The sequence below is a fragment of the Enterobacter sp. KB-221C9 genome (assembly GCF_041320715.1).
GTDB lineage: Bacteria > Pseudomonadota > Gammaproteobacteria > Enterobacterales > Enterobacteriaceae > Enterobacter > Enterobacter asburiae_D.
This window is the reverse complement of sequence record NZ_JBGIWG010000007.1, coordinates 170741-226914: the sequence shown is the minus strand read 5'-3', so window position 1 is coordinate 226914 and position 56174 is coordinate 170741. Positions and strand designations below refer to the sequence as shown.

56 protein-coding genes (1 of these 56 cut by a window edge) are annotated in these 56174 nt (G+C 55.6%); 39 read left to right on the top strand and 17 right to left on the bottom strand.

Annotated elements, in window-relative coordinates:
• The first annotated feature begins 84 nt into the window (after window positions 1–84).
• The 9 genes from AB8846_RS12990 to trmL all read left to right on the top strand — a co-directional run bounded on the left by AB8846_RS12990 (window position 85) and on the right by trmL (window position 10167).
• The gene (locus AB8846_RS12990; RefSeq protein ID WP_063145477.1) at window positions 85–1992 is read left to right on the top strand and encodes a PTS mannitol transporter subunit IICBA; all 1908 of its coding nucleotides are present in this window, start codon (window positions 85–87) and stop codon (window positions 1990–1992) included.
• A gap of 100 nt (window positions 1993–2092) precedes the next feature.
• Window positions 2093–3241 (top strand): mannitol-1-phosphate 5-dehydrogenase, encoded by a 1149-nt coding sequence (gene mtlD / locus AB8846_RS12985; RefSeq protein ID WP_063145476.1) that lies wholly within the window; start codon window positions 2093–2095, stop codon window positions 3239–3241.
• Entirely contained in the window at window positions 3238–3828 is a 591-nt protein-coding gene (mtlR, locus tag AB8846_RS12980) for a mannitol operon repressor MtlR (protein WP_038417732.1), read from the top strand. Before mtlD ends, mtlR begins: the two co-directional genes overlap by 4 nt.
• Window positions 3829–3886: 58 nt before the next feature.
• Entirely contained in the window at window positions 3887–4249 is a 363-nt protein-coding gene (locus AB8846_RS12975) for a YibL family ribosome-associated protein (RefSeq protein WP_063145475.1), read from the top strand.
• A 271-nt stretch (window positions 4250–4520) separates the two neighbouring features.
• Entirely contained in the window at window positions 4521–6176 is a 1656-nt protein-coding gene (gene lldP, locus AB8846_RS12970) for an L-lactate permease (RefSeq protein ID WP_032650757.1), read from the top strand.
• On the top strand, window positions 6173–6946 hold the full coding sequence (gene lldR / locus AB8846_RS12965) for a transcriptional regulator LldR (RefSeq protein WP_121426006.1): 774 nt from the start codon (window positions 6173–6175) through the stop codon (window positions 6944–6946). Before lldP ends, lldR begins: the two co-directional genes overlap by 4 nt.
• Window positions 6943–8130, top strand: a complete 1188-nt coding sequence (gene lldD, locus AB8846_RS12960) for an FMN-dependent L-lactate dehydrogenase LldD (protein WP_063145473.1) — start codon at window positions 6943–6945, stop codon at window positions 8128–8130. Before lldR ends, lldD begins: the two co-directional genes overlap by 4 nt.
• 180 nt (window positions 8131–8310) lie before the next feature.
• Window positions 8311–9651 carry an MFS transporter gene (locus tag AB8846_RS12955; RefSeq protein ID WP_370732866.1) on the top strand — a complete coding sequence of 447 codons (1341 nt, stop codon included), beginning with the start codon at window positions 8311–8313 and terminating at the stop codon, window positions 9649–9651.
• A gap of 45 nt (window positions 9652–9696) precedes the next feature.
• Complete coding sequence (trmL, locus tag AB8846_RS12950; protein WP_023334040.1) at window positions 9697–10167, top strand: tRNA (uridine(34)/cytosine(34)/5-carboxymethylaminomethyluridine(34)-2'-O)-methyltransferase TrmL; 471 nt, start codon at window positions 9697–9699, stop codon at window positions 10165–10167.
• A gap of 32 nt (window positions 10168–10199) precedes the next feature.
• On the opposite strand, the gene cysE is transcribed toward trmL, so the two are convergent.
• The 5 genes from cysE to AB8846_RS12925 form a co-directional block, all read right to left on the bottom strand.
• Window positions 10200–11021, bottom strand: a complete 822-nt coding sequence (gene cysE / locus AB8846_RS12945) for a serine O-acetyltransferase (RefSeq protein WP_008502718.1) — start codon at window positions 11019–11021, stop codon at window positions 10200–10202.
• A 74-nt stretch (window positions 11022–11095) separates the two neighbouring features.
• Entirely contained in the window at window positions 11096–12115 is a 1020-nt protein-coding gene (gene gpsA, locus AB8846_RS12940; RefSeq protein ID WP_023334039.1) for an NAD(P)H-dependent glycerol-3-phosphate dehydrogenase, read from the bottom strand.
• Window positions 12115–12582, bottom strand: coding sequence for a protein-export chaperone SecB (gene secB, locus AB8846_RS12935; RefSeq protein ID WP_003860835.1), 468 nt, complete (start codon window positions 12580–12582; stop codon window positions 12115–12117). Before secB ends, gpsA begins: the two co-directional genes overlap by 1 nt.
• A gap of 32 nt (window positions 12583–12614) precedes the next feature.
• Entirely contained in the window at window positions 12615–12866 is a 252-nt protein-coding gene (grxC, locus tag AB8846_RS12930) for a glutaredoxin 3 (protein ID WP_023309914.1), read from the bottom strand.
• 11 nt (window positions 12867–12877) lie between these two features.
• Window positions 12878–13309 (bottom strand): rhodanese-like domain-containing protein, encoded by a 432-nt coding sequence (locus AB8846_RS12925; protein WP_023309913.1) that lies wholly within the window; start codon window positions 13307–13309, stop codon window positions 12878–12880.
• Between the two features lie 247 nt (window positions 13310–13556).
• Here AB8846_RS12925 and gpmM point away from each other — a divergent pair, with 247 nt between their 5' ends.
• Genes gpmM through AB8846_RS12910 form a run of 3 tightly spaced genes read left to right on the top strand, consistent with a single transcriptional unit; the run spans window position 13557 to window position 17330 of the window.
• Window positions 13557–15101 carry a 2,3-bisphosphoglycerate-independent phosphoglycerate mutase gene (gpmM, locus tag AB8846_RS12920; protein ID WP_331413859.1) on the top strand — a complete coding sequence of 515 codons (1545 nt, stop codon included), beginning with the start codon at window positions 13557–13559 and terminating at the stop codon, window positions 15099–15101.
• 33 nt (window positions 15102–15134) lie between these two features.
• A complete protein-coding gene (envC, locus tag AB8846_RS12915; RefSeq protein WP_235836568.1) occupies window positions 15135–16394 on the top strand; it encodes a murein hydrolase activator EnvC in 1260 nt (419 codons plus the stop codon).
• Window positions 16395–16397: 3 nt separating this feature from the next.
• On the top strand, window positions 16398–17330 hold the full coding sequence (locus tag AB8846_RS12910; protein ID WP_370732865.1) for a divergent polysaccharide deacetylase family protein: 933 nt from the start codon (window positions 16398–16400) through the stop codon (window positions 17328–17330).
• Between the two features lie 3 nt (window positions 17331–17333).
• Here AB8846_RS12910 and AB8846_RS12905 read toward each other — a convergent pair whose 3' ends face one another.
• Window positions 17334–18134, bottom strand: coding sequence for a glycosyltransferase family 2 protein (locus tag AB8846_RS12905; RefSeq protein WP_370732864.1), 801 nt, complete (start codon window positions 18132–18134; stop codon window positions 17334–17336).
• A gap of 205 nt (window positions 18135–18339) precedes the next feature.
• On the opposite strand from AB8846_RS12905, the gene AB8846_RS12900 reads away from it, so the two are divergent.
• Window positions 18340–19545 carry a glycosyltransferase gene (locus tag AB8846_RS12900; RefSeq protein ID WP_370732863.1) on the top strand — a complete coding sequence of 402 codons (1206 nt, stop codon included), beginning with the start codon at window positions 18340–18342 and terminating at the stop codon, window positions 19543–19545.
• A gap of 15 nt (window positions 19546–19560) precedes the next feature.
• Window positions 19561–20475: a hypothetical protein gene (locus AB8846_RS12895; RefSeq protein ID WP_370732862.1), complete on the top strand. Its 915-nt coding sequence runs from the start codon at window positions 19561–19563 to the stop codon at window positions 20473–20475.
• 27 nt (window positions 20476–20502) lie between these two features.
• Here AB8846_RS12895 and tdh read toward each other — a convergent pair whose 3' ends face one another.
• Together tdh and kbl are read right to left on the bottom strand one after the other, a co-directional pair.
• Window positions 20503–21531 carry an L-threonine 3-dehydrogenase gene (gene tdh / locus AB8846_RS12890; RefSeq protein ID WP_032650737.1) on the bottom strand — a complete coding sequence of 343 codons (1029 nt, stop codon included), beginning with the start codon at window positions 21529–21531 and terminating at the stop codon, window positions 20503–20505.
• Between the two features lie 9 nt (window positions 21532–21540).
• Window positions 21541–22737 (bottom strand): glycine C-acetyltransferase, encoded by a 1197-nt coding sequence (gene kbl, locus AB8846_RS12885; protein ID WP_032661893.1) that lies wholly within the window; start codon window positions 22735–22737, stop codon window positions 21541–21543.
• A gap of 215 nt (window positions 22738–22952) precedes the next feature.
• Here kbl and rfaD point away from each other — a divergent pair, with 215 nt between their 5' ends.
• From rfaD to AB8846_RS12855, 6 genes are read left to right on the top strand one after another with little or no spacing between them, the layout of a single operon-like run.
• Complete coding sequence (gene rfaD, locus AB8846_RS12880) at window positions 22953–23885, top strand: ADP-glyceromanno-heptose 6-epimerase (protein WP_370732861.1); 933 nt, start codon at window positions 22953–22955, stop codon at window positions 23883–23885.
• Between the two features lie 2 nt (window positions 23886–23887).
• The gene (rfaF, locus tag AB8846_RS12875; RefSeq protein WP_063145462.1) at window positions 23888–24934 is read left to right on the top strand and encodes an ADP-heptose--LPS heptosyltransferase RfaF; all 1047 of its coding nucleotides are present in this window, start codon (window positions 23888–23890) and stop codon (window positions 24932–24934) included.
• Window positions 24935–24937: 3 nt separating this feature from the next.
• Window positions 24938–25921 (top strand): lipopolysaccharide heptosyltransferase RfaC, encoded by a 984-nt coding sequence (gene rfaC / locus AB8846_RS12870; protein ID WP_370732860.1) that lies wholly within the window; start codon window positions 24938–24940, stop codon window positions 25919–25921.
• A 3-nt stretch (window positions 25922–25924) separates the two neighbouring features.
• Entirely contained in the window at window positions 25925–27034 is a 1110-nt protein-coding gene (locus AB8846_RS12865; RefSeq protein WP_370732859.1) for a glycosyltransferase family 9 protein, read from the top strand.
• 5 nt (window positions 27035–27039) lie between these two features.
• Window positions 27040–27948, top strand: coding sequence for a glycosyltransferase family 2 protein (locus AB8846_RS12860; protein WP_370732858.1), 909 nt, complete (start codon window positions 27040–27042; stop codon window positions 27946–27948).
• Entirely contained in the window at window positions 27936–29147 is a 1212-nt protein-coding gene (locus tag AB8846_RS12855; RefSeq protein WP_370732857.1) for an O-antigen ligase family protein, read from the top strand. Before AB8846_RS12860 ends, AB8846_RS12855 begins: the two co-directional genes overlap by 13 nt.
• 24 nt (window positions 29148–29171) lie before the next feature.
• Here AB8846_RS12855 and AB8846_RS12850 read toward each other — a convergent pair whose 3' ends face one another.
• Window positions 29172–30128 (bottom strand): polysaccharide deacetylase family protein, encoded by a 957-nt coding sequence (locus AB8846_RS12850; protein ID WP_370732856.1) that lies wholly within the window; start codon window positions 30126–30128, stop codon window positions 29172–29174.
• A gap of 150 nt (window positions 30129–30278) precedes the next feature.
• Between AB8846_RS12850 and rfaQ the strand changes: the two genes are divergently transcribed.
• The 7 genes from rfaQ to coaD all read left to right on the top strand — a co-directional run bounded on the left by rfaQ (window position 30279) and on the right by coaD (window position 37171).
• The gene (gene rfaQ / locus AB8846_RS12845) at window positions 30279–31349 is read left to right on the top strand and encodes a putative lipopolysaccharide heptosyltransferase III (RefSeq protein WP_370732855.1); all 1071 of its coding nucleotides are present in this window, start codon (window positions 30279–30281) and stop codon (window positions 31347–31349) included.
• Complete coding sequence (locus AB8846_RS12840) at window positions 31346–32473, top strand: glycosyltransferase family 4 protein (RefSeq protein ID WP_063145456.1); 1128 nt, start codon at window positions 31346–31348, stop codon at window positions 32471–32473. Before rfaQ ends, AB8846_RS12840 begins: the two co-directional genes overlap by 4 nt.
• A 2-nt stretch (window positions 32474–32475) precedes the next feature.
• Window positions 32476–33576 carry a glycosyltransferase gene (locus tag AB8846_RS12835; RefSeq protein ID WP_370732854.1) on the top strand — a complete coding sequence of 367 codons (1101 nt, stop codon included), beginning with the start codon at window positions 32476–32478 and terminating at the stop codon, window positions 33574–33576.
• 11 nt (window positions 33577–33587) lie between these two features.
• Window positions 33588–34577, top strand: a complete 990-nt coding sequence (locus AB8846_RS12830) for a glycosyltransferase (protein WP_252033384.1) — start codon at window positions 33588–33590, stop codon at window positions 34575–34577.
• A gap of 66 nt (window positions 34578–34643) precedes the next feature.
• Window positions 34644–35918: a lipid IV(A) 3-deoxy-D-manno-octulosonic acid transferase gene (gene waaA / locus AB8846_RS12825; RefSeq protein ID WP_370732853.1), complete on the top strand. Its 1275-nt coding sequence runs from the start codon at window positions 34644–34646 to the stop codon at window positions 35916–35918.
• Window positions 35918–36688: a glycosyltransferase family 2 protein gene (locus AB8846_RS12820; protein ID WP_370732852.1), complete on the top strand. Its 771-nt coding sequence runs from the start codon at window positions 35918–35920 to the stop codon at window positions 36686–36688. Before waaA ends, AB8846_RS12820 begins: the two co-directional genes overlap by 1 nt.
• Window positions 36689–36691: 3 nt before the next feature.
• Window positions 36692–37171: a pantetheine-phosphate adenylyltransferase gene (gene coaD, locus AB8846_RS12815; RefSeq protein WP_023334018.1), complete on the top strand. Its 480-nt coding sequence runs from the start codon at window positions 36692–36694 to the stop codon at window positions 37169–37171.
• 2 nt (window positions 37172–37173) lie between these two features.
• Here coaD and mutM read toward each other — a convergent pair whose 3' ends face one another.
• The 4 genes from mutM to radC form a co-directional block, all read right to left on the bottom strand.
• Window positions 37174–37983 (bottom strand): bifunctional DNA-formamidopyrimidine glycosylase/DNA-(apurinic or apyrimidinic site) lyase, encoded by an 810-nt coding sequence (gene mutM, locus AB8846_RS12810; protein ID WP_023309890.1) that lies wholly within the window; start codon window positions 37981–37983, stop codon window positions 37174–37176.
• Window positions 37984–38055: 72 nt separating this feature from the next.
• Window positions 38056–38223 (bottom strand): 50S ribosomal protein L33, encoded by a 168-nt coding sequence (rpmG, locus tag AB8846_RS12805; RefSeq protein ID WP_003024094.1) that lies wholly within the window; start codon window positions 38221–38223, stop codon window positions 38056–38058.
• A 22-nt stretch (window positions 38224–38245) separates the two neighbouring features.
• Window positions 38246–38482 (bottom strand): 50S ribosomal protein L28, encoded by a 237-nt coding sequence (gene rpmB, locus AB8846_RS12800; protein WP_002436699.1) that lies wholly within the window; start codon window positions 38480–38482, stop codon window positions 38246–38248.
• Window positions 38483–38700: 218 nt separating this feature from the next.
• Window positions 38701–39369, bottom strand: a complete 669-nt coding sequence (gene radC, locus AB8846_RS12795; RefSeq protein WP_370732851.1) for a DNA repair protein RadC — start codon at window positions 39367–39369, stop codon at window positions 38701–38703.
• Window positions 39370–39542: 173 nt separating this feature from the next.
• On the opposite strand from radC, the gene coaBC reads away from it, so the two are divergent.
• The 3 genes from coaBC (at window position 39543) to slmA (ending at window position 41907) form a co-directional block, all read left to right on the top strand.
• Window positions 39543–40754, top strand: a complete 1212-nt coding sequence (gene coaBC / locus AB8846_RS12790) for a bifunctional phosphopantothenoylcysteine decarboxylase/phosphopantothenate--cysteine ligase CoaBC (protein ID WP_370732896.1) — start codon at window positions 39543–39545, stop codon at window positions 40752–40754.
• Entirely contained in the window at window positions 40732–41190 is a 459-nt protein-coding gene (gene dut, locus AB8846_RS12785; RefSeq protein WP_008502691.1) for a dUTP diphosphatase, read from the top strand. Before coaBC ends, dut begins: the two co-directional genes overlap by 23 nt.
• 120 nt (window positions 41191–41310) lie before the next feature.
• Complete coding sequence (gene slmA / locus AB8846_RS12780; protein ID WP_024906630.1) at window positions 41311–41907, top strand: nucleoid occlusion factor SlmA; 597 nt, start codon at window positions 41311–41313, stop codon at window positions 41905–41907.
• A gap of 83 nt (window positions 41908–41990) precedes the next feature.
• Here slmA and pyrE read toward each other — a convergent pair whose 3' ends face one another.
• Together pyrE and rph are read right to left on the bottom strand one after the other, a co-directional pair.
• Complete coding sequence (gene pyrE / locus AB8846_RS12775) at window positions 41991–42632, bottom strand: orotate phosphoribosyltransferase (RefSeq protein WP_010426430.1); 642 nt, start codon at window positions 42630–42632, stop codon at window positions 41991–41993.
• A 67-nt stretch (window positions 42633–42699) separates the two neighbouring features.
• Window positions 42700–43416 (bottom strand): ribonuclease PH, encoded by a 717-nt coding sequence (gene rph / locus AB8846_RS12770; RefSeq protein ID WP_010426431.1) that lies wholly within the window; start codon window positions 43414–43416, stop codon window positions 42700–42702.
• Between the two features lie 125 nt (window positions 43417–43541).
• Between rph and AB8846_RS12765 the strand changes: the two genes are divergently transcribed.
• Together AB8846_RS12765 and AB8846_RS12760 are read left to right on the top strand one after the other, a co-directional pair.
• The gene (locus AB8846_RS12765) at window positions 43542–44405 is read left to right on the top strand and encodes a YicC/YloC family endoribonuclease (protein ID WP_063145645.1); all 864 of its coding nucleotides are present in this window, start codon (window positions 43542–43544) and stop codon (window positions 44403–44405) included.
• Window positions 44406–44610: 205 nt separating this feature from the next.
• Window positions 44611–45228, top strand: a complete 618-nt coding sequence (locus AB8846_RS12760) for a trimeric intracellular cation channel family protein (RefSeq protein WP_023334014.1) — start codon at window positions 44611–44613, stop codon at window positions 45226–45228.
• 2 nt (window positions 45229–45230) lie between these two features.
• Here AB8846_RS12760 and ligB read toward each other — a convergent pair whose 3' ends face one another.
• Window positions 45231–46901: an NAD-dependent DNA ligase LigB gene (ligB, locus tag AB8846_RS12755; RefSeq protein WP_370732850.1), complete on the bottom strand. Its 1671-nt coding sequence runs from the start codon at window positions 46899–46901 to the stop codon at window positions 45231–45233.
• Between the two features lie 251 nt (window positions 46902–47152).
• Between ligB and gmk the strand changes: the two genes are divergently transcribed.
• From gmk to recG, 5 genes are read left to right on the top strand one after another with little or no spacing between them, the layout of a single operon-like run.
• The gene (gene gmk, locus AB8846_RS12750; protein WP_010426438.1) at window positions 47153–47776 is read left to right on the top strand and encodes a guanylate kinase; all 624 of its coding nucleotides are present in this window, start codon (window positions 47153–47155) and stop codon (window positions 47774–47776) included.
• A 54-nt stretch (window positions 47777–47830) separates the two neighbouring features.
• Window positions 47831–48106, top strand: a complete 276-nt coding sequence (gene rpoZ, locus AB8846_RS12745; protein ID WP_000135058.1) for a DNA-directed RNA polymerase subunit omega — start codon at window positions 47831–47833, stop codon at window positions 48104–48106.
• A gap of 19 nt (window positions 48107–48125) precedes the next feature.
• The gene (gene spoT / locus AB8846_RS12740; protein WP_023309883.1) at window positions 48126–50240 is read left to right on the top strand and encodes a bifunctional GTP diphosphokinase/guanosine-3',5'-bis pyrophosphate 3'-pyrophosphohydrolase; all 2115 of its coding nucleotides are present in this window, start codon (window positions 48126–48128) and stop codon (window positions 50238–50240) included.
• A gap of 4 nt (window positions 50241–50244) precedes the next feature.
• Window positions 50245–50934, top strand: coding sequence for a tRNA (guanosine(18)-2'-O)-methyltransferase TrmH (trmH, locus tag AB8846_RS12735; RefSeq protein WP_370732849.1), 690 nt, complete (start codon window positions 50245–50247; stop codon window positions 50932–50934).
• Between the two features lie 3 nt (window positions 50935–50937).
• On the top strand, window positions 50938–53019 hold the full coding sequence (gene recG / locus AB8846_RS12730; RefSeq protein WP_370732848.1) for an ATP-dependent DNA helicase RecG: 2082 nt from the start codon (window positions 50938–50940) through the stop codon (window positions 53017–53019).
• A 1-nt stretch (window position 53020) separates the two neighbouring features.
• On the opposite strand, the gene gltS is transcribed toward recG, so the two are convergent.
• Window positions 53021–54223, bottom strand: coding sequence for a sodium/glutamate symporter (gene gltS, locus AB8846_RS12725; protein WP_370732847.1), 1203 nt, complete (start codon window positions 54221–54223; stop codon window positions 53021–53023).
• A 226-nt stretch (window positions 54224–54449) separates the two neighbouring features.
• Here gltS and AB8846_RS12720 point away from each other — a divergent pair, with 226 nt between their 5' ends.
• A complete protein-coding gene (locus tag AB8846_RS12720; RefSeq protein WP_042714436.1) occupies window positions 54450–55841 on the top strand; it encodes an NCS2 family protein in 1392 nt (463 codons plus the stop codon).
• Between the two features lie 119 nt (window positions 55842–55960).
• On the top strand, window positions 55961–56174 hold the 5' end (the start) of the coding sequence (locus tag AB8846_RS12715) for an AsmA family protein (RefSeq protein WP_370732846.1). Its footprint extends 1481 nt past the window's final position; 214 of the gene's 1695 nt are visible here — the first part of the coding sequence; it begins with the start codon at window positions 55961–55963; its stop codon lies off the right edge, out of view.

Below are 56174 nucleotides of genomic sequence, written 5' to 3'. Positions count from 1 at the left end.
AACAGGGTCCGGCTACCTCTGCCGCCTCATTAACAATAAACCTCGGGCCGCAAGCCTAAGCGCAAACAGAAGAAGGGGTGTTTTATGTCATCCGATTTCAAGATCAAAGTTCAAAGCTTTGGTCGTTTCCTCAGCAACATGGTGATGCCAAATATCGGCGCGTTTATCGCGTGGGGTATCATCACTGCATTGTTCATTCCGACAGGGTGGTTGCCTAACGAAACGCTGGCGAAACTTGTTGGCCCAATGATTACCTATCTGCTGCCGCTGCTCATCGGTTTCACCGGTGGTCGTCTGGTGGGCGGTGACCGTGGTGGCGTAGTGGGTGCCATCACGACCATGGGTGTTATCGTCGGTGCGGATATGCCGATGTTCCTCGGTGCAATGATTGCCGGTCCTCTGGGCGGCTGGGCGATTAAGAAATTCGACGTCTGGGTTGATGGTAAGATCAAATCCGGCTTCGAAATGCTGGTGAACAACTTCTCTGCGGGCATCATCGGGATGATCCTCGCGATTCTGGCGTTCATGGGCATTGGCCCTGCGGTTGAAGTGCTGTCCAAAATTCTGGCGGCAGGCGTTAACTTCATGGTTGCGCACGACATGCTGCCGCTGGCGTCTATCTTCGTAGAACCGGCGAAAATCCTGTTCCTCAACAACGCCATCAACCACGGTATCTTCTCGCCGCTGGGTATTCAGCAGTCTCACGATCTCGGCAAGTCCATCTTCTTCCTGATTGAAGCGAACCCGGGTCCGGGTATGGGCGTTCTGCTGGCGTACATGTTCTTTGGTCGCGGCAGCGCGAAGCAGTCTGCTGGCGGTGCGGCAATCATTCACTTCCTGGGCGGTATTCACGAAATTTACTTCCCGTACGTGCTGATGAACCCACGTCTGATCCTGGCCGTTATCCTTGGCGGTATGACCGGCGTGTTCACCCTGAGCGTGCTGGGCGGCGGTCTGGTGTCTCCGGCCTCTCCAGGTTCTATCCTGGCGGTACTGGCGATGACGCCAAAAGGGGCGTACTTCGCGAACATCGCGGCGATCTGTGCGGCGATGGCGGTCTCCTTCGTGGTCTCTTCTATCCTGCTGAAAACCAGCAAAGTGAAAGAAGACGATGATATTGAAGCGGCGACCCGTCGTATGCACGACATGAAAGCCGAATCCAAAGGCGCAACCCCACTGACCGCGGGCGATGTCTCTAACGACCTGAGCCACGTGCGTAAAATCATCGTTGCCTGTGATGCCGGTATGGGTTCCAGCGCAATGGGTGCAGGCGTGCTGCGTAAGAAAGTGCAGGATGCGGGCCTGACCAACATCTCCGTGACCAACAGCGCCATTAACAGCCTGCCGCCGGACGTTGACCTGGTCATCACGCACCGCGACCTGACCGAACGCGCCATGCGCCAGGTACCGCAGGCACAGCACATCTCGCTGACCAACTTCCTCGACAGCGGCCTTTACACCAGCCTGACCGAACGTCTGGTTGCGGCGCAGCGTCACGAAGACAACGAAGTGAAAGTGCGCTCCAGCCTGCAGGACAGCTTTGACGAGAGCAACGCCCACCTGTTCAAACTGGGTGCGGAAAACATCTTCCTCGGTCGTACAGCGGCAACCAAAGAAGAAGCGATTCGCTTTGCCGGTGAGCAGCTGGTGAAAGGCGGCTACGTTCAGCCTGAATACGTTGACGCGATGCTGGAACGCGAAAAGCTGACGCCAACCTACCTGGGCGAATCCATCGCGGTGCCGCACGGTACGGTTGAAGCGAAAGATCGCGTCCTGAAAACCGGCGTCGTATTCTGTCAGTATCCGCAGGGCGTGCGCTTCGGCGAAGAAGAAGACGACATCGCCCGACTGGTGATTGGTATCGCCGCTCGCAACAACGAGCACATTCAGGTGATTACCAGCCTGACCAACGCGCTGGACGATGAGTCTGTTATCGAGCGTCTGGCACAGACTGAAAGCGTTGAAGAAGTTCTGGCACTGCTCAACAAATAACGGTACTCCTCCCTCTCCCCCATGGGGAGAGGGCTAGGGTGAGGGGATACGTTCCTCACCCCAGCCCTCTCGGGTAAAAACATTGATGAAGGTTAACACTATGAAAGCATTACATTTTGGCGCAGGTAATATCGGTCGTGGTTTTATCGGTAAACTGCTGGCAGACGCGGGCATTACGCTGACATTCGCCGATGTGAATCAGGTTGTCCTGGATGCCCTGAATGCGCGTCATAGCTATCAGGTACACGTAGTCGGTGAAAACGAGCAGGTTGAGACGGTATCCGGCGTCAACGCGGTCAGCAGCATCGGTGAAGACGTTATCGACCTTATCGCCAGCGTCGATCTGATCACGACTGCCGTGGGTCCGGTCGTCCTTGAGCGCATCGCTCCTGCGGTCGCGAAAGGCCTGGCAAAACGCAAAGCGCAGGGCATCGACACCCCGCTGAACATTATCGCCTGTGAAAACATGGTGCGCGGCACCACGCAACTGAAAGGCCACGTTCTTAACGCTGTTGCGGATGAAGACAAAGCCTGGGTTGAAGCGCACGTCGGGTTTGTGGATTCCGCCGTGGATCGCATCGTTCCGCCGTCTGAATCCGCCACCAACGACCCGCTGGAAGTGACCGTGGAAACCTTCAGCGAGTGGATCGTTGATAAAACCCAGTTTAAAGGCGCCCTGCCGACCATTCCGGGAATGGAATTAACCGATAACCTGATGGCATTTGTCGAACGCAAACTCTTCACGCTGAACACCGGGCATGCTATAACCGCGTACCTCGGAAAATTGGCCGGTCATCAGACCATTCGTGACGCTATCCTCGATGAGAAGATCCGCGCGGTGGTAAAAGGGGCAATGGAAGAGAGCGGCGCGGTGCTGATCAAACGCTACGGTTTTGATGCTGATAAACACGCAGCATACATCCAGAAAATCCTCGGTCGCTTTGAAAACCCGTATCTGAAAGATGACGTTGAGCGCGTGGGCCGTCAGCCTCTGCGCAAACTGAGCGCGGGCGATCGCCTGATTAAGCCGCTGCTGGGCACGCTGGAATACGGCCTGCCGCACGCCAACCTGGTGAAAGGGATTGCCGCTGCGATGCACTACCGCAGCGAGCAGGACCCACAGGCGCAGGAACTGGCTCAGCTGATTGATAACAAAGGCGCACAGGCTGCGCTGGCGCAGATTTCCGGTCTGGACGCCAACAGCGACGTGGTTGTGGAGGCGGTTAACGCATACAACGCAACCAAATGATGCACAGTGAGGCGCAGGTTAACCTGCGCCCAGATAATAGATTGTCAGATATGCAGGCAATAATGGAACAAACCCAGGCCTTTGAAAATCGTGTGCTTGAGCGTCTGAATGCTGGCAAAACCGTACGAAGTTTCCTGATTGCCGCCGTCGAGCTGTTAACCGAGGCGGTAAATATCCTGGTGCTTCAGGTGTTTCGCAAAGACGACTACGCGGTAAAATATGCTGTAGAACCGTTACTGGACGGAGACGGACCGCTGGGCGATTTATCCGTGCGTCTGAAGCTGATTTATGGTCTTGGCGTGCTGAATCGGCAAGAGTATGAAGATGCGGAGCTGTTAATGGCGCTGCGCGAAGAACTCAATCATGACGGTAATGAGTACACCTTTACCGATGATGAGATCCTGGGGCCCTTCGGCGAGCTGCACTGCGTCACCGCGCTGCCCCCTGCTCCCCATTTTGATAACAGCGACCCTGAGCTCTACGCGATGCAAAAGCTGCGTTATCAACAGGTTGTCCGTTCCACCATGGTTCTCTCCCTGACTGAGCTGATTTCCCGAATCAGCTTAAAAAAAGCGTTTCAGAAGTAAGCCTGCTCACATTGGTGTATCCTTCCCTGTAAATTCCCCGTATTCAGAGTTATTTGTCATGAAAGAAGTCGAAAAGAACGAAATTAAACGCCTGAGCGACCGCCTGGATCTGATCCGCCACCAGATGGCTGGCCTGTCCCTGGTCGATTCCGCCGAGAAGTACGCCGAGCTGGAAAAAGAAGCCGCCACGCTGGAAACAGAAATCGAGCGCCTGCGCGAAGTGAAAGGTCAGAAGCTGAGCAAAGAAGCGCAGAAGCTGATGGACATGCCGCACCGCCGTGCGATCACCAAAAAAGAGCAGGCCGACATGGGCAAGCTGAAGAAAAGCGTCCGTGGTCTGGTGGTGGTACACCCGATGACCGAGCTTGGCCGCGAAATGGGCCTGAAAGAGATGACGGGCTTTTGTAAGACGGCGTTCTGATTTCATGCCGGGTGGCGCTGCGCTTACCCGGCCTACTCTTTTCCCCTTCGCGTGAATTGGTCCAACCAATAGCGCAATCAATCCTCCCCCGGTTCACAATTCCATTATTTCCGCTCACAAAACCATTGCTAGCTCATAACATCTGGTTAACCATTCATTGTCATTAACCCTACAACACAACATTGGCAGGACCACTTTTACACAGCCTGTGACGCAGAGTTGAGCGGAGACTCACCCGCAGCGCAGGCTGTCTGGTCCCCAGGAGACCTGCATGAGCCTCTGGCAACAAAACTACGACCCGGCCGGAAATATCTGGCTGTCGAGCCTGATCGCATCGCTTCCGATCCTGTTCTTCTTCTTTGCGCTGATTAAGCTCAAGCTGAAGGGCTACCTCGCCGCGACGTATACCGTTGCTATCGCCCTGATGGTGGCGCTGTTCTTCTATAAAATGCCGGTCGATCGCGCGCTGGCCTCCGTCGTCTACGGTTTCTTCTACGGCCTGTGGCCGATTGCGTGGATCATCATCGCGGCGGTCTTTGTCTATAAAATCTCGGTGAAAACCGGGCAGTTCGACATTATCCGCTCGTCAATTCTTTCCATCACGCCGGACCAGCGCCTGCAGATGCTGATTGTCGGCTTCTCCTTCGGGGCGTTTCTGGAAGGTGCGGCAGGCTTTGGCGCACCGGTGGCGATCACCGCCGCGCTGCTGGTGGGTCTGGGCTTTAACCCGCTCTATGCCGCAGGCCTGTGCCTGATTGTGAACACCGCACCGGTGGCGTTTGGCGCGATGGGCATTCCGATTCTGGTGGCCGGACAGGTCACCGGGCTGGACAGCTTTGAGATCGGCCAGATGGTTGGCCGCCAGCTGCCCTTCCTGACCATTATCGTCCTGTTCTGGATCATGGCGATTATGGACGGCTGGCGCGGCGTGAAGGAGACTTGGCCTGCGGTGATGGTGGCGGGCGGTTCGTTCGCCATTGCCCAGTACCTCAGCTCCAACTTCCTCGGCCCGGAGCTGCCGGACATCATCTCTTCGCTGGTGTCGCTGGTCTGTCTGACGCTGTTCCTGAAGCGCTGGCAGCCGGTACGTATTTTCCGCTTCGCCGATATGGGCGCCTCGCAGGTTGATCAAACCCTGGCCCGTACAGGCTATACGGCAGGACAGGTGATCCGCGCCTGGTCGCCGTTCCTGTTCCTGACCGCAACGGTCACCCTGTGGAGCATCCCGCCGTTTAAAGCCCTGTTCGCGCCGGGCGGGGCGCTGTACGACATGGTGATTAATATTTCCGTGCCGTTCCTCGACAAGATGGTCGCCCGTATGCCGCCGGTGGTGCACGCCGCCACGCCGTATGCCGCGGTCTATAAATTCGACTGGTTCTCCGCTACCGGTACCGCCATCCTGTTTGCCGCTATCCTTTCCGTGGTGTGGCTGCGCATGAAGCCTGCGGCCGCGGTGCAGACCTTTGCGGCGACCATTAAAGAGCTGATGCTGCCGATTTACTCCATCGGCATGGTGCTGGCGTTCGCGTTTATCTCGAACTACTCCGGCCTGTCATCGACGCTGGCACTGGCGCTGGCCCATACCAGCCACGCCTTCACCTTCTTCTCGCCGTTCCTCGGCTGGCTGGGGGTGTTCCTGACCGGTTCCGATACCTCGTCTAACGCCCTGTTTGCCGCGCTGCAGGCAACGGCAGCCCAGCAGATTGGCGTATCGGACGTCCTGCTGGTGGCCGCGAATACCACCGGCGGCGTGACCGGGAAAATGATCTCTCCACAATCCATCGCCATTGCCTGTGCGGCGGTGGGACTGGTCGGTAAAGAGTCGGATCTGTTCCGCTTTACCGTGAAACACAGCCTGATATTCACCTGCATGGTGGGGGTGATCACTACCCTGCAGGCCTATGTCTTAACCTGGATGATCCCATGATAGTGATGCCCAGACGCCTGTCCGACGAGATTGCCTCTCGCGTGCGGGCGCTGATTGAAGAACAACAGCTGGAAGCGGGCATGAAGCTGCCCGCCGAACGCCAGCTCGCCGCCCAGCTTGGCGTGTCGCGCAATTCACTGCGCGAGGCGCTGGCGACGCTGGTCAGCGAAGGGGTGCTGCTGAGCCGTCGCGGCGGCGGCACCTTTGTGCGCTGGCAGCATGACGACTGGTCCGAGCAAAACATCGTTCAGCCGCTGAAGACGCTGATGGAGAACGACCCGGACTACAGCTTCGACATCCTTGAAGCGCGTCACGCCATCGAAACCAGTACCGCCTGGCACGCGGCCATGCGGGCAACCGACGCCGACAAAGAGAAACTCATCGCCTGCTTTGAGGCCACGCAGAGCAGCGACCCGGATATTGCCTCTCAGGCGGACGTGCGTTTTCACCTGGCGATTGCCGAGGCGTCGCACAATGTGGTGCTGCTCCAGACCATGCGCGGGTTCTTCGACCTGCTGCAATCCTCCGTTAAACAGAGCCGCCAGCGCATGTATCTGGTTCCGCCGGTGTTTGCCCAACTGACCGAACAGCACGAGGCGGTGCTCAAGGCCATTCTGGCCGGTGATGCCGAGGCCGCACGCAAAGCGATGATGGCGCATCTCGGCTTCGTGCACACCACCATTAAACGATTCGATGAAGACCAGGCCCGACAGGCGCGTATTACCCGTCTGCCTGGCGACAGTGATATTTCCAGGGAGAACAAAGCATGATTATTTCAGCAGCCAGTGACTATCGCGCCGCGGCGCAGCGCATTTTGCCCCCGTTCCTGTTCCACTATATCGACGGCGGGGCGTATGCCGAATACACCCTGCGCCGCAACGTGGAAGATCTGTCGGAGGTGGCTCTGCGCCAGCGCGTGCTGAAGAATATGTCTGACCTGAGCCTTGAGACAAAGCTGTTCAACGAAACGCTCTCCATGCCCGTGGCGCTCGCGCCTGTAGGCTTATGCGGGATGTATGCCCGCCGTGGCGAAGTGCAGGCCGCCGCTGCGGCGGATGCCAAAGGCATTCCGTTTACTCTGTCCACCGTGTCCGTCTGCCCGATTGAAGAGGTCGCCCCGACCATCAAGCGCCCAATGTGGTTCCAGCTGTACGTCCTGCGGGATCGCGGCTTTATGCGTAACGCGCTCGAGCGCGCGAAAGCGGCGGGCTGCTCCACGCTGGTCTTTACCGTCGATATGCCGACCCCCGGCGCGCGCTATCGTGATGCCCACTCCGGCATGAGCGGCCCGAACGCTGCGCTCCGTCGTTACTGGCAGGCCGTGACCCACCCGCAGTGGGCGTGGGATGTCGGACTGAACGGTCGTCCGCACGATCTCGGGAATATCTCGGCCTACCTCGGTAAACCGACCGGGCTGGAGGATTATATCGGCTGGCTGGCGAACAACTTCGATCCGTCGATCTCGTGGAAAGACCTGGAGTGGATCCGCGAGTTCTGGGACGGCCCAATGGTGATCAAAGGGATCCTCGATCCGGAAGATGCCCGCGACGCGGTACGCTTTGGCGCAGACGGGATTGTGGTTTCTAACCACGGCGGACGCCAGCTTGACGGGGTGCTCTCCTCCGCACGCGCCCTGCCGGCCATCGCCGATGCGGTGAAAGGTGATATTGCCATCCTGGCCGACAGCGGCATCCGCAACGGGCTGGACGTAGTGCGTATGATTGCGCTGGGCGCCGACAGCGTACTGCTGGGGCGTGCGTATCTGTATGCGCTGGCGACGGCGGGCCAGGCAGGCGTGGCGAATCTGCTCGACCTGATCGAAAAAGAGATGAAGGTGGCGATGACGCTGACCGGTGCGAAAACGATCGGTGAAATCAGCAAAGACTCCCTGGTGCAGGAGTTAAGCAAATTACCGGCGGCACTGGCTCCCCTTGCTCAGGGAAACGCGGCCTGACCTTCTCCGGTTAACCCCCCTTCTCATGCGCCCGATTTCCCCCTCGGGCGCTTTTTTATGTCAAAAATAACATCCAGATAACATATTGGATAAGAAAATTTGACATCCACCCGCCGTCCGCAATTGTATAGACAAGCAAATACAAGAACACAAAAACAACATCAGATCGGAGTGGAGCGTATGGCGTATTCAGGTAAAGTGGATATTCAGCAGGTGATCGATGAGAGCCCCTTTTCAGGGTTTCACTGGCTGCTCATCGTGCTGGGCTTTCTGGTTCTGGCAATCGATGGTTTTGATACGGCAGCGATGGGCTACATCGCGCCTACGCTGTCGGCAGAATGGGGGATACATAAACAGGATCTGGGGCCGGTGCTGAGCGCGGCGCTGCTGGGGCTGTCGCTGGGCGCGCTGATCGCCGGTCCGGTATCGGATCGGGTGGGGCGCAAGCGCGTACTGGTCTTCTCCTGTCTGTTCTTCGGCCTTGCGAGCCTGGGGACGGCCTGGGCGCAAAGTCTGAATACGCTCACGCTGTGGCGCTTTCTGACGGGCCTGGGGCTCGGTGCCGCAATGCCTAACGCCATTACGCTGATCTCCGAGTTTGCCCCCCAGCGCTGTCGCGCCATGGCGATTAATACCATGTACTGCGGCTTCCCTCTGGGTGCGGCGGGCGGCGGCGCGATCTCATCCTGGCTTATCCCCCACCACGGCTGGCGAAGCGTGCTGCTGACCGGGGCGATTGCTCCGCTGATTTTAACGCTGCTGCTGGCGCTGTTTTTACCGGAGTCAGTGAAGTTTCTGGTGCAGCGCGGTAAAGACGTCATGCAGGTCCGCCGCATCGCCAGCCGGTTCGCCCGCAGCACGCTGGAGAGCGTCTCGGGCTTTTTCCTCGCGGAGGAGAAAGTCGCGTCTAAAAAAGGGAGCGTGTCGCAGCTGTTTTCCATGCCCTGGCTGCCCGGCACCCTGATGCTGTGGGTGACCTATTTCATGGGCCTGGTCATTTACTACGTCCTGCTGAGCTGGATGCCAACGCTGATGCAGGGGATGGGCTATGCTCTGGCGGAATCCGCCTGGCTCACCTCGCTGTTCACCTTCGGCGGCACCGCAGGCATTCTGCTCGCGGGCTGGATGATGGACCGCTGGGAGGCGCACAGGGTGGTTGCGTGCGGTTTTGTGCTGACAATGGGCCTCATTCTTTTGCTTGGCATAGAGCATAACCATATCGCCCTGTTTGGCGGGTTGATTTTCCTGATGGGGATCGCGATGAACGGCGCGCAATCGGGCATGCAAACCCTGGCCGCCACCTTTTACCCTACCGAGTGCCGCGCGACGGGCATCGCCTGGATGCAGGGGATCGGCCGCTTTGGCGGCGTGGCGGGAACCATGACCAGCGCCCAGCTTCTTTCCATGCAGTGGCAGGCAGACAGTATTTTAATGATCCTCAGCGTGCCCGCTCTGGTGGCCGCTGCGGCAACCGTCTACAAAATGCTGTACAGCCGCTCGCAGGAACCCGGCGTCGCGTAGTTCCTCTCTTTTCTGCTATTCTGCCCCCGCAATTAAGGGGGCAGCATGCTTAACATCGTTTTATTCGAACCAGAAATTCCGCCGAATACCGGCAATATCATCCGCCTGTGTGCAAACACCGGTTTTCGTCTGCATATCATTGAGCCGATGGGCTTTACGTGGGACGACAAACGTCTGCGTCGCGCAGGGCTGGATTATCATGAATTTACCGCCGTCGTTCGCCATCACGATTACGCCGCGTTTCTGGAAGCAGAGAAGCCGCAGCGCATGTTCGCCCTGACCACCAAAGGCACGCCAGCGCATAGCGCCGTAAGCTATCAGGCAGGTGACTATCTGATGTTTGGCCCGGAGACGCGCGGCCTGCCGGCCACGATTCTGGATGCCCTGCCCGCCGAGCAGAAAATCCGTATTCCGATGATGCCGGACAGCCGCAGCATGAACCTGTCGAACGCGGTGTCGGTGGTGGTGTATGAAGCCTGGCGCCAGCTGGGTTACCAGGGCGCCATATTAAGGTAGGCCCGGTAAGCGCAGCGCCACCGGGCAAAATCTCAGATGCCGTCACCATACTCGAAGGTATGGTGAATGCCGTTGAAGTGCTGATCCATGTCCATGGACGGCTTATCGCTGTCTGGTTTACCGACGATGCGTGCCGGTACGCCAGCGGCAGTAGTATGCGGTGGCACAGGCTGGAGCACCACGGAGCCTGCGCCGATCTTCGCACCGCGCCCGACTTCGATGTTGCCGAGGATTTTGGCACCCGCGCCAATCATCACCCCTTCACGAATTTTCGGATGGCGATCGCCGCTGGTTTTACCGGTACCGCCCAGGGTGACCGACTGCAGGATCGAGACGTCATCTTCAATGACCGCCGTTTCCCCGACGACAATCCCGGTGGCGTGGTCGAGCATGATCCCGCGGCCAATTTTCGCTGCCGGGTGAATATCGACCTGGAACGTCACGGAAACCTGGTTTTGCAGGAAGATCGCCAGCGCGCGGCGGCCTTCATTCCACAGCCAGTGGCCGATGCGGTAAGCCTGCAGGGCGTGGAAGCCTTTCAGGTACAGCAGCGGCGTAGAATATTTATCGACCGCCGGGTCACGCGTGCGTACGGCCTGAATATCGCAGGCGGCAGAGGCGATCATTTCCGGGTCTGCGGCATAAGCTTCTTCCACCACTTCACGGATGGCGATAGCAGGCATGATCGAGGAAGCCAGCTTGTTGGCGAGCATATAGCTCAGCGCGCTGCCAAGATTTTCGTGCTTGAGTAGCGTCGCGTGGTAGAAACTGGCCAGCATAGGCTCGCAGTCGGCCAGCGCCCGGGCTTCGGCTTTAATATTGTTCCAGACGATATCCAGTTCTTCACACGGCATTGCTTACTCCAGACGATAGTTAATGACCAGCCAGTTCTGCGCTGGCTGGGTCATTCAGGTGACAACGGTTCCGACTAGTTACTGCTGCGCTCGTCCTTGCGCGCACGACCTAATAAGGTCAATGCTGCCTCGCGCGCATTTTTTCCGCAATACAATACCTGATAAATTTCCTCGGTTATTGGCATTTCGACACCGAAACGGTGCGCCAACTCGCGGACTTCTTTGGTATTGCGGTAGCCTTCAACCACCTGACCAATCTTCTCCTGCGCGCCTTTTACATCGCTGCCCTGTCCGAGCATCATGCCAAAACGGCGGTTACGAGACTGGTTGTCGGTACAGGTCAGCACCAGGTCGCCCAGGCCAGCCATCCCCATAAAGGTGGCCGGATCGGCACCCAGCGCTTCGCCCAGGCGGGACATTTCGGTCAGCCCTCGGGTGATCAGCGCCGTACGCGCATTGGCACCAAAACCAATGCCGTCTGACATCCCGGCACCAATCGCAATCACGTTCTTCACCGCACCGCCCAGCTGCACGCCGATAAAATCGGGGTTGCTGTAGACGCGGAAGCTCTTGCCGCAGTGCAGCAGCTGTTGAAGATCGTCGGAGAAGGCCTGATCGGTGGAGGCCAGCGAAATCGCCGTCGGCAGGCCAGCGGCCAGCTCTTTGGCAAAGGTCGGGCCGGAGATGACCGCCAGCGGGATCGCATCACCCAGCGCTTCGCGGGCAACGTCCTGCAGCAGGCGTCCGGTTTCGGCTTCCAGTCCTTTTGTCGCCCAGACAATGCGCGCATCCGGGCGCATCAGCGGCTTAATCTGACGGAGCACGTCGCCAAATACATGGCTCGGGACCACAATCAGAATGTTGCGGCTGGCCGCCAGCGCGGTGGCAAGGTCGCTTTCAAGGTGCAGGGAGTCAGGGAACGGAACGTCCGGGAGAAACGCGACGTTACAACGATCGCGTTGCAGCGTTGCGATATGTTTTGGGTCGTGGCCCCAGAGAACCACTTCGTGACCATTTCTTGCCAGCGTGATGGCAAGAGCGGTGCCGTATGAGCCGGCACCGATCACAGTCATTGACGCATTAACAGTGCTCATCAGGCATCCTGATGTTGTTCAGCACCTTCGCCAGCTTGCTGCTGCAGATAGTTCATGAACAGCGCATCAAAGTTAACTGGCGCAAGGTTCAGTTGCGGGAATGTACCGCGGGAAACCAGGCTGGTGATGCATTCACGCGCATACGGGAACAGAATGTTCGGGCAGTACGCACCCAGGCAATGCGCCATCTGGTTGCCTTCGATACCGCCGATAGAGAAGATGCCGCCCTGCTGTACTTCACACAGGAATGCGGTTTCTTCGCCCAGAGACGCGGTAACGGTCACACGCAGCACGACTTCATACACGTCATCTGCCAGTTGGGTAGATGCGGTATCCAGATCAAGTTTAACCTCTGGCTGCCAATCTTTCTGGAAAACATGTGGCGCATTTGGCGCTTCGAAAGAGACGTCCTTGGTGTAGATACGCTGGATCTGGAAAGTCATTTCGGTGTTGTTTTGTTCTGACATGGAAATACCCTTTTTAATTGTCCTAAAGTCTCTTAGCTCAGCAGCGGATCGAGTCCACCACGGGCGTCGAGCGCATACAAGTCATCACAGCCGCCAATGTGCTGCGCATCAATAAAAATCTGCGGAACCGTCGTACGACCACTACGTTTGATCATCTCTTCGCGTTTAATCGCGTCACCGTCAATCGGCAGTTCCTGGAACGTGACGCCTTTGCTGTTCAGCAGCGCTTTCGCACGATGACAGAACGGGCACGTCGCTTTGGTATAGATCTCAATATTGGCCATGACTGAACTCCTTATTTACCGCGAACTAAAGGAAGATTTTCCCCGCTCCAGCCGGAAATACCTTCTTTCAGCACCGTTACGTTTTCGAAGCCTGCTTTATGAAGCGCGCTGGCAGATTCCTGTGCCTGCATGCCGGTCGCATCGACAACGATAATCGGCTGGGCTTTGTGTTTCTCAAGCTCACCGACGTTGTTCGCTTTGATTTCAGCTGGCAACAGGTTGATTGCGCCTGCAATGTGACCTTTACGGAAATCGTCACGCTGACGCAGATCGACCACGACGGCATCTTCTTTGTTAATCAGACGCGTCGCTTCACCACGGGTGATAACCTTAATTTTAGACGTCAGGCTCTTAAATGTGGTGAACAGCACAGCAGCCAGCAGGCCAATCCACGCGATGCTCAGAACCGGATGGCGGCTAACGAATTGCATAATTTCTTGCATGGAGGGTAACTACTCCCGACTAAGTGATAAAAAAAACCAGGACAGGAGTATACCTGTGCGTTCTGGCAAATACAGCCAGCGACCATAACCTAATCCATTTTCTGCGGCATGCCACCTAAAAAAATGCCTCAAAATGGTCTGGTCAGCACCTTGCCCCTGCGCTTTCTTTGATCTTCTGCGGCTATTTGATCGATTCAGCTGTAGTAAAATTACGCAAATTTTGACTCTTGAGCATGAGGTTGTCGCAATGTCGGTTTCTAAAAAACCTATGGTACTGGTGATTCTGGATGGCTATGGCTACCGTGAAGACAGCCAGGATAACGCTATTTTCAACGCCAAAACCCCGGTCATGGATGCGCTGTGGGCAAAACGTCCGCATACGCTGATTGACGCGTCTGGCCTGGAAGTGGGCCTGCCGGACCGCCAGATGGGCAACTCCGAAGTCGGTCACGTAAACCTGGGCGCGGGACGTATCGTGTATCAGGACCTGACGCGTCTGGACGTTGAAATCAAAGAACGCACCTTCTTCTCCAACCCAACGCTGTCTGGCGCGGTCGATAAAGCCGTTGCCGCGGGCAAGGCCGTACACATCATGGGCCTGCTCTCTGCGGGCGGCGTTCACAGCCACGAAGATCACATCATGGCGATGGTTGAACTGGCCGCTGAGCGCGGTGCGGAAAAAATCTATCTGCACGCCTTCCTGGACGGTCGCGATACGCCACCACGCAGCGCAAAAGGCTCTCTGCAAGCCTTCGAAGAGAAATTCGCCGCGCTGGGTAAAGGCCGCGTAGCGTCCATCATTGGCCGTTACTACGCCATGGACCGCGACAACCGTTGGGATCGCGTTGAACAGGCCTATGACCTGATGACCCTGGCAAAAGGTGAGTTCCAGTTCGCGACCGCTGTTGAAGCGCTGGAAGCGGCATACGCACGTGATGAAAACGACGAATTCGTGAAAGCGTCCGTGATCCGTGCTGAAGGCCAGGCTGATGCCGCCATGGAAGATGGCGACGCGCTGATCTTCATGAACTTCCGCGCCGACCGTGCGCGTGAAATCACCCGTGCGTTCGTCAACAGCGACTTCGACGGTTTTGCCCGCAAGAAAGTGGTAAACCTCGATTTCATCCAGCTGACTGAATACGCCGCAGACATCAAAGCGCCTTGCGCGTATCCACCAGCATCGCTGGCAAACACCTTCGGCGAGTGGATGGCGAAGAACGATAAAACGCAGCTGCGTATCTCTGAAACCGAGAAGTACGCGCACGTCACCTTCTTCTTTAACGGCGGCGTTGAAGAGCCGTTCAAAGGCGAAGACCGCATTCTGATCAACTCCCCGAAAGTGGCCACCTACGATCTGCAGCCAGAAATGAGCTCTGCCGAACTGACGGAAAAACTGGTTGCGGCCATCGAGAGCGGTAAGTACGACACCATCATCTGTAACTACCCGAACGGCGACATGGTGGGGCATACCGGGGTGATGGAAGCGGCAGTGAAAGCGGTTGAAGCGCTGGACAACTGCGTTGAGCAGGTAGCAAAAGCGGTTGAATCCGTTGGCGGCCAGCTGCTGATCACCGCTGACCACGGTAACGCTGAACAGATGCGCGACCCGGCGACCGGCCAGGCGCACACGGCCCATACCAACCTGCCTGTTCCGCTGATTTATGTGGGTGATAAATCACTGAAAGCAGTAGAAGGCGGCAAGCTTTCTGACATCGCGCCAACCATGTTGACGCTGATGGGTATGCCGATCCCTGAAGAGATGACTGGTAAGCCGCTGTTCATCGTGGAATAATCGCTCCCCATGAGGGGAAAGGCGATTTTTTCAATCACATGGGTCGTGAAGCCGCTTAGGTTATCAGTCAGACCTCTGTTTTACGCCAGCGCGCTCAGCGCTGGCGTATTGCTGTGCGCCGCATCCGCCCACGCGGATGACCGCGACCAGCTGAAATCCATTCAGGCCGATATCGCCGCCAAAGAGCGTGCGGTACGCCAGCAGCAGCAGCAGCGCTCCGCCCTCCTCGCCCAGCTTAAGCTGCAGGAAGAAGCGATCTCCGCCGCCACGCGTAAACTCCGTGAAACGCAAAACACCCTCGCCCAGCTGAATAAACAGATCGACGAGATGAACGCGTCGATTGCCAAACTCGAGCGCCAGCGTGATGCGCAGGAGCGCAATCTTGCCGCACAGCTTGATGCCGCATTCCGCCAGGGTGAACATACCGGACTCCAGCTGATCCTCAGCGGCGAAGAGAGCCAGCGCGGCCAGCGCCTGCAGGCCTACTTTGGCTATCTCAACCAGGCGCGTCAGGAGACGATCGCGCAGCTGAAGCAGACGCGCGAAGAGGTCTCCACGCAAAAAGCCGAGCTGGAAGAGAAGCAGAGCCAGCAGCAGACGCTGCTCTACGAGCAGCAGGCCCAGCAGGCGAAGCTTGAGCAGGCTCGCAACGAGCGTAAGAAAACCCTTTCCGGGCTTGAATCCTCCATTCAGGAAGGTCAGAGCCAGCTGAGCGAAATGCGCGCCAACGAATCAAAACTGCGTAACAGCATCGCCCGTGCGGAAGCGGCGGCGAAAGCGCGCGCCGAAAAAGAGGCTCGCGAGGCGCAGGCCGTTCGCGACAAGCAGCAGGAAGCGTCCCGCAAAGGGACTACCTACAAGCCAAGCGAGAGCGAACGTTCTCTGATGTCGCGTACCGGCGGTTTGGGCTCTCCTCGCGGTCAGGCTTTCTGGCCCGTTCGCGGTTCAATTCTGCATCGCTATGGCGAACAGCTGCAGGGTGAGCTACGTTGGAAAGGGATCGTTATCGGTGCGTCTGAAGGTAGCGAAGTGAAAGCCATTGCCGATGGCCGCGTGATTCTGGCCGACTGGCTGCAGGGTTACGGACTGGTGGTGGTGGTCGAACACGGTAAAGGTGATATGAGCCTTTACGGCTACAACCAGAGCGCGCTGGTCAGCGTGGGCACGCAGGTGCGCGCAGGCCAACCCATCGCCCTTGTGGGCAGCAGTGGCGGTCAGGGCCGCCCGTCACTCTATTTCGAAATTCGTCGCCAGGGTCAGGCGGTCAATCCACAGCCGTGGTTGGGAAGATAAGTTTTGCTTCAATTTCGTCGATTGGTTTTCTCCGTCGTCAGCGCGCTGGCGCTGGCTGCACCGGTATATGCAGGTAAACTCGCTATCGTGATTGATGACTTCGGTTATCGTCCACACTATGAAAATCAGGTGCTGGCGATGCCGTCGGCCATCTCTGTCGCCGTCCTTCCGAATGCCCCCCACGCGCGCGAGATGGCGACCAAAGCCCACAGCAGCGGTCATCAGGTGCTGATCCACCTGCCAATGGCCCCACTCAGCAAGCAGCCGCTGGAAAAAGATACCCTGCGCCCGGATATGAGCAGCGAGGAGATCGAGCGCATCATCCGCGACGCCTACAACAAAGTGCCGTATGCCGTAGGACTGAACAACCATATGGGCAGCGCGATGACGTCAAGCCTGTACGGGATGCTCAAAGTGATGCAGGCGCTGGAGCGTTACAACCTCTACTTCCTCGACAGCATGACCATCGGCAACAGCCAGGCGATGCGTGCCGCTCAGGGAACGGGCGTAAAGGTGATTAAGCGTAAGGTGTTCCTGGATGATACCCAGAACGAAGCCGATATACGCATGCAGTTTAATCGCGCGGTACAGCTGGCCCGCCGCAATGGCTCAGCCATTGCCATCGGTCACCCGCACCCTTCTACCGTTCGCGTCCTGCAGCAAATGCTGCCGACCTTGCCTTCCGATATCACGCTGGTACGCCCGAGCGATTTGCTGAACGAGCCGCAGGTGGATACCTCCACACCGAATTCTGCGCAGCCCGTCCCGACGGCGCCGCGTAATCCGTTCCGCGGCGTGAAGCGCTGTGCACCGAAGCAACCGCTTGAACCGGTCTATGCGACCCGCTTCTTCTCCGTCATCGGAGACAGCATCAGCAACAGTACGCTGGTGAAATACGTCCAGCAGCAGTGGCAGGGATGGGGTAAGAAAGCCTGACGCTTATTTCGCAATCTGAGAGTCCGTCTGCTCGTTGGCAACGGACTCTTTTTTCTCCTGATGCTGATACCAGGATTTGAAATACTTCAAAAAGCTATAGGCTGTGGCATACAGTCCTGTCGCCACCCCCACTTTGCCCTGACGCCAGGCGCCGCTAAACAGATACCATTTGAAAAAAGCGCCGATGGCGCTGATTACGCCGCGCCCGATAGAGGGCCGTATTTTTTGATGCTGAACCAGGCGGGTTGAATAACAGTTTAATTTGTTAAAAAGCTCATGCAGCGTGGGAAACGTATCATGTTTTACATAGCCCGGAATACGCTCACAACGGAGAAAACCTTCGACCTGATCGTCTACCGGTCGGTTATTAAACCGGGACTGTTTACGGTTAAAAAGACGCACAGGGTAATCAGGGGATGAAACAGGATAGATCGTGCGGACTTCTTCCCCCAGAACAAACCAGTGCCGGCATATTCGCCATGCCATTCCGGGGTCTGGCTCATCGCCTGCTTTTAACGTTAAAATGGCCTTAACCGTTTCCTGGTCAAGAATTTCGTCGCTGTCGATGCACAGGACCCAGTCATTGCTGGCTAACGATACGGCATGGTTCATCTGCTCGCCATGCCAGCCAAATTTTTTATATACGGGTAGCAGCCCAAAGCTTTCACAAATATATCGTGTTTTGTCCGTACTGCCTGAATCGACCACGACAACTTCATCCGCTATTTTTAAAAGAGGCGGGATAACATCGTGCAATAATCTTTCAGAATTAAATGTTAATAAGCAGACCGTTATTTTAAACATTTTTCCACTCTCAATAGCAGCCTAAATTAATATTATTAATACTATATAAATGAGTAGAGATGATTAAAGTCCTGAATCACACTTTTCAAATAAGCGCGTTTGAAATTTTGTCTAATCCTGAAGCGCAATAAAATAGAAAAATCTATTTTATTTCAACAGATTCTTTATAATGCAGTCAGATGAAGGGTAGCACACGGATTCAGACATGCCGCACAAAAGTAAAATTCTCCTCCTGGACACGGGTAAAGAATGGGGGGGAGGCACCAACAGTATGCTTGAGCTCCTGAAGCGAATCAATCGCGATAAATTCGATATTACCTGTTGTTTTTACAGTGATTATAGTCGTGCTGGAGGTGAGACAATTGGCCAGGTGCTCAACGGCATCGGCATCCCGCTCATCGTGATCCCTCAACGTCAGCAGCCGCTCTGGGCCAAATTGCTGAAGGAAGCGGGACGTAGCCTGCTGTTTTTCTCACGCAGCGCCCGCAAGGCATTAACACGTCATGTGGATACTATGTGGCGCATCAGGCCTAACGTCAGCAAGATCGAAACCCTTTTCACCCAGGGCGGTTTCGATACGCTCTATATGAATAATCAACCGGGCTCAAATGAGGAAGGCTATCTCGCGGCGGCAAAACTGCAGGCGCGGTTGATTCAGCACTGCCGTATTGAACCTGTTTTGACCCCACCGCTGGTGAAGCTGGTTAATGCCCATGCCACAAAAATCATCGCCGTCTCGCACGGCGTTGAACGCGTGTTGCTTCAGCATGGCGTCCGGCCCGAACTGTGTACGACGGTCAATAATGCCATCGACATCCACCAGCCTTTACCTGACCGACGCGCGATGCGCCAGCGCCTGAACATCGATGACGACACGTTTGTGTTCGGCAGTATCGGGTCTTTAATCCCTCGCAAAGCCAACCACCACACGCTGGAGGCGCTGGCGCAGTTCAGCCAGAAGCATCCCCAGGCGAAATGGAAAATGGTGCTGGTCGGCGAAGGTGCCGAACGCCGCGCTTTAGCGGAACAGGCCCGAGCGCTGGGAATTGAATCCCGCGTCATTTTCACCGGCTTTCAGAATACCCCGTTTGATTACCTCGCTACGTTTGACACCTTTATTCTCGCCTCAAAAAGCGAAGGGCTGCCGCGCGTGGTGCTGGAAGCGATGCTTCTCAATATCCCCGTGATTGGCTCTCAGGTGACCGGCACGGCGGAATTAATTGACCATGATTCGACAGGGCTGCTCTTCCCCTGGAGCGATGTTTCACAGCTTGCACAGCATCTGGACAATATCTGGGCAGACGCGGATCTGCGGGCTCGACTGGCTGCGGCCGCATACCAGAACGTTTGTCATACCTATGCCATCGAAAACTATGTCAGCGGTGTCGAAGCCGTGCTTGGCGCGCGCTAACCAAACGAGATAACTATGTTTAAATTTCTTAATGCTCGCTATCGTCATATCACCGGGCGACACAACATTCCTTACAGCTCTCTGCCCGCGACGGGCGCACTTGCTGCGGTGGATTCTATTGTGATTCCGTGTACCGGCGCAGATTTCGTTGAAGAAGCATTACTCTCTGCCACCTTCGCGGAACGTTATGCCACCGGGGTGAGCGAAATCGTCATCGTCAGCGATCAGCCTGAATCCGCTTTTGGGGTGCTGCCGCCGAAAACACGCGTAGTGACGCTTAACCTTCCGGTTCGTGAGGAAGGTTACCGCTATAAGCAAATCTACCTCAGCCGTCTGGTGAAGCTTAACGCCCCGCTGCAGGCGCGTGGTGAAGGCATATTGATGATCGATTCCGATCTCAACTTGCTGAAAATGCCAGAGATCAACATGGCCGACATGCACATCTACTCCAGCTTCCGTCAGGGCAAAATGATTGCCAAACTTGACGGTGCGCCAGCGGAGAAAGTGCCGGCGTATTACAAAGAGACGGTGCGTCCGTATCTGGTCGATCACGTTAACGGCGCGTTTCTTGCGGCAACCAAAAAAACCTGGCGCCGCATCTGCCCGCTGTGGCTGACGCTGTTCCAGGATACCTGGGAGCTGATGGACGACACGCAGCCGCCGACCGATCAGCTGCCGCTCGCCGCGCTGCTGGACATGCTGGATCTAAAAACGGTTAACCTGGGCGACTGGATGAACTGGCCGGTCTCCAAGAAGATCGGTGGTCAGGAAGCCGTTGTACCGAAAGAGGTGATTGGCGCACACGGCGGTTTCCCTCTCTCCGAATGGCAGAAGTATCTTGAATCGCCGGATAACAAACTGTTGTTCAAAGGTCAGGACTACACCCGCAAGGTGCGTTACCTGACGGACGAAGAGAAAAAGAATCAATGAAAAAAGGGGCCTCAGGCCCCTTTTTGATTACTTATCCCAGCTCAGGATCACTTTCCCTGACTGGCCGGAACGCATCGCGTCGAAGCCCTGCTGGAACTCATCAATGGAGAAACGGTGAGTAATAATCGGGGACAGATCCAGACCGGACTGGATCAGCGCCGCCATCTTATACCAGGTCTCGAACATCTCGCGGCCATAAATGCCCTTGATGAACAGCCCCTTGAAGATGACCTTGTTCCAGTCGATAGACATATCTGACGGCGGGATACCCAGCATCGCGATACGGCCGCCGTGGTTCATGGTGTCGAGCATGGTGCGGAACGCCGGTGGCGCGCCGGACATCTCCAGACCCACGTCAAAGCCTTCGGTCATGCCCAGCTCTTCCATCACGTCGGTCAGGCTCTCTTTCGAGACGTCAACCGCGCGGGTGACGCCCATTTTGCGCGCCAGCGACAGACGGTATTCGTTCACGTCGGTGATCACAACGTTGCGCGCGCCCACGTGCTTCGCCACGGCAGCGGCCATAATGCCGATTGGGCCCGCGCCGGAGACCAGCACGTCTTCACCCACCAGGTCGAAGGAGAGCGCCGTGTGCACCGCGTTGCCGAACGGGTCAAAGATGGAGGCCAGATCGTCAGAGATATTGTCCGGAATTTTGAACGCGTTAAACGCCGGGATCACCAGGTATTCCGCGAAGCAGCCCGGACGGTTTACGCCCACGCCAATGGTATTACGGCACAGGTGCGTACGTCCGCCGCGGCAGTTACGGCAGTGACCGCAGGTAATATGGCCTTCTCCAGAGACGCGGTCGCCAATTTTGAAGCCTTTTACTTCCTGGCCGATACCCACCACTTCGCCGACATATTCGTGACCGACAACCATCGGAACCGGAATGGTTTTCTGCGACCACTGGTCCCAGTTGTAGATGTGAACGTCAGTACCGCAGATAGCCGTTTTACGAATTTTGATCAGCAGATCGTTATGACCGACTTCCGGTTCCGGCACGTCGGTCATCCAAATTCCTTCTTCCGCTTTCAGTTTGGATAACGCTTTCATCACACGTCCTCAGGCAATGACGCCCAGCTGTTTACCGATGCGGGTAAAGGCTTCCACCGCACGTTCAATTTGTTCAGGCGTATGCGCCGCAGACATCTGGGTGCGGATACGCGCCTGACCTTTTGGCACCACCGGGAAGAAGAACCCGGTGACGTAAATCCCTTCTTTCTGCAGCTCGCGGGCAAATTGCTGCGCGACGACCGCATCGCCCAGCATCACCGGAATGATCGCGTGGTCAGCACCGGCCAGGGTGAAGCCTGCGGCGCTCATTTTTTCACGGAACAGGCGGGCGTTGGACCACAGGCGGTCGCGCAGCTCAGCGCCGGACTCCACCATCTCCAGCACCTTGATAGACGCAGAGACAATGGCGGGCGCCAGGGAGTTGGAGAACAGGTACGGACGGGAGCGCTGGCGCAGCCACTCAACCACCTCTTTACGCGCGGCGGTATAGCCGCCGGACGCGCCGCCGAGCGCTTTGCCCAGCGTACCGGTGATAATGTCCACGCGACCCATCACGTCACAGTATTCGTGGGAACCACGGCCGTTTTCGCCGACAAAACCGACCGCGTGAGAGTCATCGACCATCACCAGCGCGTCGTATTTATCCGCCAGGTCGCACACGCCCTTCAGGTTGGCAATCACGCCGTCCATGGAGAATACGCCGTCGGTGGCGATCAGCACGTGGCGAGCACCTGCTTCACGAGCCTCTTTCAGGCGCGCTTCCAGCTCAACCATGTCGTTGTTGGCGTAGCGGAAACGCTTCGCTTTGCACAGGCGTACACCGTCGATGATAGAGGCGTGGTTCAGGGCGTCGGAGATAATCGCATCTTCTGCGCCGAGCAGGGTCTCAAACAGACCGCCGTTGGCGTCGAAGCAGGAGGAGTACAGAATCGCATCTTCCATTCCGAGGAAGCTCGCCAGCTTTTGCTCAAGCTGCTTGTGGCTGTCCTGCGTACCGCAGATAAAGCGTACGGAGGCCATGCCGAAACCGTGGGTATCCATGCCGTTTTTTGCAGCGGCAATCAGCTCAGGGTGATTCGCAAGACCTAAGTAGTTGTTCGCACAAAAGTTGATCACATGGCTGCCGTCGGCAACGGTGATGTCCGCCTGCTGGGCAGACGTGATAATACGCTCTTCCTTGAACAACCCTTCCGCACGTGCGGTGTCGAGGTCGCTGTTTAACTGTTTGTAAAAATCACCACGCATTGCAATTCTCCAGACTCGGCAAATTTCGGGACATATTACCCAAACCTATAGTTCATGACGAGATGACACGTCATCTCTTGTCGTTTTTGCAGCATAAATCACGCGTACCCCTGCGCTGTGAAGGTGAATGGCTGAAGGGCAGCCATACTAATGATATGATAGAGACATTAGCGTCCGGGATTGTCCCCGGGCTTCACACTTCAAAGGTTACAGTTATGATCATCGTTACCGGCGGCGCGGGCTTTATCGGCAGCAATATTGTTAAGGCTCTCAATGACAAAGGCATCACCGACATCCTGGTGGTTGACAACCTGAAAGACGGCACCAAGTTCGTCAACCTGGTGGATCTGAACATCGCTGACTACATGGATAAAGAAGACTTCCTTATCCAGATTATGGCAGGCGAAGAGTTCGGCGAGATCGAAGCCATCTTCCACGAGGGTGCGTGTTCTTCCACCACCGAGTGGGACGGCAAGTACATGATGGACAACAACTATCAGTACTCTAAAGAGATCCTGCACTACTGCCTGGAGCGTGAAATTCCGTTCCTGTACGCCTCCTCCGCGGCAACCTACGGCGGCCGCACCTCGGACTTCATCGAGTCCCGCGAATATGAGCAGCCGCTGAACGTCTACGGTTATTCTAAATTCCTGTTCGACGAGTACGTGCGTCAGGTTCTGCCAGAAGCGAACTCGCAGATCGTCGGCTTCCGTTACTTCAACGTCTACGGACCGCGCGAAGGCCACAAAGGCAGCATGGCAAGCGTAGCGTTCCACCTGAACACCCAGCTGAATAACGGCGAAAGTCCAAAACTGTTCGAAGGCAGCGACGGCTTTAAGCGCGACTTCGTTTACGTGGGCGACGTTGCCGCAGTGAACCTGTGGTTCTGGGAAAACGGCGTATCCGGCATCTTCAACCTCGGTACCGGCCGCGCGGAATCCTTCCAGGCGGTGGCTGACGCAGCGCTGGCGTACCACAAGAAAGGCAGCCTTGAGTACATTCCGTTCCCGGAAAAACTGAAAGGCCGTTATCAGGCATTCACGCAGGCCGATCTGACCAACCTGCGCGCCGCAGGCTACGACAAGCCGTTTAAGACCGTTGCCGAAGGCGTAACGGAATATATGGTCTGGCTGAACCGCGACGCATAAGTATGAAGATTCTGGTGATCGGCCCGTCATGGGTGGGCGACATGATGATGTCGCAAAGTCTCTACCGCACGCTCAAGGCGCGTTATCCCCAGGCGATAATCGACGTGATGGCACCCGCATGGTGCCGTCCGCTGTTGTCGCGTATGCCGGAAGTGAATGAAGCCATCCCGATGCCGCTTGGCCACGGGGCGCTGGAAATCGGCGAACGCCGCAAGCTCGGCCATAGCCTGCGCGAGAAGCGCTACGATCGGGCGTATGTCCTGCCAAACTCCTTTAAATCCGCCCTGGTGCCCTTTTTTGCGGGCATCCCACATCGCACCGGCTGGCGCGGCGAAATGCGCTACGGCCTGCTGAACGATGCGCGGGTGCTGGATAAAGAGGCCTGGCCGCTGATGGTGGAGCGCTATGTGGCGCTGGCCTATGACAAAGGCGTGATGCGCAGTGCGCAAGACCTGCCGCAGCCGCTGCTCTGGCCACAGCTTCAGGTTAACGACGGTGAAAAATCCCAGACCTGTAACGCGTTTGGTCTTTCGTCTGAACGCCCGATGATTGGCTTCTGCCCTGGCGCCGAGTTCGGCCCGGCAAAACGCTGGCCGCACTATCACTACGCGGAGCTGGCGAAACAGCTGATTGACGAAGGCTACCAGATTGTCCTGTTCGGTTCGGCAAAAGACCACGAGGCTGGCAACGAAATTCTCGCGACGCTCAGTAATGAACAGCAGGCCTGGTGCCGTAACCTGGCAGGCGAAACGCAGCTTGAGCAGGCGGTTATTCTGATTTCCGCCTGTAAGGCCGTGGTCAGCAACGACTCTGGCCTGATGCACGTCGCTGCCGCGCTCAACCGCCCGCTGGTGGCGCTGTATGGCCCAAGTAGCCCGGACTTCACGCCCCCGCTTTCTCATAAAGCGCGCGTCATCCGCCTGATCACCGGCTACCACAAAGTGCGCAAAGGCGATGCCGCAGAAGGCTACCATCAGAGCCTGATCGACATTACGCCAGAGCGCGTTCTCGAGGAGCTTAACGAACTGCTGTTGAGCGAAGAAGGATAACGAATGCGGGTACTGATCGTTAAAACCTCTTCTATGGGCGATGTTCTGCATACGCTGCCGTCACTGACGGACGCCATGCGGGCCGTTCCCGGCATTCGTTTTGACTGGGTGGTGGAAGAAGGCTTCGCGCAGATCCCCACCTGGCATGAAGCGGTTGACCGCGCGATCCCGGTGGCGATACGCCGCTGGCGCAAAGCGTGGTTCTCCGCGCCGATTAAAGCCGAACGCAAAGCCTTTCGCGAAGCGGTGCAGGCACAGCACTACGACGCTATCATCGACGCCCAGGGGCTGGTGAAAAGCGCCGCGCTGGTGACGCGTCTGGCGCACGGCGTAAAGCACGGCATGGACTGGCACACCGCCCGCGAACCGCTGGCGAGCCTGTTCTATAACCGCCACCACCACATCGCAAAGCAGCAGCACGCCGTCGAACGTACCCGCGAGCTGTTTGCAAAAAGCCTGGGCTATGCGAAACCGGAAACCCAGGGTGACTACGCCATTGCGCAGCACTTTTTGCGCAATACAGATCCCTCTGCCCAGCCTTATCTTGTCTTCCTGCATGCCACAACGCGCGACGATAAACACTGGCCGGAAACGCACTGGCGAAGCCTGATAGAATTAATGCAACCCACCGGCATCCATATTAAACTCCCGTGGGGCGCCGAACATGAGCGGCAGCGCGCAGAGCGTCTGGCAGCAGGTTTTGCGCACGTCGAGGTATTGCCGAAACTCACCCTGGCGCAGGTTGCAGCGCAGCTGGCGGGGGCGAATGCTGTTGTTTCCGTTGATACAGGCTTAAGCCATTTAACCGCGGCGCTGGATCGCCCGAATATTACGATTTTTGGTCCGACCGATCCTGGACTGATCGGGGGTTACGGTAAAAACCAGCATCAGATGGTCAGCCCGACCCAGCAAACGAAGGATATCAGCGCAGATGCTATTTTTTCATTTTTACAGGGCAGCCGTTGGCTTTCCAACAGGGATATCTAACGCATGAGTTACGTATTTCTGCTGATTTTACTCTTTCCGGTGAAGCTTATCCGGAAGATGTTCCGCAAAGAGACAGGTAAAAACCTGGTCATTCAGACGGCAAAAATCGGCGATTTTGTTAATGCAACGCCCCTTCTGGCATACCTGCAAAAAAGCGACGTGCTCGTCAGTCGTAGCGTCGGTGCATTGGCGAAGCATGATGAGACGATCGATGAGATTTTTTTTATCGAGCAGCATAAGCGTAACCTGTGGCGAAAGCTGGTCTTTGCCTGCCGGATCATGAACCGCTATGACAATGTCTATCTTCTGCAGCCTAACAGCGTGAACCTCTTTTTTGCCTCCGTGTGTAATGCTAAAAACAAACAGTTTTTAAGCATTTACACGCGCAGATGGTATCACGGGATTTTCTATGCAACGGCAGACGGTACTGTTGAACACGGTAGAAAGACGCTGACGGTCACGAACTATCTGAAACTGGCCGATCGCGCTCTGAGCTGGCAAGACTCTCCCAAGCACGCCACAAAGCCACTGTTTAAACCCGCGACCTATCCGGCAATCCTCGATAAACCGGGCGTGATCCGCATTGGCATCAGTATCGCCGCAGGGAATAAAGCGAAAACCGTTCCGCCAGTCATCTGGAAGCAAATTGCCGATCGTCTCGCGGATCTGCCCTGCGAATTTTATGTGTTTGGCGCCCCGAATGAACAATCGTGGATGGATGATATCACCCGCGATTATGGTGAACTGCCCAACTTTATTAATATGATTGGCAAAATCTCCCTTGAAGAGCTGCCGTGGGCCATTTCTAAAATGGATTGCTATATCGCGTCTGATTCGGGGAATGTCTACATTGCCGATGCTGTCGGGGTGCCGGTAATCTTATTGTTCGGGCCTTGCTGCCACTATGAACAGCGTCCGCTCGGCAACGTGTTGCTGATTGGTAATGATGACAACATTTGCTCATATGTTTTTGAAACACGATATTACTTCTCACAGAGCCGGGAAGAACTCTTCGCTGTAACAGACGAATCGCTACGTGACCTCAAACATTTTATTTGCGGGTTATCAACAATTAACGCAACCGCAAACACCTTTGATGCTCTGGGAAACTAATTATTATGGCTTTTCTAAGCATCATTATTGCCGCGCATAACGCCAAAGATACGCTTAACGCCACCCTGGAAAGCCTGCAAAACGCGATTAATGGTGCGGGCGATGATGTAGAGATCATTATCTTTAATGACAGTTCCGATGACTCAACACAGGATATTATTGAGGCATGGCTGCCAACGTTTCCGAATGCGCAAGCCCGATACGTTGAGTACCGTAACGTTGGTCATGTTCGAAACAGTGCCGTCTCGCTGGCCTCAGGTGAATACATCACCATGCTGGATAGCGATGACCGATTGAAACCGGGCAGCATCCGGGACGCCGTGGCATACCTCAAAACAGAGCGCCCTGATATGCTACTGACGCGCCTGCTGGAAGTTCGTGACACCAAAAAAATCACCGCCGACTGGCAGGGGTTCTCTCCTGTTGCTTTGTCACAACATGAGGCAATAAAGCGGTTCCTGCAGCACAAAGATTTTCAGGCACACCTCATCGGGCAGTTCATTCATCGGAAATTGTACGCAAGCAACCCGATTCCTTCGATGGTCTGCTATGAAGATTTCGCCGTATTTCCCGGCATGTTGATGCAATCGAGTAAAATAGTCTATCAGCGTCAGGGACACTATTATTACATCAAACGTGGCGACAGTTTGTCGAGCCGACTCGATGCCAGTAAAATCGCGACGTTGATTGATTGCACATTGCAAATGGAAAAAACATTCCCGCATTCTTTTAAGCAACTTGTTAATTGTCACTGGTTTGATATCTACAGTAATCACCGTCAGCATCTGACCGACCTGCAACTAAAACTGGTGAAACAGCGGGTAAACGCACTTTATTCTTTCTCTTTCTTCTTCTCCAGAGATGTACGTTTCAGCTACAAAAAAAGGGTCATTGAAGCATTATGGAAAAAGTAAAACTGCGGCTTTATCAGCTTACGCTGATTCTGAGCCTTATTTCGCTTGCGCTGGCGCTGCTGAGTTCAGGTAAGCAACGAGAGTTTTTCTATATTGCAATTTATGCCAGTATTATCGGTTTAGCTTGCGAATATAAAAAAATCACACTGCGTCCCTTTTCTATCGCACTTCCCATTTTGTTAGTAGGGTTGCTCAACCTTATCTGGTATATGGTGTATGAATATCATAGCGAAGGTTTAAACGCTTATAGCGATTATCTTGGTGCCAGTAAGAAACTGATTTTAGCGAGCATTCTCGTTTTCTACCTTGACCGGTTTAAAAGCTACATCGATAAAACCTCTTTCCAGAAATATTTCCTGTTTGCGGTAAGTGCGGGATTTGTCCTCGCCACAGGTTATGGCTTGTGGCAGGCGACGCAGGGTGTGGATCGTGTCGAGATGGCCATAAATCGCCCTACCGTATCGGCCTATGTTTACTCTGTCCTGTCACTGGCGTTGGTATACAGTCTTTATCTTCAAAAAAACAGAAAACTGTATGTTGTTGCGGGTCTCACCATCTTAATTTCCTGGTTTGTTATCCTTTTTACAGGAACACGCGCCGCAATGGGGCTATATTTGCTTCTGGCGATTGTGCTCACACTTTACCACTTCAGAAGAATTCATCTTAAAACGATGCTAATTTTCTTATGTATAGTGGCAGGTATTGTTATTGTTAGTTACAAACCCTTGATCTCGCCAAAGATAGATCAAACGCAGATGGAACTGGAAAGATACCAAAAAGGCAACGACGCCACGTCACTCGGAGCGCGTTTTTCCATGTGGATAGTCGGTATTCAGAACGGACTTTCTCACCCACTAGGACAGTCAATTGAAGATCGCGAGGTTTGGTCACAGCATTACGTTAAAGAGGGCCATCCCCACCTGGTTTCCGCACTCGGATTTCTTAGGATACATCTGCACAATGAGCTTATCGAAAAATACTCTCTGCAGGGGATCCCAGGGCTAGCGATATTATTATTCTTCTATATATCGATGATCGCTTACGCGCTTAAAAACAGAAATGGCCTGCTGCTGACGGCCATGCTTCTTTTATTACTCTATGGCCTGACGGACGTCATACTATTGAGCTCAGAAGCCTTAATCTTCTTTGTCACCGTGTTTGCACTGAGTACACCTTTTTCGCAAACCAGACAACGTTAATGATTATGCCCGCTGATGCGGGCATTATTTTTTCTTGTTTTGATAAAACTCCGCCAGCGTCATCCCCACCGTCTTATCGGATAACCAGCTAAAGAGCGTTTCTAAATCCTGATACAGCCCTTCGATCGCCGCCTCATCTTTAAACGTAGGGCTTCCGCCAGGCATAAATTCCGACGAATGAAGCATAAACTCCACGTACTCACTTCCCTGAGACAGGCATTGCTGTGCGACCTGAATCATCTGCGCCGCATTCCCACCGGACGGTCTTAGCCAGTTGACCGAGGGTGAACGGTATTTACCGCGAAGTCTGTCGTAACCTTGTTTAATCGTGTTCAACCAGGCCGGGTGTTTATACTGAATGCTCATCGGCACTTCGAGTAATGGGCTATTGCCCGCCCGGGAAATATTATCTAAATCCATAAAATAGGCGTGGTCGGGAAAATGCTGATAATTCGTTCCGCCATTACCCTGCGGTGCACCCTTCGCATTGCGCCAGTTCACCCGCGGCGTCACGGAACAATCCACCTGATAACCCAGTTCAACGAGCAATTTTGCATAGCGGCTATCAAATGCCCAACGCCCGGCACGGTGGCTTAACATTTTGGTCTGGAAGGTCTCTTCCAGCAGGCGGGTCATGAACAGCACTTTCTCGCGCATCACCTCATCCGAAAACTCAATCAAATAAGGCTGCCAGCGCCAGTCATCTCCTGTGAGATCGTGCTCCGGTGGGCTATTCCATGCGTGAAGGTGCATCCCCACTTCCCCCTGACCGCGGGCGATCGCATCCCTGGCGAATTCAATGAAAACGGGTTCGATCGCCATCTCGTAATTGGTCAGCCACACGGGCTTAAAGCCGAAACGCTCACAAAGCGTCTGGAACCGCGCCAGATAGCGCGCGTTTTCGGTTTTAATGACGCGGTGATTTTGCCAGAGATTATCGCCCTCAGTATCAATTGTGATGATAAACGCTGGTTTGTTCATAATGAGTCCGCAAGACAGGAAAGTTAGCGCTATGTTACGCACTCTCCAAAGCATGAGTAAACCCTTCCAGGGAAATTCCTGAGATTATGGAGAAAGAGTGCAAGTCGCTATCAGGTCTATTAGAATTGCCATCAGTACAACGCCGATAAGATGATGATGAATAACTTACCTGACACGCCTGATTTGCGCATTTTACTTATCAAACTCCGCCATCATGGCGACATGTTGCTGACCACTCCCGTCATTGATTCGTTACGTCAAAAATGGCCGCAGGCGCAGATTGATGTCCTGCTGTATGAAGAAACGCGCGATATGCTCGCCGCGCATCCGGCGATCGGTACAATTTATGGAATCGATCGTAAATGGAAGCAGCTGGGCACGCTGAAGCATCTTCAAAAAGAGTGGCAGTTGCTGTGCGCGTTAAGAAATCAGCATTATCATCTGGTCATAAACCTTGCCGATCAGTGGCGTAGCGCTATCGTCACCCGTTTTACCGGCGCACCCGTTCGCCTCGGATTCGCGTTTAACAAACGCAACAGTGCATTCTGGCGTTTTTGTCATACCGATCTGGTCTCTGTCGACGGCCACAAATCCCTGCATACGGTCGAACAGAATCTCTCCATTTTGACGCCATTATCGGTCGCGCCGCAGCCTGCCGTCACCATGGCCTACGCCGCAGAGGACTGGGATCATGCCCGTCAAAGACTGACGCAGTCGGGTGTGGGCGAGCGCTATGTTGTGATCCAGCCGACGTCCCGCTGGTTCTTTAAATGCTGGAGCGAAGACAAAATGGCGCAAACCATTACTGCACTGCAGCAGGATGGCCATACGGTTGTGCTCACCGCGGGGCCGGATAAAAAAGAGCTGGCGATGATCGATCGCATACTCGCTGCCGCACCGAAAACCGGTGTCGTTTCGCTGGCGGGCCAGTTGACGCTGCGTCAACTGGCGTCGCTTATCGATCACGCCTCTCTGTTTATTGGTGTCGACTCCGTGCCGATGCATATGGCCGCCGCGCTGCAAACGCCCTGCGTGGCGCTGTTTGGCCCTTCTAAACTGACGTTTTGGTCTCCATGGCAGGTTAAAGGGGAAGTGATCTGGGCCGGCGATTACGGCCCGCTCCCCGATCCGGATGCCATTGATACCAAAACGAAAGAACGCTATCTCGACGCCATTCCCGTTGATGCTGTCGTCTCCGCCGCAAGGAGATATCTGCCATGAAAGACCATCGTCTGGCCATTGTTCGCCAAAAGTATCGCCCTGATGGCGGAGCGGAACGCTTCGTTTCGCGCGCCCTTACCGCGCTGAGCAATCAGAACCTTGAACTCAACGTCATCACGCGTGAGTGGCAGGGAGAGAAGCAAGACGACTGGCATATTCACATTTGCAACCCTCAAAAGTGGGGTCGCATCAGTCGTGAGCGCGGATTTGCACAGGCCGCGCGCGCGCTGTGGCAGCAGCAGCAGTTTGATATTGTTCAAAGCCATGAGCGCATCCCGGGTTGTGATATCTATCGCGCGGGTGATGGGGTCCATCGCCGCTGGCTGCTGCAGCGCGCGCGCATTTTACCGGCCTGGCGCGCGCAAATGCTGATGTATGACCGCTATCACCGCTACGTGATGCGTGCGGAACGGGAAATGTATCAGGCACCTGAGTTAAAAGCCGTAATCTGTAATGCGGAGATGATCAAACGCGAAATCGTTGAAGACTTTGATATTGACGCAAATAAAATCCATGTGATTTATAATTCTATTGATTCCAGCCGCTTCATTCCGGCCCAGGAGTCACAGCGTGCGATTTTGCGCCAACAGTTTGGTTTGCCAGCCGATGCGGTTGTGTTCTGTTTTGTAGGCTCAGGGTTTGAACGAAAAGGATTGGCCAGCGCCATACGCGCTATCGCGGGAACATCAGCCTGGCTGATTGTGGTTGGACAAGATAAGGCAGAAAGTCGTTATCGCGACCTCGCCCGTTCGTTAGGCTGCGAGGGGCAAATCCGTTTCCTGGGGGTGCAAAAAGAAACTCTGCCTTTTTATCAGCTATCCGATGGTTTACTGTTGCCAACGCTGTATGATCCCTTTCCTAACGTCATTCTTGAAGCGATGGCCTGCGGCTTGCCCGTCATTACTTCAGAGAGTTGCGGTGGTGCAGAATTTATTCAACAAGGCCAGAACGGGTTTTATTGTGACGCACTTGATATCAGTACATTGAAGGAAGCGGTAACAGCCGTCCCTTCTCTGGAAAAAAATAACAATATGGGACGAGCGGCACGTGAACGTGTAAAAGACGCCACTCCCGAAAAACTATCAAGTCAGCTTATTACGCTTTATCAAAAATTACTGGATTAAAAATGCGCATCCTAATGATTATTGATGGTTTACCCGGTGGAGGAGCTGAAAAAACGGTTCTTACACTCTCCCGTGGGTTAATAGAAATGGGGCATCAGGTCTCTCTATTCTCTCTGCGGAAAGTGTGCGACTACGCCATCCCGGAAGGCATCGATTATCAGGTTGTTCAGGACATATGTAAAAAACCGTGGCGAAAGCTGACGGAGATCCCACGCCGCGCTCACCTGTTAGATCAGGCGATTGAACGGGCTGAGCACAGCGGCAAATTTGATGTGGTTTTCTCTCATTTGCACAAAACTGACCGCATTGTGGCGCACTGCCGCGCGCTGGAACGTGACAAAGTCTGGTTCTGCGTGCACGGCATGTTCTCGTTCTCCTATCTTCGCCATCGCAGCGGACTTTCACGCTGGTTTAAACACCTTAAAATTCGTCATACCTACGAAAACCGTAACGTTGTCGCCGTCTCAGACGCCGTGTTGAAAGATCTTTCCGAGACGCTGGCGCTCAATCTTCGACGCAAAGCGGTTATCCATAATCCTTTCGATATTCCTGAAATTCAGCGTCTGGCGGATGCTCCCTTCGAGATGCAGGGAAAGGATTACATCATTCATGTTGGCCGCTTCCATGAGCACAAACGCCACGACCGCCTTTTACGTGCGTTTGCCCTGAGTAAAATTGACACAACGCTGGTCATGATGGGCAATGGATCCGAAGCGCAAATTCAAAAACTCAAGCAGCTTGCTGCCGAGCTGGGTATTGAAAACAAAGCGGTTTTCCGCCCGTTCGATTCTAATCCCTATCCCTGGATTAAAGGGGCGCGCCTTTTAGTGTTAAGTTCTGACTGCGAAGGTTTTGGTAATGTGCTGGTCGAAGCCATTATCTGCCAGACGCCACCGGTCAGTACAAATTGCCCCGGCGGCCCCGCCGAAATCCTCACCGGACCCTTAGCGCGCGGGCTGGCAGAGTTAAATGACGCGTCACTGGCAAAAACGCTGGCGGAGATTTATACCGCCCCGCCGGTCGTTGGCGATGCAACCATCGCGTCGTTCGGTATTAGTGCCATTTGCCAGCAATATATTGCTCTGGTCGACAATCAAAAATAATCAGGTTTCTTATGCAAAATTCAGCCCCATTGTTGAGCGTGGTGGTTGCCGTTTATAACGGTGAAGCTTTCCTGGATCAGTTCTTTACCTGCCTTGTGAATCAACGCATCGACAGCATGGAAGTCATTATTGTCAATGATGGCTCTACTGACCGCTCAATGGAGATCGTCGAAAACTGGCGAGAAAAACTGCCGCAGCTGCAGGTCATAGAACAGCAAAACCAGGGCGTATCCATCGCGCGTAACACCGGTCTGGCCGTTGCGACGGGACAATATCTCTCTTTCCCGGATATTGATGATGTCTTTAAACCCGGCATGTACCAGCGACTGCTGGAGATGGCTGTTACGCAGGATCTGGATGTCGCCACCTGTAACGGGAACTACGTCTGGGAGAACAACAAGAAACCCTCACGCCCGATCTTCCCTGAAGACAAACTGGCTTCGACAGGGGTCATGGCTGGCCCGGCGTGGTTAAAAATGGCGCTGGATTCGCGTAAGTTCCTTCACGTCACGTGGTTGAACATCTATCGCCACGACTTTATCCGTAAACACAGTTTCCATTTCGAACCCGGCCTGCGCCATCAGGATATCCCGTGGACCACCGAAGTGCTGCTCGCGGCAGAGCGGGTTCAGTACACCAGTGAGCGTTATTACGACTACTACATTCACTCTGCATCGGTATCCCATATGCCGGACAATGACGACACGCTGATTCGCTCCGCGCGTCACTACATGAAAATCCTGCAGCTGCTCGATGCCATCAATCAGCGTTACCCGGATAAAGTGAAAGGGATCCCTGCCTGCCACTGGCAAATTGCCAAAGAGGGGCTGGGAATTATTCACACCTTCGACAACATGAAGGATGAGAAGAAGAAATCGATGATTATCAAAGAGTTCTTCGAAACAGGCATCTGGAAACTCATCTGGAAAAGTGCAAAAAGTCCGCGTCTGCGCTGGCGGCTGGGTCGACGTTATTTCCGTTTGAAACGGTATCTGGCATAAGAGATAGCTTTACCTGGCCTAAATGCTTAGAATTTGCCCGCCGAAACTAAAAAAACGGATAATCGCTTGGAATTGTTGTATACCGCTCTGCTCTACATCATTCAGCCACTGGTGTGGCTGAGACTGTTGCTTCGTAGCCGGAAAGCGCCTGCGTATCGTAAACGCTGGGCTGAACGCTATGGCTTCTGCCGCAATAAAGTCACACCGGACGGTATTTTGCTGCATTCCGTTTCTGTCGGTGAAACGCTGGCGGCGATCCCGCTGGTTCGCGCCCTGCGTCACCGCTATCCGTCGCTGCCAATCACCGTCACGACGATGACGCCGACCGGCTCCGAGCGCGCGTTATCCGCTTTCGGCAAAGACGTGCAGCACGTCTATCTGCCTTACGATCTGCCCTGCGCAATGAATCGTTTCCTCAACACCGTGCGCCCGAAGCTGGTGATCGTGATGGAAACCGAACTGTGGCCGAACATGATTTCCGCCCTGCATGCCCGTAAAATTCCGCTGGTGATTGCCAACGCGCGCCTGTCAGAGCGCTCGGCGAAAGGTTACGGCAAGCTGGGCAAATTTATGCGCCGCCTGCTCAGCAGGATCACGCTGATTGCCGCGCAGAACGAAGAGGACGCGGCGCGCTTTATCGCGCTGGGCCTGAAACGCAACCAGCTTGCGGTAACGGGCAGCCTGAAATTTGATATTTCTGTTACCCCTGAGCTCGCCGCCCGTGCGATCACACTGCGTCGCCAGTGGGCCCCACGTCGTCAGGTCTGGATTGCAACCAGTACTCATGATGGCGAAGAAGAGATCATCCTGCAGGCTCACCACAAGCTGCTGGAAAAATTCCCTGATTTACTGCTGATCCTCGTGCCTCGCCATCCGGAGCGTTTTAAAGATGCCCGTGAAATGGTCCAGAAAGGCGGCTTCAGCTTCACGCTGCGCAGCAGCGGTGAAATCCCTTCCGGCAGCACCCAGGTGGTGATTGGCGATACGATGGGCGAACTGATGCTGCTGTACGGCATTGCTGACCTCGCGTTTGTCGGCGGCAGCCTGGTCGAGCGCGGCGGTCATAACCCGCTGGAGCCGGCAGCCCACGCTATTCCGGTGCTGATGGGGCCGCACACGTTTAACTTCAAAGATATCTGCGCGAAATTACAGCAGGCCGATGGTTTAATTACCGTGACCGATGCGGATTCGGTGGTCAAAGAGGTATCGACCCTTCTGACTGACGAAGATTATCGCCTGTGGTACGGGCGACATGCCGTCGAAGTGCTGCACCAGAACCAGGGCGCACTGACCCGACTGCTGCAGCTTCTGCAACCTTATCTGCCCCAGCGGAGCCACTAATGTCAACGCGTCTGTCGGTCGTAATGATCGCCAAAAACGCCGCCGACCTGCTTCCGGATTGCCTGGCCTCCGTCGCCTGGGCTGACGAGATAGTTATTCTTGACTCCGGAAGTACGGACAACACGGTGGACGTTGCCCGGGCGGCGGGCGCAAAAGTCTTTGTCGACGCTGACTGGCAGGGCTATGGCATCCAGCGCCAGCGCGCGCAGGGGTATGCCACAGGTGATTATATCCTGATGCTCGATACTGACGAGCGCATTACGCCAGAACTTCAGCAGGCCATTCAGGCGGTGCTTTCCTCGCCCCAGCCTGGCGCCGTATACAGCATTGCCCGCCGCAACTACTTCCTTGGCCGTTTTATGCGCCACAGCGGCTGGTATCCCGACCGCGTGATGCGCCTCTACGAGCGCGAGCGGTATCAGTACAACGATAATCTGGTGCATGAATCCCTGAGCTGCGATAGCGCCCAGGTCATCCCCCTGACGGGCGATTTGCTGCACCTGACCTGCCGTGATTTCGCGAGCTTCCAGCGTAAACAGCTCAACTATGCCACCGCATGGGCGCAGGAGCGTCACCAGCGCGGCAAGAAGGCCTCGCTGACGGGTATCTTCACCCACACGCTGGGCGCGTTCCTGAAAACGCTGCTGCTGCGTGGTGGCGTACTGGACGGCAAACAGGGCTGGTTACTCGCGGTAGTAAATGCCCAGTATACTTTCAACAAATACACCGAGCTGTGGGCGCTCTGCCGCGGCTACTCAGAGAAAACGTGAGCCATGAGCACAAAAGCGATTTATCCGGGTACCTTCGATCCGATCACCAACGGTCATCTTGATATCATCACCCGTGCGGCGTGCATGTTCGATAAGGTGATCCTGGCCATTGCCGCCAGCCCCAGCAAAAAGCCGATGTTTGACCTCAACGAGCGCGTACAGCTCGCCACCGATGCCATTTCGCACCTGCCGAACGTTGAGGTGGTCGGGTTTAGCGACTTGATGGCTAACTTCGCCCGCGCCCAGCAGGCAAACATTCTGATCCGTGGTTTACGCGCGGTGGCAGACTTCGAGTATGAGATGCAGCTGGCGCACATGAACCGCCACCTGATGCCGGAGCTGGAGAGCGTGTTCCTGATGCCCTCCAAAGAGTGGTCGTTTATCTCTTCCACGCTGGTGAAAGAGGTGGCGCGTCATCACGGCGATGTCACCCATTTCCTGCCGACTAACGTCCACCAGGCATTGATGGAAAAGCTAAAGTAACCCTATTTCTGGCACTGACGGCAGTAGAACGTGGCGCGCTGGGCGTGCTTCGTGGCAATAACGGGCGTGCCGCAGACTCTGCACGGTTCGCCTTTACGGCCATACACCTGAAGCTCCTGGGCAAAATAGCCCGGCTTGCCGTCACTTTGCAGGAAGTCCTTCAACGTTGTCCCGCCCTGCTCAATAGAGCGCAGCAGTACCGCCTTAATGACCCGGACCAGCAGCTCACACTCCTGCGCAGACAGCGAAGAGGCCAGCCGATCGGGATGGATCCCGGCCGCGAACAGCGATTCGCTGGCATAGATATTCCCCACGCCCACCACCAGCTTGTTATCCATCAGCCAAGGCTTAATCGGGCTTTTCTTCTTCGCACACTTCGCCTTGAGGTATTCCGCGTTAAACGCGTCTGAAAGCGGCTCCGGGCCCAGATGCGCGAGCACGTTATGCCCTTCCAGCTCCTTCGTCCACAGCCACGCGCCAAAGCGCCGTGGGTCGGTGTAACGGAGCACTTTGCCGTTGCTCATCACCAGATCGACGTGGTCGTGCTTTTCAGCAGGCAGTTCTTCGGTAAGAATGCGCAGGCTCCCGGACATCCCCAGGTGGATAATAATCCAGCCGTCGGGCAGCTCCAGCAGCAGGTATTTAGCGCGACGCTGTACGCTAAGGACGGGTTTATCGCTCAGGGCATGGATCTCATCGGACACCGGCCAGCGCAGACGCCCATTGCGGACCACCGCGTGAAGAATCGTCGCGCCGACCAGATGGGGCTCAATGCCGCGACGGCTGGTTTCTACCTCAGGTAATTCAGGCATGGTTCCTCCGTTGAGATGCAGAATGCAAAAAACCCCGCAGTTGCGGGGTTTTTCGATACAAGGAGACTAAAATTATTTGATTTTAGCTTCTTTGTACAGTACGTGCTGGCGTACAACTGGATCGAATTTTTTCAGTTCCAGTTTTTCCGGCTTAGTACGTTTGTTCTTCGTGGTGGTGTAGAAGTGACCTGTACCAGCAGAAGAAACCAGCTTGATTTTCTCGCGAATACCTTTAGCCATGATTTATTTCCTCTTTAAGTACTTAGTACTTTTCGCCACGGGCACGCAGTTCGGACAGAACTGTATCGATGCCTTTCTTATCGATTACACGCATACCTTTAGCAGATACGCGCAGGGTGACAAAACGCTTCTCGCTCTCAACCCAGAAACGGTGAGAGTGCAGGTTCGGCAGGAAACGGCGTTTAGTCGCGTTCAGTGCGTGGGAACGGTTGTTACCGGTCACCGGACGCTTGCCAGTAACTTGGCAGACTCGGGACATGTCTATTCTCCAAAAATCAAATTAGCTCGAGCTTCGTATGGGGTATCGGCGCCTCGTCAGGCTTTACAGCCCGGTCATCGCATAGTTCTAAGTGAACTCTCGATTGCCAGGCCCAAATGCCAAACCCGAGATTCTCAAAGGTGGCGTAGTATACGCTGACTCGGCGGTGTGCTCAAGTCCCGAACAGACAAAGATCCCGATGGATCGCGAGAAATAGCCTAAATCCAGCCATGTTCTGCGAAAGAAATGTACTCACCGCGGCCAATTATCAGATGGTCCAACACACGAATGTCCATGAATTGACAGCATTTGATAATGCGTTCGGTGATTTCTTTGTCCGCTCTGCTCGGTTCTGCACAGCCAGAGGGGTGATTATGCGCGAGGATCACGCCCGCTGCATTCACTTTTATCGCTTCCCGCACAATTTCACGCGGATGCACCTCAACGTGGCTCAACGTGCCCGCAAAGAGACAGCTATGTTTCAGCACCCGATTTTTGTTATCGACAAAGATCACCATAAAGATCTCGCGTTCAATATCGGTTAACTGGCTTTGCAGGAATTCACGCGTCATCGCGGGCGTCAGGATCGGTTCTTCCTTCTCCATACGAACATTGTAAAAACGGCGGGCAAGTTCAGCAATGCCCCTCAACTGGGCATATTTCGCCACGCCAATCCCCTCAATATGCTTAAACTGCGCCAGATCGGCGGTCAGTAAACCGTACAGCGAACCGAAATGTGCTATCAGCTCTTTTGCCAGCGTAAATACCGTTTTTCCGGACGTGCCGGTACGTAAAAAGAGCGCCAGCAGTTCATCGTCTTTTAACAGGGTGACGCCATAGCGCAGCAGTTTTTCGCGCGGCAGCAGCTGCTCATCCTCTTCTTCCATGCTCTTTCTCCCCTTTTTTAACCTCATGCTGCCACAGGCCAATTCGTCGCTCGACGGCCACATTGCGTTCTTGCGTAGCGCCTCGCAAAGTGGTCGAAGGACAAAATCACCCCGCTTTGGGGATTGTGATAAAATGCCCGCTCTCTGGTGAAACCCAACAGGAAAGAATCATGATGAGCCTGGCCGGTAAAAAAATCGTTCTTGGCGTGAGCGGCGGCATTGCTGCCTACAAAGCGCCGGAGCTGGTGCGTCGTCTACGCGAGCGCGGGGCGGATGTGCGGGTCGCGATAACCGAAGGCGGTAAAGCCTTTATCACTCCCCTGAGCCTGCAGGCCGTTTCAGGATACCCGGTATCTGACAGCCTGCTCGATCCGGCCGCCGAAGCCGCGATGGGCCATATTGAGCTGGGTAAATGGGCTGACCTGGTCATCCTCGCCCCCGCCACGGCTGATTTAATCGCTCGGGTCGCAGCCGGTATGGCAAACGACCTGGTCTCTACCATTTGTCTGGCCACGCCTGCGCCTGTTGCCGTCGTTCCTGCCATGAACCAGCAGATGTACCGTAACGCGGCCACCCAGCACAATCTGGAGACGCTGGCCTCACGCGGCCTGCTTATCTGGGGCCCAGACAGCGGCAGCCAGGCCTGCGGTGATGTTGGCCCGGGTCGCATGCTTGACCCGCTGACGATTGTTGATATGGCCGCAGCCCATTTTTCGCCTGTCAACGATCTGCAACATCTCAACATCATGATTACCGCGGGCCCCACGCGCGAGCCGCTGGATCCGGTGCGCTACATCACCAACCACAGCTCCGGCAAAATGGGCTTTGCGATTTCCGCCGCCGCCGCAAGGCGTGGCGCGAACGTCACGCTGGTGAGCGGCCCGGTATCGCTGCCTACCCCTGCGTTTGTGAAGCGAATTGACGTTACCACCGCGCTGGAAATGGAAGCCGCCGTGCAGGCACATGCGCAAAGCCAGCAGATTTTTATCGGCTGTGCGGCCGTCGCAGACTATCGTGCCGAGACGATCGCTGAGGCTAAAATTAAAAAGCAAGGCGATGAATTAACACTAAAAATGGTAAAAAACCCGGACATTGTTGCCGGTGTCGCCGCACTAAAAAGCCATCGTCCATACGTTGTTGGGTTTGCCGCAGAAACGAATAATGTGGAAGAATATGCCCGGCAAAAACGTACCCGCAAAAACCTCGATTTGATTTGCGCGAACGACGTATCGCTGGCCACACAAGGATTTAACAGCGACAGCAACGCACTGCACCTTTTCTGGCAGGATGGAGATAAAGTCTTACCGCTTGAGCGCAAGGAACTCCTGGGCCAACAATTACTCGACGAGATCGTTACCCGTTATGATGAAAAAAATCGACGTTAAGATTCTGGACCCGCGTGTTGGTGAGCAATTTCCGCTGCCAACCTATGCCACCTCCGGCTCTGCCGGTCTTGACCTGCGCGCCTGTCTCGATGACGCCGTAGAACTGGCTCCGGGTGCCACTACCCTGGTTCCAACGGGCCTGGCAATTCACATTGCTGACCCGTCGCTGGCAGCGGTGATCCTGCCGCGTTCTGGCCTGGGCCATAAGCACGGCGTTGTGCTGGGTAACCTGGTCGGCCTGATCGACTCCGACTACCAGGGTCAGCTGATGGTCTCCGTCTGGAACCGTGGTCAGGACAGCTTCACCATTGAGCCGGGCGAGCGTATCGCACAGATGGTCTTTGTACCGGTGGTACAGGCAGAATTTAACCTGGTGGCAGACTTTGACGCCACCGACCGTGGCGAAGGCGGCTTCGGCCATTCCGGGCGCAAATAACGGCCCGAAAGACACGTATCTCACAGCGTCATAATGCAATAACAAACCGCAAACGCCAGTTTGCGGTCGCTGTGTGGATGCTAGCCTGGCAAGTGCTTATTTTCAGGGGTATTTTGTAACATGGCAGAAAAACAAACCGCGAAAAGGAATCGTCGCGAAGAAATACTTCAATCTCTGGCTCTGATGCTTGAATCCAGCGATGGCAGTCAACGCATCACCACCGCTAAACTGGCCGCCTCTGTGGGCGTGTCTGAGGCGGCGCTGTACCGTCATTTTCCGAGCAAGACCCGGATGTTCGACAGCCTGATCGAGTTTATTGAAGACAGCCTGATCACGCGCATCAACCTGATTCTGAAAGACGAAAAAGACACCACCGCGCGTCTGCGTCTGATTGTGCTGTTAATTCTGGGCTTCGGTGAACGCAATCCGGGCTTAACCCGTATCCTCACCGGCCACGCGCTGATGTTTGAGCAGGACAGACTGCAGGGCCGCATTAACCAGCTTTTCGAACGTATTGAAGCGCAGCTGCGCCAGGTACTGCGCGAAAAGAAAATGCGTGAAGGCGAAGGTTACAGCATTGATGAAACGCTGCTGGCGAGCCAGATTCTGGCGTTTTGTGAAGGGATGCTCTCCCGCTTTGTGCGCAGCGAGTTCAAATATTGTCCAACGGACGATTTTGACGCCCGCTGGCCGTTAGTGGCTGCTCAGTTGCAGTAACACCGTTGCGGATGGCGGCTTCGCCTTATCCGGCCTACGAAATGCGTAGGCCCGGTAAGCGTAGCGCCATTGGCGCAATTTAATTACACCCCGAACTCTTCCCGGTACGCTCGTACCGCCGCCAGATGGTCCGCCATCTCTGGCTTCTCTTCCAGATACGCAATCAGGTCTTTCAGGGTGATAATCGACGTCACTTTACAGCTGTAATCGCGCTCGACTTCCTGAATAGCGGAAATTTCACCGCGACCACGCTCCTGACGATCCAGAGAAATCAGCACGCCAGCAAGCGTCGCACCGTTGGCCTGAATAATCTCCATCGATTCGCGGATCGCCGTTCCCGCGGTGATCACATCGTCAACCAGCATGACGCGGCCCTGCAGCGCGCTGCCGACCAGATTCCCGCCTTCACCGTGGGTTTTGGCCTCTTTGCGGTTAAAGCAGTATGGCACGTCGCGGTCATGGTGTTCCGCCAGCGCCACCGCGGTGGTGGTCGCAATCGGAATGCCTTTGTAGGCCGGGCCAAACAGCAGGTCAAAATCAATCCCGGAATCTACCAGCGCTTCGGCATAGAAACGGCCTAACAATGCCAGATCGCGCCCGGTATTAAACAGCCCGGCGTTGAAGAAATAGGGGCTCTTACGCCCGGATTTCAGCGTAAATTCGCCAAACTTAAGTACCTGCTTGTTAAGCGCAAACTCAATAAACTGGCGCTGATACGATTTCATGGATTTGCTCCTTTGGTTTTTCTGTCTTACAGGCAAAAAAAAGGCGACTCATTGGTCGCCTTTAAAATCAATTTTCTAACGCCGCTTTCTGCGTCGTTACAATGGATTCAATGCCCCCTCGGGCCAACGCCAGCAGGGAGAGAAGCTCTTCGTGAGTGAACGGCTCACCTTCCGCCGTGCCCTGCACCTCAATGATGCGACCGTCTTCGGTCATCACCACGTTCATGTCGGTTTCGGCTGCGGAATCTTCAACGTATTCCAGATCGCAAAGCGCTTCGCCGTTAACGATACCGACAGAAACCGCCGCAACCATGCCTTTCATTGGGTTGGTTTTCAGCTTACCGGCAGCAACCAGCTTGTTCAGGGCATCGGCCAGCGCTACGCAGGCACCGGTAATGGATGCGGTACGCGTGCCGCCGTCTGCCTGAATCACGTCGCAGTCCAGCGTGATGGTGAATTCACCGAGGATTTTCAGGTCAACGGCGGCGCGCAGCGCACGCGCGATCAGGCGCTGAATCTCCATGGTACGACCGCCCTGCTTACCCTTTGCCGCTTCACGGGCATTACGGGTATGGGTCGCACGCGGCAGCATTCCGTACTCAGCGGTGATCCAGCCCTGGCCCTGACCTTTCAGGAAGCGCGGAACGCCTTCTTCGATGGAGGCGGTGCACAGAACTTTAGTGTCACCAAACTCAACCAGCACGGAGCCTTCAGCGTGTTTTGTATAGTTACGGGTCAGGGTGACGGGACGCACCTGATTGGCGCTACGGCCTGATGGACGCATGATGGATTCTCCGGCTTGAAACGAATGTGGCTGCGCATTATACGGATAAAGGACGCTTATTCCTATCCTGAGAAGCCCCCGAAAGCTATAATCCCCCCATCTCTCCTTTAAAAACGGGAATGTCTATGATCCGCAGTATGACCGCCTACGCCCGGCGTGAAATCAAGGGTAGCTGGGGCAGCGCCACATGGGAAATGCGCTCGGTAAACCAGCGTTACCTGGAAACGTATTTCCGTATGCCGGAGCAGTTCCGCAGCCTTGAGCCTGTCGTACGTGAGCGTATCCGTAATCGTCTGACGCGCGGGAAAGTGGAATGTAACCTGCGCTTTGAGCCTGATGCCAGCGCACAGGGCGAACTCATCCTCAACGAAAAACTGGCGAAACAGCTCGTGAATGCGGCGAACTGGGTCAAAATGCAGAGCGATGAAGGCGAAATCAACCCGGTTGATATTCTGCGCTGGCCTGGCGTCATGGCCGCCGGTGAGCAGGATCTGGATGCTATTGCCGCTGAAATCCTGGCAGCCCTCGACGGCACGCTGGACGACTTTATCGTTGCTCGCGAAACCGAAGGCCAGGCGCTGAAAGCGATGATTGAGCAGCGCCTTGAAGGCGTGAGCACTGAAGTCGCCAAAGTCCGCACCCATATGCCAGAAGTGCTGCAATGGCAGCGCGAGCGTCTTGTCGCCAAACTGGAAGAAGCGGAAGTTCAGCTGGAAAACACCCGTCTGGAACAAGAGCTGGTGCTGATGGCACAGCGTATTGATGTCGCTGAAGAGCTGGACCGTCTGGAAGCGCACGTTAAAGAAACCTACAACATTCTGAAGAAAAAGGAAGCGGTGGGCCGCCGTCTGGACTTTATGATGCAGGAGTTCAACCGCGAGTCGAACACCCTGGCGTCTAAGTCGATCAATGCAGAAGTGACGAATTCAGCGATTGAGCTGAAAGTGCTGATTGAGCAGATGCGCGAGCAGATCCAGAATATCGAGTAGTGCCTTTCGGGTGGTGTCGACCGCACCACCCATTACTATTTCTAATCCATCCCAACGCCAATTTTTTCACATTACCGCCTTTCATCAAGCCTGCCCAATTCAAATTGATAAAAATTTATAGGGCAAACTGACTCGCCTTAGAAAATCTCAATCGTGATCTTGCGCACAAATCGCTAACCTCCCCCGCGTTCACACCGGAGGGTATATGCTGCTTCACATCCTTTATCTCATTGGCATCACCGCAGAAGCCATGACCGGCGCACTTGCCGCCGGACGTCGCCGTATGGATACCTTCGGCGTAATCATTATTGCTACCGCGACCGCGCTGGGCGGCGGTTCCGTACGCGATATTCTGCTTGGCCATTACCCGCTCGGCTGGGTTAAACACCCTGAGTACGTAATTATCGTGGCGACGGCTGCTGTGTTAACCACCATAGTGGCGCCCGTTATGCCCCATCTTCGCCGCCTGTTCCTGGTGCTTGATGCGCTGGGGCTTATCGTTTTTTCGATCATCGGTGCGCAAATCGCGCTCGATATGGGGGAAGGGCCGGTCATCGCCACCATTGCTGCCGTGGTCACGGGCGTATTCGGTGGTGTGCTGCGCGATATGTTCTGCAAGCGCATTCCCCTGGTCTTTCAAAAAGAGCTGTATGCCGGCATCTCCTTTGCGGCAGCGGTACTTTATATCGCCCTGCAGCATTACGTTTCGAACCATGATGTGGTGGTCATCTCGACGCTGCTGTTTGGCTTTACGGCCCGCATGCTGGCGCTGCGTCTGAAGCTCGGGCTGCCCGTTTTTCATTACAAACACAGCGCGCACTAGCTTCAGAATCCGCTGATGTGCTGTTCTGCGAGCCATTTCGCCAGCACATCAATCTGAGGCGCGTGCATCCAGTTAACGATTTGTCGCGCTTTCTCCTCTCCCGTTCCCGGCAGGGTTTGCCAGTCCTTTGCGTTGCGCCCGCTCATCTCCTGCCACGATATGTCTCCCATCGCCTTCAGTGAAGCCTGCGTCATTGGCACACCCAATGCCATGAGCCAGCGGATAAACGGCTTCTCGCGCACCAGATTGAATCGGTGCCAGAGCGTCAGCCCGCGTGCTGAGGAAAACCCCGGTGTAGACTGCAGCTGCGTCTGAGTTAATAACAGCCATGAAAAGAGATGTTCAAAATGATGCGCCTGCCAGAGGGTCCGCCAGCCTGACTCGCCTAATCCTTCAATATCGAATACCTGCTTTGAGCTGAGCCACGTCAGCCGGGCAAAGAACTGCTCCATACACTCCGGCGAAGCATAGAAACAGCTAAGCGCATGATAGCGCGGGGCCGGAGGTTCTGGTTTATGCCTGTCCGTCCCGCGCCAGAGCACATTATCAAACCGGGGAATACCCTGCCCGGCCAGGCTGACCTGTATCTGATCACCCGGGGCAATATCCAGCCTCTGCCAGCGCCCAACCGAACCCAGACTCACCCGCTGCACCTGTTTATCATCCAGTTGCACGGGTTCCAGCGCTGCTACAACGGAAATTTTGCCCGTTCGCCCCACGGAAAAATGAATATCACTCACCTCAGCGGCCTGGGCTGCAGGAGGATATTTCCATGCGACAACCCAGTTGCCTTCACCCGGCAGCCAGCCTTCGCCCGCAGGTTCATCCTCCGAACGTACCACAATGCCATCCGTGGCAAAGGGTAATGCGGCCACGTGCCAGGCCGCGCGCTGTTTCTCGACGGCATCAACAGATTTAGCGGGAAGCGTATACCGTGCCGACAGCGTAAAACCGGCCTGAGACAGTGCAGCTAAAGATGTCTGCATATCTTTCGGTCCGTCCGGCCAGGCCCAGATGAATACGCCAATCTTGCTCAATAGCGCGTTATCCTTTTGCCGCATCATCGCCCCCGCCACCTTTGCGCGAGCGTTCATTCCGCCCATCTGGTTCTGAATGTGGTTGTCACGTAACCAGAAAAGCTCGCCCTGTAAGACGCTATTCGCCAGCGCGCCGGTGAGCTTTTGCGGAACCGAAGGGATTAAACGTACCTTATCGGTCCAGTCTTCCCCTTTCAGGCCATCACCGCGACTGATGGCCTGGGTTAACTTTCCGTCACGATAGACCAGCGTCACCGCCACACCGTCAACTTTCGGCTGCAGCCACAGATGCTGTCGGGCACGCATCCACTGCCTCAGCTCCTCTTTGCTGGCCACTTTATGCACGCCCGTGTGGGCAACAGGATGTTTTACGCTTCCCTTCAGCGCGGGGAGTTTCTCTTCTGAAATCTCGCTGCCAAAACAGCGCTGCCACTGCGTTAACCGCCCGTGAAGCTGGTCGTAAACCTCGTCGTTGATCTCGCTCACGCCCTGCTTCCAGTAGGCCTCATCCCAGCGTTTGATTTGCGCGCTTAACGACGCCATCTCTTTCTCTGCTTTTGCCTGCGACCACACCGGACATACCGCCGCGCCAGAGCCACACCACAACAGCATTAACCCGCTTATCCATCGCCACATTGCTACCCCTCCTTTGCAATGCAGGAGGTATACCCGGATGCCTGAAACAATGCTAACGGCAACGTTTCACAATGCGAGACGCCATCCGGTATTTCTTTTGGTTGCTGAAAACCCCGGATAAAACCTGAAAACGGCACGCAAAATTCAATAATCCAGGGGAAAAAGTGTGACAAAGGCTACGTCACACGGCGGTGACGTGTATAATAAGCCCGTATGTAGGACTTCTTCGTTAACACATACAAAAGACTCTCATGGCTCAAGGCACGCTTTATATTGTTTCTGCCCCTAGTGGCGCGGGTAAATCCAGCCTTATTCAGGCACTGTTAAAAACCCAACCGTTGTACGACACACAGGTTTCTGTTTCTCACACCACGCGAGCGCCGCGTCCGGGTGAAGTACACGGTGAACACTATTTCTTTGTGGATCACGACGAATTCAGAGCGATGATCGGCAGAGACGCGTTTCTTGAACACGCTGAAGTATTCGGTAATTACTACGGTACCTCGCGTGAAACCATTGAGCAGGTTCTGGCTACGGGCGTGAATGTGTTCCTGGATATCGACTGGCAGGGCGCTCAGCAAATTCGCAAGAAAATGCCTGACTCGCGCAGTATCTTTATTTTACCGCCATCGAAAGATGAGCTGGATCGCCGCCTGCGTGGCCGCGGCCAGGACAGCGAAGAAGTGATCGCAAAGCGTATGGAACAGGCTGTTGCAGAAATGAGCCATTACGCGGAATATGATTACCTTATTGTGAATGATGATTTTGATGCCGCATTGAGCGATCTCAAAACCATTCTTCGTGCAGAACGTCTGCGTATGAGCCGCCAGAAGCAGCGACATGACGCATTAATCACCAAACTGTTGGCAGACTGAACCCACTTTCAGTATCATGCCCAGTCATTTCTTCACCTGTGGAGCATTTTAAGTATGGCACGCGTAACTGTTCAGGACGCTGTAGAGAAAATTGGTAACCGTTTTGACCTGGTGCTGGTCGCCGCGCGTCGCGCTCGTCAGATGCAGGTAGGCGGTAAAGATCCGCTGGTACCGGAAGAAAACGATAAAACCACCGTTATTGCACTTCGCGAAATCGAAGAAGGTCTGATCAACAACCAGATCCTCGACGTGCGTGAGCGCCAGGAGCAGCAAGAGCAGGAAGCCGCAGAACTGCAGGCCGTAACCGCTATTGCTGAAGGTCGTCGTTAATTAAACCTGCGGGTCGCCCTTGTATCTGTTTGAAAGCCTGAATCAACTGATTCAAACCTACCTGCCTGAAGACCAGATTAAGCGTCTTCAGCAGGCGTATCTCGTTGCACGTGACGCTCACGAGGGCCAGACACGTTCAAGCGGTGAACCCTATATCACGCACCCGGTAGCGGTGGCCTGTATTCTGGCCGAGATGAAACTCGACTACGAAACGCTAATGGCCGCTCTGCTGCACGACGTGATCGAAGATACCCCTGCCACCTATCAGGACATGGAACAGCTGTTTGGCAAAAGCGTTGCCGAACTGGTGGAAGGGGTCTCTAAGCTTGATAAGCTGAATTTCCGCGACAAGAAAGAGGCGCAAGCCGAAAACTTCCGCAAGATGATTATGGCGATGGTGCAGGATATCCGCGTCATTCTCATCAAACTCGCTGACCGTACCCACAACATGCGCACGCTGGGCTCACTTCGTCCGGATAAACGTCGCCGCATTGCCCGTGAAACCCTCGAAATCTACAGCCCGCTGGCGCACCGTTTAGGTATTCATCACATTAAAACCGAGCTGGAAGAGCTGGGTTTTGAAGCGTTGTACCCAAATCGCTATCGCGTGATTAAAGAGGTGGTGAAAGCCGCACGCGGTAACCGTAAAGAGATGATTCAAAAAATCCTCTCTGAAATCGAAGGGCGCTTACAGGAAGCGGGAATCCCGTGCCGCGTCAGCGGTCGCGAGAAACATTTGTACTCCATCTACTGCAAAATGGTGCTCAAGGAGCAGCGTTTTCACTCGATCATGGACATCTACGCCTTCCGCGTCATTGTCCACGACTCGGACACCTGCTATCGCGTGCTGGGGCAGATGCACAGCCTCTACAAACCGCGTCCGGGTCGCATGAAAGATTACATCGCCATTCCAAAAGCGAACGGCTATCAATCTTTGCACACCTCGATGATCGGGCCACACGGCGTGCCTGTTGAGGTGCAAATTCGCACCGAAGACATGGACCAGATGGCAGAGATGGGTGTCGCCGCACACTGGGCTTACAAAGAGCACGGTGGCGAAAGCAGCACGACCGCACAAATCCGCGCCCAGCGCTGGATGCAGAGCCTGCTGGAGCTTCAGCAGAGTGCGGGTAGCTCGTTTGAATTTATCGAGAGCGTTAAATCCGATCTTTTCCCGGATGAGATTTACGTTTTCACCCCAGAAGGTCGCATTGTCGAACTGCCTGCGGGCGCAACGCCGGTCGACTTCGCTTACGCCGTGCATACCGATATCGGGCATGCCTGCGTCGGCGCGCGCGTCGACAGACAGCCTTACCCGCTGTCTCAGCCGCTCTCCAGCGGCCAGACGGTAGAAATTATTACCGCGCCGGGCGCACGTCCGAACGCGGCCTGGCTGAACTTTGTCGTGAGCTCCAAGGCGCGCGCCAAAATTCGCCAGCTGCTGAAAAACCTCAAGCGCGATGATTCCGTCAGCCTGGGGCGTCGTCTGCTCAACCACGCGTTGGGCGGCAGCCGTAAGCTGGCTGAAATTCCGCAGGAGAACGTCCAGCGTGAGCTGGAGCGCATGAAGCTCGCGTCGCTTGATGATCTGCTGGCAGAGATTGGCCTCGGCAACGCCATGAGCGTGGTGGTGGCGAAGAACCTGCAGCAAGGCGACACGACAGCGGTGCCGGCAACCACGCAAAGCCACGGACACCTGCCGATTAAAGGCGCAGACGGGGTGCTGATCACCTTCGCAAAATGCTGTCGTCCAATTCCTGGCGACCCGATTATTGCGCACGTCAGCCCGGGTAAAGGGCTGGTTATCCACCACGAGTCCTGTCGAAACATTCGCGGCTACCAGAAAGAAGCCGAGAAATTTATGGCGGTCGAGTGGGATAAAGAGACCGCGCAGGAATTTATCACCGAAATTAAGGTGGATATGTTCAACCACCAGGGTGCCCTGGCGAACCTGACGGCAGCGATCAATACGGCCTCTTCCAATATTCAGAGCCTGAATACGGAAGAAAAAGATGGCCGCGTGTATAGCGCCTTTATTCGTCTGACCGCCCGCGACCGCGTGCATCTGGCGAATATTATGCGCAAGATCCGCGTCATGCCGGACGTGATTAAAGTCACCCGAAACCGAAACTAGGTTTATGAATTCACAACGTTATGCACGTATCTGCGAAATGCTCGCCAGGCGTCAGCCTGACCTGACGGTCTGCATGGAGCAGGTGCATAAGCCTCATAACGTCTCTGCTATCGTTCGTACCGCAGATGCCGTCGGTGTGCATGAAGTGCACGCCGTCTGGCCGGACGGCCGTATGCGCAATACGGTCTCGGCAGCGGCAGGCAGCAACAGCTGGGTGTCTGTCAAAAATCATCACACCATTGGCGAAGCCGTATCGCTCCTGAAAGGGCGCGGGATGCAGATCCTGGCCACTAATCTATCCGCTAAAGCCGTAGATTTCCGCGAGATCGACTACACCCGCCCGACCTGCATTTTGATGGGTCAGGAGAAAACCGGGATCACCCAGGAAGCGCTGGATCTGGCGGATCGGGACATCATCATTCCGATGATCGGCATGGTCCAGTCTCTCAACGTCTCCGTGGCGTCCGCGCTCATTCTGTATGAAGCGCAGCGCCAGCGTCAGAATGCAGGGATGTACGAGCGCAGCAACAGCATGCTGCCGGAAGAGGAACAGCAGCGCCTGCTGTTTGAAGGTGGTTATCCGGTGCTGGCTCGCGTTGCGAAGCAGAAAAAATTGCCTTACCCCCACGTCAACGCGCAGGGCGAAATTGAAGCCGATGCCGAGTGGTGGGCCACCATGCAGTACGCCGGGTAAACGATGAAAGGCCGCCTGCTGGATGCCATCCCGCTTAACAGCCTGACGGGCGTGGGCGCGGCGCAAAGCAATAAGCTGGCAAAAATTGGCCTGCACACCGTGCAGGATCTCCTGCTTCACCTCCCCCTGCGTTACGAAGACCGCACCCAGCTCTACAAGATTGGCGATCTCCTTCCCGCCATTTACGCCACCGTTGAAGGCGAAGTCCTGAACTGCAACATCACCTTCGGCGGACGCCGGATGATGACCTGCCAGATCAGCGACGGCACCGGTATTCTCACCATGCGGTTTTTCAACTTCAGCGCGGCAATGAAAAACAGCCTGGCGACGGGCCGCAGGGTGCTGGCCTATGGCGAAGCCAAACGCGGGAAATACAGCGCAGAGATGATCCACCCGGAGTACCGCGTGCAGGGCGATCTCAGCACGCCGGAAATGCAGGAGACCCTCACCCCGGTTTACCCGACAACCGAAGGCATCAAGCAGGCGACGCTGCGTAAGCTCACCGATCAGGCGCTGGAGCTGCTGGATACCTGCGCCATTACCGAGCTGCTGCCGCCCGAGCTGGCGCAGGGCATGATGAGCCTGCCCGAGGCGCTGCGCACCCTGCACCGCCCGCCGCCAACGCTGCAGCTCAGCGATTTAGAAAGCGGCAAACACCCCGCCCAACAGCGTCTTATCCTTGAGGAATTACTGGCCCATAACCTGAGCATGCTGGCGCTTCGCGCGGGCGCGCAGCGTTTCCACGCCCAGCCCTTAAGCCCGCGTGATGAGCTCAAAGATAAGCTGCTGGCCTCGCTGCCGTTTAAACCCACCGGCGCGCAGGCGCGCGTCACCGCTGAGATTGAACGCGATATGGCGCTCGACGTACCAATGATGCGCCTGGTGCAGGGCGACGTCGGGTCCGGTAAAACGCTGGTTGCCGCGCTGGCGGCCCTGCGCGCGATTGCCCACGGTAAACAGGTGGCGCTGATGGCGCCGACCGAGCTGCTGGCAGAACAGCACGCCAACAATTTCCGCGCCTGGTTTGCGCCGCTGGGGATTGAAGTGGGCTGGCTTGCCGGGAAGCAAAAAGGCAAAGCGCGCCTTGCGCAACAGGAGGCAATTGCCAGCGGGCAGGTGCAGATGATTGTCGGCACGCACGCCATCTTCCAGGAGCAGGTGCAGTTTAACGGTCTTGCGCTGGTGATAATCGACGAGCAGCACCGCTTCGGCGTGCATCAACGTCTGGCTTTATGGGAGAAAGGCCTGCAGCAGGGCTTCCACCCGCACCAGCTGATCATGACCGCCACGCCGATTCCGCGCACCCTGGCGATGACCGCCTACGCCGATCTGGATACCTCCACCATCGACGAACTGCCGCCGGGCCGTACGCCGGTCACAACGGTCGCCATTCCTGACACGCGCCGCAGCGATATCATCGACCGCGTGCGCAATGCCTGCACCCACGAAGGGCGTCAGGCCTACTGGGTCTGTACGTTGATCGAAGAGTCTGAACTGCTGGAAGCGCAGGCCGCCGAAGCAACGTGGGAAGAGCTTAAGCTGGCGCTGCCGGAGCTGAACGTGGGTCTGGTTCACGGACGCATGAAGCCTGCCGAAAAACAGGCGGTGATGCAGTCGTTCAAACAGGGTGATTTGCATCTGCTGATCGCCACCACGGTGATCGAAGTCGGCGTGGACGTTCCGAATTCCAGCCTGATGATCATCGAAAACCCGGAACGTCTCGGCCTTGCCCAGCTCCACCAGCTGCGCGGGCGCGTTGGCCGTGGCGCGGTAGCGTCCCACTGCGTACTGCTCTATAAAGCCCCGCTCTCGAAAACCGCCCAGATGCGGTTGCAGGTGCTGCGCGACAGCAACGACGGCTTTGTGATTGCGCAAAAAGACCTGGAGATCCGCGGCCCGGGCGAACTGCTCGGCACGCGTCAGACGGGGAACGCGGAATTCAAAGTGGCGGATTTGCTGCGAGATCAGGCTATGATCCCCGAAGTTCAGCGCCTTGCACGACATATTCATGAACGCTACCCCGAACAGGCGGCAGCGTTAATTGAGCGCTGGATGCCCGAAACCGAGCGGTATTCTAACGCCTGATTCAGGCAAACATCGGCAGCATCAGGTACAGCTTAATCACCAGCGCGTTGACGATATCAATAAAGAACGCCCCAACCATCGGGACCACCAGAAACGCCATGTGCGATGGCCCGAACCGTTCGGTGATCGCCTGCATGTTGGCGATAGCCGTTGGGGTAGCCCCCAGACCAAACCCGCAGTGACCCGCCGCCAGCACCGCCGCATCATAGTTTTTACCCATCATGCGCCAGGTGACAAATATGGCGTATAGAGCCATAAACAGCGCCTGCACCGCCAGTATCGTCACCATCGGCAGCGCCAGCGACGCCAGTTCCCACAGCTTGAGGCTCATTAGCGCCATCGCCAGGAACAGCGACAGGCAGACGTTGCCGAGCACCGATACCGCCCGTTCAAACACGCGGTAGAAGCCCATCAGCGCCAGACCGTTGCTCAGGATCACCCCGATAAACAGCACGCAGACAAACGTCGGCAGTTCAAACGCTGAGCCCGCCAGCCATTGCGCAACCACTTTGCCCACGGTCAGGCAGATGGCGATCGTCGCGATGGTTTCAATCAGCACCAGCGAGGTAATGCTGCGCCCGACGTCCGGCTTTTCGAACGCGGTCGGCACCAGCTCATCGTCAGGCCTGCCGTTCGGCGTGGTGGAGTGTTTAACCAGATACCGCGCCACCGGGCCGCCAATCAGGCCACCCAGCACCAGACCAAAGGTCGCACAGGCCATCGCCACTTCCGTCGCGTTTTCAAACCCGTAGCGTTCGATGAACAGCTTGCTCCACGCCGCCCCGGTACCGTGACCACCCGAAAGGGTAATTGACCCCGCCAGCAGCCCCATAAGCGGATCCAGCCCCAGCAGCGTCGCCATCCCGATGCCGATAGCGTTTTGCATCAGCAGCAGCCCCACCACCACAATCAGGAATACGCCGAGCACTTTGCCGCCCGCCCGCAGGCTCGCCAGGTTGGCGTTCAGGCCGATGGTGGCAAAGAAGGCCAGCATCAGCGGGTCCTTCAGGGACATATCAAAATCGATTTCCCAGCCCATGCTTTTTTTCAGTATCAGCAGGGCCAGCGCCACCAGCAGGCCACCAGCGACAGGCTCAGGAATGGTGTATTTCTTCAGAAGGGAAACGCTATGTACCAGCTTACGGCCAAGCAGTAGGACCAGCGTTGCGGCAACAAGTGTCGACAACGTATCGAGATGAATCATAGAAGGCTCCTGTTTTGCGCGTGTTCCATACACACGCGGCGTTATCCTGGGCCGGTTAACGCTCTTCATGAGCTCCCGGCGCGAAAAAGTGTAATTTTTTTTCCCGATGCGTTGTAGAAAACCTGCTCACAGCGGCAGATTTTCTTCCCTTTTTTTGCTGGCAATCGTTTGCTTTTACCAGGTGGTCAGATAAAATGCCCGCTTTTCCACCGTGGGATTGCCGCCGATGTCCGTTAACACCATAGAGTCGCCCGATGCGCAACCGATTGCGCAGAAGCAAAATAGCGAACTGATTTACCGCCTTGAAGACCGCCCGCCGCTGCCGCAGACGCTTTTCGCCGCCTGCCAGCATCTTCTGGCGATGTTTGTTGCGGTGATCACCCCGGCGCTGCTGATTTGCCAGGCGCTCGGTTTACCGGCGCAGGACACGCAGCACATTATCAGCATGTCTCTCTTCGCCTCCGGCGTCGCCTCGATTATTCAAATTAAAGCGTGGGGTCCGGTGGGGTCGGGATTATTGTCGATTCAGGGCACCAGCTTTAACTTCGTGGCACCGCTGATCATGGGCGGTACGGCGCTGAAAACCGGCGGTGCGGATGTTCCGACCATGATGGCGGCGCTGTTCGGCACGCTGATGCTGGCCAGCTGTACGGAGATGGTGATCTCCCGCGTTCTGCATCTGGCTCGCCGCGTCATCACCCCGCTGGTTTCCGGCGTCGTCGTGATGATTATCGGCCTGTCGCTGATCCAGGTGGGCCTGACCTCCATCGGCGGCGGCTATGCCGCAATGAGCGACCACACCTTCGGCGCGCCGAAAAACCTGCTGCTGGCGGGTGTCGTGCTGGCGATCATCATTCTGCTTAACCGTCAGCGTAACCCTTACCTCCGCGTCGCCTCGCTGGTTATCGCCATGGCGGCCGGTTACCTGATGGCCTGGGCGCTGGATATGCTGCCGCAAAATACCGCACCGACGAATGCCGCGCTAATCACTATCCCAACGCCGCTTTATTACGGCCTAGGCATTGACTGGGGCCTGCTCCTGCCGCTGATGCTGGTCTTTATGATCACCTCTCTGGAGACCATAGGTGATATCACCGCTACCTCGGACGTCTCCGAGCAGCCGGTGTCCGGCCCGCTGTACATGAAGCGCCTGAAAGGCGGCGTGCTGGCGAACGGCCTGAACTCGTTTGTCTCTGCGGTATTCAACACCTTCCCGAACTCCTGCTTCGGTCAGAACAACGGCGTGATCCAGTTGACCGGCGTGGCCAGCCGCTACGTCGGTTTTGTGGTGGCGCTGATGCTGATCGTCCTCGGTCTGTTCCCGGCGGTAAGCGGCTTTGTGCAGCACATCCCTGAGCCGGTGCTGGGCGGCGCAACGCTGGTGATGTTCGGGACTATCGCGGCCTCCGGCGTGCGTATCGTCTCCCGCGAGCCGCTGAACCGCCGCGCGATCATGATTATCGCGCTGTCGCTGGCCGTCGGTCTGGGCGTATCCCAGCAGCCGCTGATCCTGCAGTTTGCGCCTGACTGGGTGAAAAACCTGCTCTCTTCCGGCATTGCCGCGGGCGGTATCACCGCTATCGTTCTGAACCTCGTTTTCCCGCCTGAGAAAAATTGATTTCTCCCACGGCAGGCAGTCAATGCCTGCCGTGACATCTAATTACACCATTCCCGCCTTGAGGATTGCGCATAAATCGTGCATAACTCCCTTATGTGCGTTTTGCGGGATGGAAGACCATGAAATTTATTGGAAAGCTACTCGTCTATCTTTTGGTAGCTCTGCTCATTGTGTTACTGGCGCTCTACATTCTGCTCCAGACCCGCTGGGGCGCGTCTCAGGTCAGCAGTTGGGTGACGGTGAATACCGACTACGAACTCAGTTTCGACAAGATGAATCACCGCTTTTCGTCGCCTTCCCACATCATTCTGGAAAACGTCACCTTCGGTCGGG

What these genes read in the sequence shown, in the direction of transcription:
- AB8846_RS12990 (WP_063145477.1), top strand. Translation starts at nt 85, where the DNA reads ATGTCATCCGATTTCAAGATCAAAGTTCAAAGCTTTGGTCGTTTCCTC.
- mtlD (WP_063145476.1), top strand. Translation starts at nt 2,093, where the DNA reads ATGAAAGCATTACATTTTGGCGCAGGTAATATCGGTCGTGGTTTTATC.
- mtlR (WP_038417732.1), top strand. Translation starts at nt 3,238, where the DNA reads ATGATGCACAGTGAGGCGCAGGTTAACCTGCGCCCAGATAATAGATTG.
- AB8846_RS12975 (WP_063145475.1), top strand. Translation starts at nt 3,887, where the DNA reads ATGAAAGAAGTCGAAAAGAACGAAATTAAACGCCTGAGCGACCGCCTG.
- lldP (WP_032650757.1), top strand. Translation starts at nt 4,521, where the DNA reads ATGAGCCTCTGGCAACAAAACTACGACCCGGCCGGAAATATCTGGCTG.
- lldR (WP_121426006.1), top strand. Translation starts at nt 6,173, where the DNA reads ATGATAGTGATGCCCAGACGCCTGTCCGACGAGATTGCCTCTCGCGTG.
- lldD (WP_063145473.1), top strand. Translation starts at nt 6,943, where the DNA reads ATGATTATTTCAGCAGCCAGTGACTATCGCGCCGCGGCGCAGCGCATT.
- AB8846_RS12955 (WP_370732866.1), top strand. Translation starts at nt 8,311, where the DNA reads ATGGCGTATTCAGGTAAAGTGGATATTCAGCAGGTGATCGATGAGAGC.
- trmL (WP_023334040.1), top strand. Translation starts at nt 9,697, where the DNA reads ATGCTTAACATCGTTTTATTCGAACCAGAAATTCCGCCGAATACCGGC.
- cysE (WP_008502718.1), bottom strand. Translation starts at nt 11,021, where the DNA reads ATGCCGTGTGAAGAACTGGATATCGTCTGGAACAATATTAAAGCCGAA.
- gpsA (WP_023334039.1), bottom strand. Translation starts at nt 12,115, where the DNA reads ATGAGCACTGTTAATGCGTCAATGACTGTGATCGGTGCCGGCTCATAC.
- secB (WP_003860835.1), bottom strand. Translation starts at nt 12,582, where the DNA reads ATGTCAGAACAAAACAACACCGAAATGACTTTCCAGATCCAGCGTATC.
- grxC (WP_023309914.1), bottom strand. Translation starts at nt 12,866, where the DNA reads ATGGCCAATATTGAGATCTATACCAAAGCGACGTGCCCGTTCTGTCAT.
- AB8846_RS12925 (WP_023309913.1), bottom strand. Translation starts at nt 13,309, where the DNA reads ATGCAAGAAATTATGCAATTCGTTAGCCGCCATCCGGTTCTGAGCATC.
- gpmM (WP_331413859.1), top strand. Translation starts at nt 13,557, where the DNA reads ATGTCGGTTTCTAAAAAACCTATGGTACTGGTGATTCTGGATGGCTAT.
- AB8846_RS12905 (WP_370732864.1), bottom strand. Translation starts at nt 18,134, where the DNA reads ATGTTTAAAATAACGGTCTGCTTATTAACATTTAATTCTGAAAGATTA.
- AB8846_RS12900 (WP_370732863.1), top strand. Translation starts at nt 18,340, where the DNA reads ATGCCGCACAAAAGTAAAATTCTCCTCCTGGACACGGGTAAAGAATGG.
- AB8846_RS12895 (WP_370732862.1), top strand. Translation starts at nt 19,561, where the DNA reads ATGTTTAAATTTCTTAATGCTCGCTATCGTCATATCACCGGGCGACAC.
- tdh (WP_032650737.1), bottom strand. Translation starts at nt 21,531, where the DNA reads ATGAAAGCGTTATCCAAACTGAAAGCGGAAGAAGGAATTTGGATGACC.
- kbl (WP_032661893.1), bottom strand. Translation starts at nt 22,737, where the DNA reads ATGCGTGGTGATTTTTACAAACAGTTAAACAGCGACCTCGACACCGCA.
- rfaD (WP_370732861.1), top strand. Translation starts at nt 22,953, where the DNA reads ATGATCATCGTTACCGGCGGCGCGGGCTTTATCGGCAGCAATATTGTT.
- rfaF (WP_063145462.1), top strand. Translation starts at nt 23,888, where the DNA reads ATGAAGATTCTGGTGATCGGCCCGTCATGGGTGGGCGACATGATGATG.
- rfaC (WP_370732860.1), top strand. Translation starts at nt 24,938, where the DNA reads ATGCGGGTACTGATCGTTAAAACCTCTTCTATGGGCGATGTTCTGCAT.
- AB8846_RS12865 (WP_370732859.1), top strand. Translation starts at nt 25,925, where the DNA reads ATGAGTTACGTATTTCTGCTGATTTTACTCTTTCCGGTGAAGCTTATC.
- AB8846_RS12860 (WP_370732858.1), top strand. Translation starts at nt 27,040, where the DNA reads ATGGCTTTTCTAAGCATCATTATTGCCGCGCATAACGCCAAAGATACG.
- AB8846_RS12855 (WP_370732857.1), top strand. Translation starts at nt 27,936, where the DNA reads ATGGAAAAAGTAAAACTGCGGCTTTATCAGCTTACGCTGATTCTGAGC.
- AB8846_RS12850 (WP_370732856.1), bottom strand. Translation starts at nt 30,128, where the DNA reads ATGAACAAACCAGCGTTTATCATCACAATTGATACTGAGGGCGATAAT.
- rfaQ (WP_370732855.1), top strand. Translation starts at nt 30,279, where the DNA reads ATGATGATGAATAACTTACCTGACACGCCTGATTTGCGCATTTTACTT.
- AB8846_RS12840 (WP_063145456.1), top strand. Translation starts at nt 31,346, where the DNA reads ATGAAAGACCATCGTCTGGCCATTGTTCGCCAAAAGTATCGCCCTGAT.
- AB8846_RS12835 (WP_370732854.1), top strand. Translation starts at nt 32,476, where the DNA reads ATGCGCATCCTAATGATTATTGATGGTTTACCCGGTGGAGGAGCTGAA.
- AB8846_RS12830 (WP_252033384.1), top strand. Translation starts at nt 33,588, where the DNA reads ATGCAAAATTCAGCCCCATTGTTGAGCGTGGTGGTTGCCGTTTATAAC.
- AB8846_RS12820 (WP_370732852.1), top strand. Translation starts at nt 35,918, where the DNA reads ATGTCAACGCGTCTGTCGGTCGTAATGATCGCCAAAAACGCCGCCGAC.
- coaD (WP_023334018.1), top strand. Translation starts at nt 36,692, where the DNA reads ATGAGCACAAAAGCGATTTATCCGGGTACCTTCGATCCGATCACCAAC.
- mutM (WP_023309890.1), bottom strand. Translation starts at nt 37,983, where the DNA reads ATGCCTGAATTACCTGAGGTAGAAACCAGCCGTCGCGGCATTGAGCCC.
- rpmG (WP_003024094.1), bottom strand. Translation starts at nt 38,223, where the DNA reads ATGGCTAAAGGTATTCGCGAGAAAATCAAGCTGGTTTCTTCTGCTGGT.
- rpmB (WP_002436699.1), bottom strand. Translation starts at nt 38,482, where the DNA reads ATGTCCCGAGTCTGCCAAGTTACTGGCAAGCGTCCGGTGACCGGTAAC.
- radC (WP_370732851.1), bottom strand. Translation starts at nt 39,369, where the DNA reads ATGGAAGAAGAGGATGAGCAGCTGCTGCCGCGCGAAAAACTGCTGCGC.
- coaBC (WP_370732896.1), top strand. Translation starts at nt 39,543, where the DNA reads ATGAGCCTGGCCGGTAAAAAAATCGTTCTTGGCGTGAGCGGCGGCATT.
- dut (WP_008502691.1), top strand. Translation starts at nt 40,732, where the DNA reads ATGATGAAAAAAATCGACGTTAAGATTCTGGACCCGCGTGTTGGTGAG.
- slmA (WP_024906630.1), top strand. Translation starts at nt 41,311, where the DNA reads ATGGCAGAAAAACAAACCGCGAAAAGGAATCGTCGCGAAGAAATACTT.
- pyrE (WP_010426430.1), bottom strand. Translation starts at nt 42,632, where the DNA reads ATGAAATCGTATCAGCGCCAGTTTATTGAGTTTGCGCTTAACAAGCAG.
- rph (WP_010426431.1), bottom strand. Translation starts at nt 43,416, where the DNA reads ATGCGTCCATCAGGCCGTAGCGCCAATCAGGTGCGTCCCGTCACCCTG.
- AB8846_RS12765 (WP_063145645.1), top strand. Translation starts at nt 43,542, where the DNA reads ATGATCCGCAGTATGACCGCCTACGCCCGGCGTGAAATCAAGGGTAGC.
- AB8846_RS12760 (WP_023334014.1), top strand. Translation starts at nt 44,611, where the DNA reads ATGCTGCTTCACATCCTTTATCTCATTGGCATCACCGCAGAAGCCATG.
- ligB (WP_370732850.1), bottom strand. Translation starts at nt 46,901, where the DNA reads ATGTGGCGATGGATAAGCGGGTTAATGCTGTTGTGGTGTGGCTCTGGC.
- gmk (WP_010426438.1), top strand. Translation starts at nt 47,153, where the DNA reads ATGGCTCAAGGCACGCTTTATATTGTTTCTGCCCCTAGTGGCGCGGGT.
- rpoZ (WP_000135058.1), top strand. Translation starts at nt 47,831, where the DNA reads ATGGCACGCGTAACTGTTCAGGACGCTGTAGAGAAAATTGGTAACCGT.
- trmH (WP_370732849.1), top strand. Translation starts at nt 50,245, where the DNA reads ATGAATTCACAACGTTATGCACGTATCTGCGAAATGCTCGCCAGGCGT.
- recG (WP_370732848.1), top strand. Translation starts at nt 50,938, where the DNA reads ATGAAAGGCCGCCTGCTGGATGCCATCCCGCTTAACAGCCTGACGGGC.
- gltS (WP_370732847.1), bottom strand. Translation starts at nt 54,223, where the DNA reads ATGATTCATCTCGATACGTTGTCGACACTTGTTGCCGCAACGCTGGTC.
- AB8846_RS12720 (WP_042714436.1), top strand. Translation starts at nt 54,450, where the DNA reads ATGTCCGTTAACACCATAGAGTCGCCCGATGCGCAACCGATTGCGCAG.